The following is a 55,938-nucleotide window of genomic DNA, read 5'->3' as shown; positions in this document are numbered from 1 at the left end:
TGGGGCATCAGCCTTTGGTGCTGGAGCGCCGAGATGTGCTGGGGGGACTGGTTGCGGCCTGGAAAGATGCGGATGGCGACTGGTATGAAACCGGTCTACATATTTTCTTTGGCGCCTATCCCAACATGCTCCAGTTATTTAAGGAGCTGGGCATTGAAGATCGGTTGCAGTGGAAAGAACACACGATGATCTTCAACATGCCGAACGCGCCGGGCACCTACTCGCGCTTTGATTTTCCTGATATTCCTGCCCCGATCAATGGCATCACTGCCATTTTGCGCAACAATGACATGCTCACCTGGCCGGAGAAAATTAAGTTCGGGTTGGGCTTAATTCCCGCGATTATTCACGGCCAGAAATACATTGAGGAAATGGATCGCTACTCCTTCCTCGAATGGCTGCGTTTACAGGGGATTCCTGAGCGGGTCGCGGACGAAGTATTCATTGCCATGTCCAAGGCGCTCAACTTCATTGGGCCAGACGAAATTTCAGCCACGATTCTGCTGACTGCGCTCAACCGTTTCCTTCGAGAGAAGAATGGCTCGAAGATGGCGTTTCTGGATGGGTCGCCGACCGAGCGTTTGTGTGAACCCTTGGTTGACTACATCACTGAGCGAGGTGGCCAAGTCCGAACCGAGGCGGCTCTCAAAGAAATTTTGCTCAACGAAGACGGCAGCGTTAAAGGCTTTTTGCTGCGTGGCTTAGACGGGGCCGCTGATGAGCTAATCACAGCAGATGCCTATGTCTCGGCCATCGCGGTAGACCCGTTAAAAACCCTTCTGCCTGCACCTTGGCGAGAGCTGGACTACTTCAAGCAGCTAGAGGGTTTGGAAGGGGTACCCGTCGTTAATCTGCACTTGTGGTTCGACCGCAAGCTGACCGATATCGACCACCTGCTGTTCTCTCGCTCCCCCTTGCTCAGCGTCTATGCCGACATGAGCAATACCTGTAAGGAGTACGCTGATCCTGACAAGTCGATGTTGGAGCTGGTTTTGGCTCCGGCTAAAGACTGGATTGGCAAGTCCGATGAAGAGATTGTCGCGGCCACAATGGCGGAGCTGGCCAAGCTGTTTCCTGAGCAGATTCCAGAGCCAGCCAAGCTTCTCAAATACAAAGTTGTGAAGACCCCCCGCTCGGTTTACAAGGCGACACCAGGACGGGAGCAGGTTCGCCCTTCTCAAGTCACACCGATCGCCAATTTCTTCCTGGCTGGTTCCTATACGGCACAACGCTATCTCGGCAGTATGGAAGGGGCTGTGCTTTCTGGTAAGCTGACAGCGCAGGCCATTGCCCCTGCCACTGCAACTACTGCGCCTGAGCCTCAGGGCCTTGCCGTCCCTGTCTAATCCCTGAATGCTGCAACGCTCTAACCCTGCTGGAATGACGATCCTGGCCTCACCGGACCTCGCCTCTGTACCGGACGCGTACGAACTCTGTCGACGCATTACCCAGAAGTACGGCAAGACGTTCTACTTGGCGACTCTGCTGATGCCCAAGCCCAAGCGTCTAGCGATTTGGGCGCTGTACGCTTGGTGCCGCATGACCGATGAATTGGTCGACGGCATCAGAGTCGAAACTGCAACCCTAGAAACGCTCGACGATTGGGAGAAGCGGCTAGAGTCCTGCTTTGACCTCAAGCCCACCAATAACTTCGAGGTTGCCCTGGTTGATGTGATCAGGCGCTACCCCCTAGCCATTGAACCGTTTCGGGATATGGTTGCGGGCCAGCGTATGGATCTGCAACTGAACCGCTATGCCACCTTTGAGGAACTGCACCTCTATTGCTATCGGGTGGCTGGAACGGTGGGTTTGATGTCCTCCTCGGTGATGGGCTTTGAAGGGCGTGATTCTACGCAGGAAGCGGTCGCTCTGGGTATTGCCAAGCAACTCACCAATATTTTGCGTGATGTCGGTGAAGACGCGCGTCGCGGCAGAATTTACATTCCTCTAGAGGATCTGCAACGCTTTGACTACACGGAGCGAGAGCTGCTGAGCTATGTGGTGGACGACCGCTGGATGGCGCTAATGAGCTTCCAAATTGAGCGAGCCCGAGGCTTTTATGCCCGGGCCGAGTCTGGAGTCAGTGCCTTATCGCGTGACGCTCGCTGGCCGGTCTGGGCCGCGCTGATGAACTATCGCGCCATCCTGGACGCCATTGAGCGCAACCAGTATGAGGTGTTTCGCCAGCGTGCCTACGTCTCAACGGTTCGTAAGCTCAGCTCTCTGCCAGTCGCTTGGCTGCGGGCAAGCGAGATGGTCTACCCCTAACGCAAGCTTGCTGCCCCAAAGCTTGCATCCTAGATCTCAGTGAAAGGAGCCGTGCATCGCGCGAACTCCAGATCATTAAGGACGGGTTCAGCGCCAGCAGTTGTTAGAGGCACCTCTAGGTCAACCCAACTAATGCAGCCCGCATAGCGCTCAAGTTCTTGCACGGCATGAGCAGTTGGTAGACGATAAACCCTTAGAATCAGCAGATAAAGCGGCTTCTGGGGCTTGTAATCGAACCTCAAATCGACGTAGCTCTCAGCCCAGATTGTGCGCTCTAGAGTGCTTTTGAGCCAATCCCGGTTGCTGACTGTTCTAATCTGCTCAACTACCGCAAAGGTGTCCATATGGAGTTGCCCAACTCTTGGACGGTGGTGCACAACCTGCTCCAAAAGCGTGTGGTAGGTCGGCTGAAGCTGCTCTGCCTTCTGATGGTCGAATGTGGGATAGAGCCAGAAGGTTGAGTGTTCTGGCGAGAAAACCCCGCGTAGATCGCGGATACCACCTTTACGCAGCGAGATCGTCTGTAAGCCACTGGCCAAGGCAGCACAAACGACGGCCCATTCTTTGAGAGCAACTTGCAGGGTAAGAGGTTGTGCTTGGGGAGATCTAGGCGTCACGGTAGCTCAACAGACCAAGAATCATCTGCGTAGCTCTCACTAGATTCAGTTTCTGAACTCAGTTTGTAGACTGTCTACGGGCAAAACTGCGTGCCAGCCGGTACTCGGGCAACTCACGACGGACTTGGCGGCGGAAGGAGCGATCCAGGCGATGAAACAGAGGAAAGGCAATGACATAGTGTCCTAGCAGTAGTGGTAGCCAGGCAGCAAAGGCCCATCGCTCCCAGTCAACATGACCATCTACTGAATCCAGGGCCAAGAACAGAAAGTTAACCAGGACGAAGACTGCCCCATGAATTCGACACAATAAATGGGCTCGGACTAGAGCCTCAGCCTGACGGTAACGCTCAATGGTGTCAATGAGATCAGAGGCAGGAATATTCATGGGGTAGGGTGTGCGGAGGGCTCTCAACATTCCATTGTGGGCGAGGATCGCCCAGTACGTCATACCACCGAGGTATCCTTTAGTGGACTTTTAAGCTGATTTTTGTGAATTTATAGCTCCAAATTTGTAGCGTCCTTCACCAACAGGGCGACTGCGTAGGCAGCAATCCCCTCCTGTCGTCCTTCCGGTCCTAACTCCTCATTAGTTGTAGCCTTGACGCTTACTTGGTCAGGTTTGAGATCGAGAGCTGCACTCAAACGGTCTCTCATTGCACTGAGATGTGGCTTCAGCTTGGGTCGCTCCGCCACCACCACTGCATCTAAATTGCCAACCCGCCAGCCACGCTCCCGAATCAGACCATCAACTTGGCGCAGCAATTCAATGCTGTCCGCCCCAGCCCAGCGTGGATCAGACGGTGGAAAATAATGTCCGATATCGCCTAGAGCCAATGCGCCCAACATAGCGTCCATTAGGGCATGGGTCAGCACATCAGCATCGCTATGACCTAGCAAGCCCAGGCTGTGAGGCACGGTAATGCCACCCAGGATCAGAGGCCGACCAGCTACGAGTCGATGGATATCGTAGCCATTGCCAATGCGTAGATCCATAAGATTCAGCTGTGGAAACGTTTCGACTTCTCAGCTTAATTGAGTGCAGGACCTCGTGCTGCCCTGTGCCACACTGATTCTTCTGGGTCAGACGCAGCCATTGTGACTTGTGTTTTAGAGTACGGGAATGAATTGGAGGTAATCAACCCGAGCTGGTTCATCAGGTGATTCCCTACCGATGATCTCGATGCGATCCCCAGGGGCAAGCGAGAGGTTCACCCCGACTGTCCGTCTGACTAAATTTTTACTGACGACCGAGATCAAACCTAACTTCTGGGTCAGCGTCCACTGGGCAAGGCTGACTCCATTCAGCTTCACTTCTAGTTGAGCAAAGGTGCGGTCATCCTCATCGAAATAGCCTAATACAAGATCGTATTGACCGGCTGGCCCTGCAAAGGTGGTTAAAGCGCTACCGGATTCGGTCGTAGTGCCGCCCTTAAGCGAGATGAAGTTGAAGCCATTGAGAGTCTCAACCCGGTAGTTGGTTAAAGCCATAGCCTCGGCTTCAGATAATAATGTCCAGTCCGCACCGAGTTGCTGTATCGACAACTCGAACAATTTTTTGGTATAAGTCTTCGTCGTTGTTATAGACGGTATTAGGTGGTGAGCCCCCTCTTGCTTTCCAGATCATCAAACGGACTGCGTTAAAACCACTATCGACTAGCTGGTCAAGATGAGGCTCAAAAAAAGTAGCTGCATCCATGCGTATTTCCGGCTCCTCAAAGCCGATCGCTAAGCTTGCAGTTTGCAGTAACTTTCCATTGGCTTTCACAAGCGTATTGCGAACCCGGTCGACATAGGTTGCGGATTGCAAGCTTAAGTTAGAGGTGCCGAGCGCAAACGACGGTTGATCGTCTAGAGCAAGATTAACGCCAGGTTCTGTTCCTGGCAGGCTATCTTGAATCTCAGTTGAGAGTCTTGCATTGAACTTTAAAGTCGCTCCAAGCTGTAGTGGTGACGGATTAAGCAAACCACTGTCTTCGCTGACCTGCGTTACTACTGGCAAGGTTTCAGCTGAGAGTATCTCAGCTTTAGGAGCAAGAGTTTGAGCTACTCGACTCAGACCTGATTGAAGTTGTAAGGAATTTACCAAGTCACTCTGAGGCAGCATTTCCAGTAAGAAGGAGCCCCTCAGTGGAAATGCTGAGAAATTATCGGTGTCAATGTATGTAATCGCAGGGAAATATAGCTGCGTTGAAGCTAGCCTGAGTAGTGGTTTAAAGGCAGAAAACGACGAAAAACAGCCTAAAACTCGGTATTAGGCCCAAAGCTTGCCCTTAAAGCAGTTATTTGTATTGTGGCTGCTGAGTTAAGTAGATATACGGAGGAGATGTAGCAGTGACTATAAATTTAAGAAAGCTCAGGATCTGAATAAAGTCCCAGTAAAGGACGAATCTGCGAGAGCTGGTCAACTCACTCCTACTGGCAGCCGAAACAGGTGCCCGGAAGACCGTAAGATCAAAGCTGAGAATTCAGTCTACTGACGGACCTGAAACCATAGGCTAAGCATGGATACCAAGGCACTGCGACGGTCGCTCCACAGCTCTGAGAACTATCACCGCAAGGGCTTTGGCCGGGAAGAGGAAATTGCCCCCACGCTGGAGAGTGAATATCAGAGCCAACTGATTCAGCAGATCCGCAGCAATGGTCATAGCCTCACCCAGGGCAATGTGACCATCCGGCTAGCTGAGGCCTTTGGCTTCTGTTGGGGGGTAGAGCGGGCAATTTCAATGGCTTATGAAACCCGCCGCCAGTTTCCTGCAGAGCGCATTTGGATCACTAACGAAATCATTCACAATCCACTTGTCAACGAGAACTTACGCCAGATGAACGTGGCGTTTGTATCGGTCGATGAACAGGGCAGTAAGGATTTTTCCAAAGTAGAGACCGGCGATGTAGTGATCTTGCCTGCCTTTGGAGCCAGTGTTCAGGAGATGCAACTGCTCAGTAGTAAAGGTTGCACGATTATGGACACTACCTGTCCCTGGGTGTCTAAAGTGTGGACTAGTGTTGAGAAGCACAAAAAGAAAGAGTGCACCTCAATCATCCACGGCAAATATAACCATGAAGAAACAATTGCTACCAGTTCTCACGCTGACAAATATCTGGTAGTTCTAAATTTGGAGCAAGCCGAATACGTTTGCAACTATATTCTTAAGCCCGATGCTCAAAAAAGCGAAGCGGACAAGGCTGAGTTTCTCAAAAAATTTAGCAAAGCAAGTTCTGCTGGTTTTGACCCTGACTGCGATTTAGAACGGGTGGGGATTGCTAATCAAACCACAATGCTCAAAGGCGAAACTGAGCAGATTGGTAAGTTGTTTGAACTCACCATGATGAAGAAGTACGGTCCTGCAACGCTCAACGAGCACTTTGTCAGCTTCAATACGATCTGCGATGCCACCCAGGAACGTCAAGACGCAATGCTTGGCTTAGTAGAGGAAGAACTGGACGTTATGGTCGTGATTGGCGGTTTTAATTCCTCCAATACAACTCACCTACAAGAAATCGCCGAAGCTAAGGGGCTGATCTCATATCACATCGATCAAGTTGAGCGGCTCGGAGTTGACAATCGCATCCAGTACCGAGCTCTCAATGGTGACTTGAAGATTCAAGAGAATTGGCTGCCTGAAGGTAAGATTACCGTCGGCATTACCTCCGGGGCCTCTACACCTGACAAAGTCGTTGAAGATGTGATCAAGCGTATTTTTGCTCTTAAAAATCCCTAACTTCTCAGCTCCTAACTTTTCGGGTTGATGGAGTTAATTTGTTAAGGTTAACTCCATCAACCCGAACCAAAGATTTGCGAATTGCTAGTTTAGGGAAAACTTGCCTTTCAACTGTTCAAGTGCTGCCCAGCGGCCATCCTTGACACTTTGCTCACTAGCTTCTTGTAGTTGAGGTGCGTCAAGTGGTGTGCCAGGGCACTCTTCACCACAAATTTGTCGTAGGGGTAGCCCTAGGCAGAGGTGTTCATAAATCCAAGCTGCTGGGTCGAAACTGCCGTTGGGTGGCAAGCTCTCGATTAGGTCCTCTATAGGGACTTCTCGTTCCTGAGGTAAGTTGAGCGCATCCTCCGGCTCTGTCAACCAAATTAACTCGCTCGGTGTGACCGACAACCGGTAGTTGTACTGCTGTAAGCAACGGTCACAGCTCAGAGTCACAATCGTTTCTGCCTGTCCCGAGACCTCTAAATAGCTGCCCTGATGAACAACTTTGATCTCGCCCTGAACTGGGATCAGACTCTCCAGATGAGGGAGCAATTCCTTGAAACGAATCACCTCCGTAGCCTGAGGGGCACGGAGTAGATGGGTCAGAGAAATAAGTTCCATAACCAGTATCAAAACAAACTAGTGAGACAAGAGGAACGCTCTTATCTCAGGACTCAAGCTTCCTGCCGCATTCGAACGACTAAGCGCCGATCCGGCTCACGACCTTGGCTAAAGCTTTCTAAATCAGGCTGAGTTTTGAAGAACATATGCACCTGTCGGCGCTCAGCAGAGGAGAGAGCAGGCATTTCATAGGCTTCCCCACTGGCCCGCACTCGCTCTGCTACTGTTGCTGCTATCTCCTGTAGCTCTGCTTGGCGACGCAGCCGATAACCCGCTAACTCGACCGTATAAGCACATTGAGATTCTTGACTCGCGTGCAGATTCAGAGTGGTGTTCGCTAGGTACTGGATGGCGTCTAAGGTGCTCCCCTCGCGCCCCAACAATGTATTGACTTGATGGGGCGTTAGGTTTTGCTCATCGATCTCAAGCCACTGACTTAAATGGTCGTCGCCTTGAGGAGGGTTCGACGGCTCGACCACTGCAGGGCAAGACATCAAGTTTAGCAATTGCTCCAGCCATTGTTTGCCGAGCGCAGAGGGATCATTGCTCATAGGAGTGGCACCGCCTTCATACTGAGCCGAGCTTATGCTTTTTTCCTTTGCCCTGGCTCAAAAGGAAGCGTGCTACGGTCTTTGTCCTTGGCAGACTGATCTTTCTTTTCTTCCTGCGTCGCTTGTTCGTCGACCAGCTTTTGAATCTCAGCAGGCAGCGGTTCCCGCGACAAGATATAGGTCTGAAGCGTCTGGAAGATGTTGGCGATCAGCATGTACATCAACACACCGGCAGGCAACGGGAAGAAGAAAAACATCCCAGAGAAGATGATTGGTGTGATCTGGTTGACTGCGCCCTGACTAGGATTAGCGCTCTGCTGACTGCCCGAGAGGAGCTGGTTGACGTACAAGCTCACACCGAAAGCCAGAATCATGGCAACAATATCCCAACGGATTGCGCCATCTGGATCCCAAGCACCTACCCGGCCTAGAGCTTGGATGAAGAGAAATCCCTTATTGGCTGCCAAGCCTGGGACCGTTGCTTGCAACGTGACATCGCCTGGCTCTTTGGCAATCAGTGTGCCATCCTCAGCGATCTCTGCCCGCTCGGTCCCTTGAGTGATCTGCCAGCGAGGAGCTAAGTTCACGTCTGGGTAGCGATCGTTTAGCTCACTGAACGGAGTTCCTTGCGGAGTCTGCAACTCAACATGAACTTCGTCACCTACTCCTAACCGAGTTCCCCCTGGAAGTAAAGCCAGGATTTTCTCGTGGACCTTGTCAGAGATATAGATATTTTGCGGAGGCGTCGCGAATGCTTGAGGCTGCACCTGCTCCATCTGCTCACGGGGCAGAATTTGTAGATTCACTGGGTAGTTCACATCAGCGAAGGGCGAACCCCGTAGGGTAGCGAACAGCGCAAATAGAACTGGCATCTGAATCACGAGCGGCAAGCAACCTGCAAGGGGGTTACCAAACTCTTTGTAGAGCTTGCCCATTTCCTCCTGTTGCTTAGCTGGGTCGTCCTTATAACGCTCCTGAATCTCCTTCTGGCGCTGCTGCATTACCGGCTGCACCACTTTCATCTTCCGCATACTGCGGATTTGGCCTGCGCTCAGAGGATACAGGGCAAAACGGACCGCTAGGGTCAGCGCCACGATTGCCAAGCCATAACTGGGCACGATTCCGTAGAAGAAATCTAGGAACGGCAGCATGACATTGTTTGACAGAAACCCAATACCGAAATCCATTTCGCCTCGCGGGATTTGCTCTCAAGCTCTGGACGGAACTGACTTATCTCAGCAATAGTCACACTCTGACTCAATGAGTGTAACAGAGTTCAAGTCATTGTACAGTTCAGGTCCAGCAGCTAAGGAGCAGGACCTATAACCTTGACTTTATGCAGACTTCATTGGCTAACAGCTTGCTGCTGTGTCAGCGCTCAGCTACTAACCTTGCCTAGCGAACCACTAGCCTGACGAGCACTGTTGCTAAGGCGCTCTTCGATGTAGGCGTAAACCTCTCGGAAGTTAGGCAGGGCTTTTAATTCTAAACGGCTACCGTCTTTGAGCGTGATCACCATATCGCCCCAGGCGCCAAAACCTCGGGGGACAGTAATGATCTTGGCAATCTCTGAATAGATGATGTCAGAGCGATTCTGGCCCCTCCAACCGCCAGTTACCGTAATACGGCGACTGGTGATTCGGTAGCGAACCCATAGCGCTCGGACAATAGATCCAATCGTCAGAGGAATGCAAATCACCGTAAATGCCAGGACGATGTTCAGCACCAAGTCCCCAACATGGGGGCCACTTTCCAGGTAGACATCCTCTTTAATCGCCATGCAGTACCTCAGCGTCCGTCAGCAGTGTCTTAAGCTCTTGCTCTAGTTGCCAGTAGCTGCAGGCATCAGCTCCAGGGCGAACGCTGATGACTAGCTGCCAGCACTGGTCCAATTGTGACAGACATTGCCGCAGGACGGCCCGGATTTGGCGACGAATCCGATTACGGATCACCGCCCTCTTACTGACCTTCAAGCTGACGGTGATCCCAATCCGTAAGGGGCTCTTAGTGTCTCGATAGGCTCTCAAGGCTAGATAACGACTTTGAAAACGTCTGCCTCGGCTGTAAACGATCTCGAACTCAGAGCGACGCCGCAGCCGGTGTTGGCTTGGCAGCATGCTGACCTAAACGGTGGTTAAGCGCTTGCGACCTTTGCGGCGACGGGCCTTAATTACATTCTGACCAGTGTGAGTTCGCATACGGGCTCGGAAGCCAGAGGTACGTCTTTTCTTGCGGACGGTGCCGCCCAAGGTGCGCTTAGTCATAAGATCTCAAATTGCCACAGAATCTCAAATTTACCACTGAGCGCCAAGTGGTGGCACGAAAAGCTTAAAAGAGTTCGCCGCGTTCAAAAAATTTGGGGCTGGAAGGCGTATGCTGAACTTCCTGATTTATCTTTCTGGTAGAGTCAGCGCCCCGACTTGCTACGGAGACGGTTTGCACGTGGACGTCCTATCCATCGACCAGCTCTGGCGACAAGTGCTGGACCGCCTGCAGCTGCAACTCAGTCGTCCCACCTTCGAGACCTGGATCAAGTCCACCCGGGCAGAAAAGCTAGAGGATGGCTGTTTAACAGTACGCACCCCCCACCCCTTTGCCCGCAATTGGCTCAAGAAATACTACTACCTGACCATTCGTGAGATTGTCGCCGATGTCCTAGGTCAGGAAGTCGAGGTCCAGTTCGTGTTTGCTCGGGGCGAAGAAGACCTGGAGATCGGCGAGGTCGAGAGTTCCTTGCCTTTGCCACCGGTTGAGCCTCATGTTCTGGAGCGTAACGCTGCCGCTGGAAACAGCAATGGGGGAGTTCAGGCCAATGACTTGAACCCCAAATACCTGTTCTCGCGTTTTGTGGTGGGCTCCAACAATCGTATGGCGCATGTAGCTGCGATTGCAGCGGCAGAGCGACCAGGAATCCAATTCAATCCACTGTTTCTATGCGGAGGGGTGGGGCTAGGCAAGACTCATTTGATGCAAGCCATTGGCCATTACCGCATTGAAAATTGCCCGGACTCACGGGTCTATTACGTCTCTACTGAAAAATTCACCAACGACCTGATCACTGCCATTCGTCGAGACAGTATGCAGAGCTTTCGGGAGCACTATCGGGATGTCGATGTGCTGCTAGTGGACGATATTCAGTTTATTGAGGGCAAGGAATACACCCAGGAAGAGTTTTTCCACACGTTCAACACCTTGCATGAAGCAGGTAAGCAAGTGGTTTTGGCCTCGGATCGTCCTCCTAATCAGATTCCTCGCCTCCAAGAACGTTTGTGCTCTCGTTTCTCGATGGGCTTGATTGCTGACATTCAGCCACCGGATCTAGAAACCCGCATGGCAATTCTCCAAAAGAAGGCGGAGTACGAGCGCATTCGGCTGCCTCAGGAAGTGATTCATTACATTGCCAGCAGTTACACCTCTAATATCCGTGAACTGGAAGGAGCACTAATTCGAGCAGTGGCCTACATTTCAATCTCCGGGTTGCCGATGTCAGTGGAGAACATCGCACCAGTTCTCGATCCGCCTAACGGCAAGGTAGAGGTATCACCCGAACTGGTCCTGAAAACGGTAGCTGAGCACTTTAATATCACTGTTGATGACCTTAAGAGCAACTCGCGCCGTCGAGAGATCTCTCAGCCTCGGCAAATTGCCATGTATTTGGTGCGTCAGCATACAGGCCTAAGCCTGCCAAAAATCGGTGAGGTGTTTGGCGGTAAGGATCACACAACGGTGATCTACAGCTGTGACAAAACGGCGCAGCTTCAGAAGACGGATCCTGCAACTGCTCAGTTACTGCGTCAGCTCACCGATCGGATTTTGCTGGAGGCTCAGCAGTAGCTGCGATGGGATCATAGGAGCTGTTGGGGCTGCTGAGTTCAGAGGGCAACCCTATAGGTACTGCATTTATTCTTCATTAGATGATTGCAGTCGTGAGCGCACAAACTCGTAAACTTCTGCTTCCCGACGCCCTTCTAGAACCATTTCTTTAAGGCCGATCAGGGCTTGAGCCAGTTCAGTCGCCTGTTTCTTGTAGTGAGCGTTGGCTGCAAGCTCATCAGTAAAAACTTCCCGCTCCATCTGGATCCGGCTGGAATCGTCCGAAAGTGGTGTGGCGTAGCCAACAGCCGCCGCGTCGTAACGCAACAGAAATACGAGTGCATTCGTTAGCTGTTTCAGGTCGCGCTGCAAACCTCGCGTGTCCAAATCCAGCCGGTCAAAACCCACCTGACCTTCAATTTTGAGCTCGACGATGGGACGAGTTTTGGGATCAATCTCTTGACCGCGAACGTAGTCGAGAATTTTTTCTTCCAATTCCGGCACAGTCTCCTGGCCGGTAGCCTCAAAGCGCAAACGGTGGATGGTGCGTTGATAATACTGACGCTCTAACTTGGCTCGGATCCCGGATTGGCTGATTTCGACTGAATAGGCTCCCCGCTCAAAGGTGCTCTCCTCAACGCTATTGGCTTCTAAAGAGCCAGGGTTGAAAATCCAGCCTTCAAGCTCGTAATTCTTGTGAATGTGTCCTAGAGCTAGATAGTCAACCCCGGCAGCCTTCAACGGCAGCAACTCCTGATAGCGTAAAGCGCCGTTGTAACGGGCAATTTGGCCCTCCAGCCCGTGGTGGAACATCAGCACCGTATGCTTGGGCCCTGGGGGCAAAACCTCAATTGCTGCTGCCAAGGCCGGAATCGTTTGAGGAGCAGCGGCTCCCCACCAACAGGAGCCGAGAACCCGTACCCCACAGGGCAGGTCGATATAGCCGCCAACTTTTGCCTCTGCATCCCAAGGCTCGTAAGTAAAGCAACCGCCATCCTCAGCCTGTGGCTCCAGCAGCAGCAGCAAATCATCTTCTGCGAGGTAACGCAACCAACTGGTGCGGGTACCGTAAGGTCGGTTGTCGTGATTGCCCTCAATCACCAGGGCTGGAATATCAGCAGCCTTGAGTTTGCGAAGCACAGCCTTGGCTTGGTTCAACACATTAGGCTGAATGTTGCGATGCTCGAAGAGATCGCCTGCGATCAGCACAAAATCTACCTGTGTCTGGACTGCATAACGCTCGATCACGTCGTTTAGGGCTTTGAAGAAATCCACAGACCGTTCTGGGCTGTCGTAGCGGTCGAAGCCCAAGTGGATATCCGCAATGTGTAGAAAACGTGCCATAGATTCCAGCCAGAGCAGCTAGTCTAAATTATCCTCGTCTGTTGGATCAGTGCCGACCCGAATCCCAATCGACGCTCACTGCTGTGCTGTCTGCCTGTTGCTGTTGTTAGCCAGTTGCAGCGGCTCACAAACCGCCAGCACCCTAGCTCTGCCTCGGAACCAACCTCAGGAGTTTACAGGGGAACTGTCTAGCTCCGATGCCAGCCTAGAAGCTGACGGTAGCCCCTACGATCCGATTGAATTCAGCGCCCGTGCTGGTGAACGCTTAGACGTGACACTAAGTAGCGACCAGTTCGATCCTTACCTGACTCTGTTGGGGCCAAACGGTGACGAGATCGCGGCGGATGATGATTCTGGCAGTGAGAATAATGCTCGTCTATCGGTAATCCTGGTCAAGGATGGGCAGTACCGACTTCTTTGCAACAGCTTCTCAGCCACTGCCAAGGGAAAGTACCACGTGGGCCTGACGTTGCGAGCGGCTGAGCCGTCTGTCCAGCCATTGCAGCCTCAATCAGCTGACTTCAAGGGTGATTTGTCCTTGCAGGATGGTCTACTCAGTAGTGGTCAATTGTTCGATGCCTATGCTTTTAACGGACGGCGAGGCCAGTTGCTTGAGGCTAGTCTCCGTGCCGGCAAGCTAGACACTTATCTTCGCCTAGTAGGGCCAGATGGCAATGTCCTTGCGGAGAATGATGACTTCTCCAAACGCAATGCCGGTTCGCTTTTAGCAGCGGAATTGCCTAAAACTGGGCCCTACACCCTGCTGGTGTCGACCCTAGAACCGATTGCTCAAGGCAGCTACCACTTGCAGGTGAGAGGGGTTAAAGCGCTCAAAGCCCTAGGCTCAAATAGTGTCAACCTGTTAGACCGTAAGGGTTTGCGCGTCTTCGATTTCGATTCAGCTCTCACCAGATTCTTCGAAGAGCCGATTGCGGTAGGAACACTGCCTTACCTATTTAAGGCAACTGTGCAGATCGTCACAGCAAAAGGCACAGGCTCGGGCACCCTGGTCACCCCAAAAGGATTGATCCTGACCAACTTTCATGTTGTTCAAGCGGCGACCTCCCAGAAGCCTATAGACGAACCTGTCATTGTCAGTGTTGTCCAGCGCGTTGACGAGCCGGTGATGCCTTTATTTCAGGCTCAGGTACTGCGCTACGATGCGGACACCGACTTGGCCCTACTGCAAATTACCTCGGATCTGCGTGGCCATCCTTTGCCAGCGTCCTTCCGTCTACCGACTTTACCCTTGGGTAATGCTGAGGCAGTGCAACTAGGTGACGGCGTTCGGATTCTGGGATTTCCAGGCACGACATCGCTAGTGAACGGCAGTTCCTACCTCAGCTTTACGCAAGGGGCAATCAGTAGCATCATTCGTGGGAGCAACGGCAAACGCTACGATTTTCTGTCTGATGCGGTAGTGAACTCTGGTAACTCTGGTGGGGCAGCGATTAATGCTCAAGGCGAGCTGATCGGCATTCCTTCAGAAAACCTGTTTCTAGCTGACCATGCCGCTAATAGTGACTTAGACAAAACTTCGGTGATCCGAGCTGTTTCAGCCCTGCCACCCGAGTGGCAAGCCCTGCTGCAAGCTAAGCCCATAGGAATAAGGCCCTAGAGAGCATTTTGCTGCATCCGTTCTGCAAACACTGCTGCGCCCATTAGCCCTACTTTAGCGTTCAAGACGACGTAGACTGGCATCTGCTCCATGAGAGGGCGCATCCGGCCTTTTGCTAGAAAGCTTTCTAGAAAGGAGCCTTCTTTGAGCTTAGGCAAAATCTTGGGGGCAATGCCACCGGTAATGTAGACCCCTCCGTAGGCCAGTACCTTGATCGCAAGGTTGCCGACCTCTGCTCCATAAGCCGATACGAAAATCTCAAGAGCTTGTTCGCAAAGCCGATCCTTGTGGGCTAGCGCATAGGTGGAAACCACCGCTGACGGATCCTGCTGAGCCATTTCCCGGCGGACCGCTTCTGACTCCGGTGCGTACTGGCTGTCGCGTAAGTATTCATATATGGCAGTGATGCCTTGCCCAGAGACTACCCGCTCTGCGGAAACCCGTCCATAGCGCTGCAGCAGATAGTGCAACAATCCAACTTCTTGTTCAGTACGCGGTGCGAAGTCTGCGTGGCCGCCCTCCGAGGCGAAAACTTCATAACCGCTAGGCTGATGAATCAAAAAAGCCTGCCCCAAACCTGTTCCGGCTCCAACAGCAATAATGGGTGCTGCTGACTGCCGCTCTGTATTAGGGCGACCAGGCTGTAAGACCTCTAAATCTTCTGGCCCCAGTGCTAGAAGCCCGTAGCCTACTGCAGCAAAATCATTGATCAAATGCACATGATCAATGCCTAACTCCTGCTCAAGCTGGCGTCCGTCCAGCTTCCAGGACAAGTTGGTCAGTTCAGAGGTGTCATTGATAACAGGGCCAGCAATCGCGAAGCAGGCATAGCTTGGCAGTTCATCGCCTTGGTTGGCGGCTTCGCTCTCTTGTAAAAAAGCCTGCACCACGGGAGCTAGATGAGGGTAGTCTGCACTGGTATAGCGACGCTCTAGCAATGTCTGTCGTTCGCCCTTGCGGATTTCTAGCAACCGCAGGATTGTTTTAGTACCGCCGATATCGCCTGCCAGTAGTCGGGTCATGGGCTCTCCCGCCGGGACCGTATTCCCGAGTGTATGATTCTCTTGCAATCTGCCACTGATCGCCCTCTCGCTACAACCCATGCTGTCCGATCTCTACCCGCTGGTTAGCCTGCACCGCTCTACCACCTACCATCTGCCTCAGCTACAACAGGACCTGGAGCAACTATTACAACCCATGGGAGGGCTAGCAGCGGTAGTGAAGCCGGGTGATCGAGTGTTGCTAAAGCCTAATTTGCTCACTGGCTCTCGACCTGGGAGAGAATGCATAACCCGGCCCGAGATTGTGCAATGTCTGACCGTCATGGTGCGTGATTGTGGTGGCAAACCTTTCTTGGGCGACAGCCCCGCTTTTGGTAGTGCTCGTGGTGTAGCGCGAGCCAATGGTTTACTGGCAGTTGCAAAGGCTCTGGAACTGCCGATCATCGAATTTCATGGCAGACGCTATCAGACGGTTAGTGAAACTTTCGACCACCTGCGCCTGAGTAGCGAGGCAATGGAGGCTGATGTTGTCATTAATCTCCCTAAGGTCAAGTCGCATGGACAGCTCACTCTAACTCTGGGAGTGAAAAATCTATTTGGTTGTGTTCCCGGCAAGATGAAAGCCTGGTGGCACTTGGAAGCGGGAAAAGACAGCGCTCGCTTTGCTGAAATGCTGGTGGAAACAGCCCGAGCGATCAACCCAAGACTCACTATCCTCGACGGCATCATCGCTCACGAGGGTAATGGCCCTAGCAATGGCAAACCCCGCTCGCTGGGGCTATTGGCAGCCTCGACCGATGTCTTTACTCTCGATCGGGTCTTTACTGAAATTCTTGGCGTGGAGCTACTGCAAGTCCCTACTGTGGCTGCTTCTATCCATTTAGGCCTATGTCCCTCACTGAATTCACAGATCCAAGTTGTTGGCCCTGACCTTGAGGCTCTAAAAATAACCGATTGGCAGCTTCCAGACCACATGGTCCCCCTCGATTTCGGCTTGCCTCGAATTTTGCAGTCAACGTTCCGACACCTTTACATCCGCTTTATTCAGGAACCGATGACTGCTTATACGAACCGAGTCTCGTAAGAGTTACTAAATCTAGATTCGATGAAGCAAAAAACGAAAAGCAGGGAACTAAAAAACGATGGACACCCTGTCGGCGGAGAACGTTAACTTAATGAAGTTCTGGGGAGTTGCGGAGCCGAATGAGCTGACGACGCATCGCTGGGGCTGCTGCTGTTTCATCTAACTCGCGAACGTTGACTTCAGTGTGTTGATATTCCAGATACTCATCAGGGCCACAGGTGAGAGCATCGAGCAGCATTTCTAAAACTTGCTCCCGATTGGTTAATACACCTCGCTCTTCAATGAGACGAAACTTAAGCTGAACTTCACACTCATAAATGGTAACATCTACGTTTTCGGCAGAGCGTTGTAGAGAGTTGTAGCTCATGGTCAGAAGCAGTCCTACGCTAATGAAGTAGTGGAAAAATTAGAGAGTTAACAGAGACTTAGAGAAGGGAAATCACAAGCTGAGCTCAGCCTATCACTGGGCTACAGTTTGTTGGGTCAGCCAAGTTGCTGAAAGTGCAGACTGGCAGTTTAAGCATTGAGGTTGAGTGAGATAAACCTTTATTCATCCTTCATAGATGCGGATGTTGGTCAACTATTGAGCACCCCACCTATTCAGTCGATTATTGTTTTTCTGAGATGGAATGTGCGTGAAGTCTTGATGAGAGTTTGTATTGCTACTTTATCGGTGCTTTATAGCTAGGCAAATCTCGCATCTAAGTGTGTAAAAAATAGTACTCACTATCTAAGTTAAATCCGAAAAGAACGCGACTCGCAAGACTACAAGGCGGCTGAACACAAAGGAAGCAGGAAACAGTTCTGGATGAAAGTAACGGGTTTTTTGCATGTTGCAGTGCTAATTAGCGATCTTGAGCGAGCTATGGCCTTTTACGGTGGCATTCTTGGCCTAGAGGCGATTGAGCGGCAGCTCAAGTTTCCAGGAGCCTGGTATAGAATCGGACCTCAGCAGCTCCATTTGATGGTTGGAGATGGGGAGGCTAGAAAGAACTGTGCAGAGAAGTGGGGACGAAATCCGCATCTAGCCCTAGCTGTCGCCGACTTGAATATTGCCAAGGAGCGACTGGTTACTCATGGCTACTCAGTGCAAATGAGTGCGTCAGGCCGACAAGCTCTGTTTGTTCAAGACCCGGATGGCAATGTCATCGAGTTGAGTGAAGCTCCCTGATGGCTACGATCCTGCGAGATTGGAGCTACCGTTACCAGTGGCTCTACGACAGCGTCTCACGCTTAGCAGCGCTGAGCGTAGGGGGAGAAGCCCGCTTCCGACAATTGGCTTTAACTGGTCTTAGCATTCAGGCTGAGACACGGGTGCTCGATCTCTGCTGTGGTAGTGGGCAAACTACGCGTTTTTTGGTGGAGCGCTCTCAAAATGTGACGGGTCTAGATGCATCACCCAAGTCTTTGCGACGAGCTGAACGCAATGTTCCTCAGGCGACCTACGTACAAGCCTTTGCTGAAGCCATGCCGCTAGCTGATGGGCAGTTCGATGTAGTGCATACCAGCGTTGCGCTCCACGAAATGGAGCCTGAACAACTGCAGCAAATTCTAGTCGAGGTTTGCCGGGTGTTAAAGCCTGGAGGGATGTTCACAACCATTGACTTCCACAAGCCCAGTCAACCGCTGCTGTGGCCCGGTCTAGCCTTATTCCTGGCCTTGTTTGAAACTCATACAGCCTGGCACCTCCTAGAAACCGACTTAGCGCTTTTGCTGCAAAGAGCTGGCCTTCGAGTAACTGCGCACCGATTCTACGTGGGTGGCAGCTTACAGGTACTTCAGGCACAAAAAGAGTAACCCCTGCCCTGTGGGTAAGGGGCAAGGGTTACTAGCTAAGAGGCTACGGTGAATTGGGACTCAGAGTTTTGCCTATTCCTCTAACGAATGTCTAGAGTTGGGGCACGTACTGCTCTTTCTCTGGAACATTGGCGTATTCAGAGACGATTTGGCGGAATTCCTCACCGTCAATGGTTTCGCGCTCGACCAGGATGTCTACCAGCCGATCGATTGCTTCGCGCTGCTCACTAATGATCCGGCGGGCTCCGTCATAGCAATGCTGCACAATCTGACGGACCTGAGCATCAATGCGGGAGGCGATTTCTTCTGAGTACTCAGAGCGAGACATTAAGTCGCGGCCCAAGAAGACTTCACCTTGCTGGCTTTCCAGGGACAGGGGTCCTAGGTCGGACATGCCGAAGCGAGTGACCATTTGTCGAGCCATGCCAGTAACCTGCTGTAGGTCGTTGCCTGCGCCAGTGGTGACTTCGGAATCGCCGAAAACGACTTCTTCCGCAGCTCGACCGCCTAGAGTACCCGTAATACGCGCCAGAATTTGGGCGCGGGAGATGAGCGACTGATCGTCAGAAGGGGTAAACCAGGTTAAGCCCTGAGCCTGACCTCGAGGAATCAGGGTGACTTTTTGCACAGGGTCGTGGTCTTTGATCAAGGTGCCAACAATGGCATGACCTATCTCATGGTAAGCAATCAAACGCTTGCTCTTGCTATCCACTAGAGGCGTGCCCTCTAGTCCGGCAACCACCCGATCGATGGCATTGTCGACTTCCAACATGGTCATCGCTTCCTTGCGACGCCGGGCTGTGAGAATGGCCGCTTCGTTCAGCAGGTTGGCAAGATCAGCACCGGTAAAACCAGGTGTACGGCGAGCAATCATCTCTAAAGAGATGTCGTCTCCCAGCTTCTTATTACGCGCATGGACATTGAGGACTTCCAGACGTCCTTTGACGTCCGGACGGTCAACGGTGACCTGCCGGTCAAAGCGACCGGGGCGCAGCAAGGCAGAGTCCAACACATCGGGCCGGTTAGTCGCCGCGATGATGATAATTCCTGTGTTCCCCTCAAACCCATCCATCTCCGTCAGCAACTGGTTGAGCGTCTGCTCTCGCTCGTCGTTGCCACCGCCAATCCCCGCTCCCCGCTGCCGTCCTACCGCATCAATCTCATCGATGAAGATGATGCAGGGCGCATTCTCCTTGGCTTTCTTGAATAGGTCTCTCACTCGAGAAGCACCGACCCCGACAAACATCTCGACGAACTCAGAGCCCGAGATGCTGAAGAAGGGCACACCAGCTTCACCAGCAATTGCTTTAGCCAATAGGGTCTTACCGGTGCCAGGAGGGCCGACTAGCAACACGCCTTTGGGAATCTTGGCGCCGACTGCGGTGAAGCGCTCGGGCTTCTTGAGGAAGGTGACGACTTCTTGGAGTTCTTCTTTGGCTTCTTCAATGCCAGCGACATCATCGAAGAGGACGCCGGTCTTGGCCTCCATAGAAAAGCGGGCGCGGGACTTGCCAAAGTTCATGGCTTGTCCAGGACCGCCCATGCTGTTAGAGCGCCGGAATAGAAAGAAAAGCCCGGAGATTAACAGAATTGGGAAAACTAAATTGCTTAACAGTCCCCAGATTGCTCCATCGTTGCGGACAGGATGGGAGGCAAGGTCTACCCCAGAGCGGTTGAGGCGCTCGATCAGCTCAGGAACAGACTGGGACAGTAGGTCAACCCGAATACGTTGTACTCGACCATCCAGTTCCTGGTCCTCCAATTCGACAATGGCGGTGCGCCCGCCGTCATAGAGATCGACTGACTGGATGCGCCCCTTATCCAGGTACTCCAGGAAATGGCCGTAGGACATCCGGGAGTTAGCGGCGTTGCGAGCAATGTCAGCAGGTTGACCAGAAAAGGCACTCTGCCAGAGAAAGAAGCCAATGACCACAGCAGGCAAAGCCCACAGTAAGACGGTTTTCCAAGAAGATTTCATAGATTCGGTAGCCTTAGTGTCAGGGGATCACTCTGAGTCTGAGCGGGTTGAAAGATAGATAATTTGTGTCTTTCGCTTCACTAAAGTTTACTTAATTCTCACGATTCAGACAACTTAACGCCCGGTTGGGTCGGGTTATAAGCGTTATTTATAAGCTGGATTGGGTATGGTCGGACCTGATCTCGACAAAACCCGTGAAATTGGGCACAAAATCTTACTCAACTCGGTCAAGACAAGTTTAGAGAAGAACCCGGGGAGGGACTTGATATGAGAGGCTCAGCTTTGGTTGGTCTAGCAGTGTTGATCGCTGTAGGAAGCCCGTGTCTAACCGTCTTAGCCCAAGTTCAGCCCGAAAGTCCTGGTCGCTCCACGCCTGAGCCAACAGGCCCTGAGCCCAGTCGCTTCACCTGTGAATCATCCAATGGCGAGTACATGGTGATGTACCGCCCCGAGAGCCAGCCCAACCAGAGCTTTGCTTGGGCTAAGCCTGATGCCTTGGGCGGTGGTTGGACTTCTCAGCGTCGCTGTGCTGAGATTAGCCGTCGTCTAGAAGCCTACCGTCCTGATGGGCTGCAAGAGATGCGCACTGGTAAAGAGAATGGCTATGACGTTGTTTGCGCCACTACTCAGCAGAATCCAAGCTGCCGCATCATTTTCACGGTGCCACCTGGCAATGACCCGCTGGCTACCCGTGACCGAGTCTTTCAAAATATTTCTACTGCTGATTCGGGTCAACAAACCCAAGCCGTCAATACCTACGGTGAGCGGGGTTCTGACCTCAACTTGCCTGGTCTTGACTTATCCCGTCTGGGTTCGATCTTGGGAACCCTTGCTCCACCAAGGTCCCCTCAAGCTTTAAATCTCCGCCCATTTCTAGACCCAGCTGATGGTGGTACAGGCTCTGGCCTGGCTCCTGATAGTTCTAGAAGGCCTCGCTTAAATCCAGAGAACTTTCGCTAGCTACCTGTCGGTTGTGAGAACTGGTTTCAATCACTGAAAGAATCTTAGAGTTGCTAGCTTCTAAATCTTGGCCAGCTTCGCATCCCAGCTAACTAGTTGACTGGGATGCAAGGCTGCAGTTGCCGTACCCAAGCGCTTTCAACCAGGGAAGCCAAAATATCAGCGCTCAAAGGTTTAACTAAGAAGCCATCGAAACCAGGATTTTCATCTTGAGTTGGCCAACTAGTGGCGTGGCTTTCGGTTAGGGCGAGAATAACCATTGAGTCTCGATAGCCTCTAGCTGCTGCCTGCTGCCGGAAGCGCTGGATTTGTATTTGGGACCAGTGGCGGTCAGAGCTACCCAAAATAATCAGATAAGGACAGCCTTCACGGTTCCAACCCAACTCCTGATTGAGGCTGCTAGCCACAGCAAAGGGGCAGTTAATTTGGTCAAGTAACCCTGTCAGGTTATATAGATCCTCCGGCGGTGGGTTGAGTAGGAGGACATACTTGTGCGGAGATTTCATGACAAGCTCGGGACGCTACGCACAACATAGCTTGGAGCTTAAAGACAAGTCTTGATGCTGTAATCTGCTTCAGCAAACAGACTCAGGCTATTTCAGCCTTAAACTGGCTAAAGGAAAATTCCAAGTTTTTTCGGGTCCGTTAAGCAATCATGAAAGCAGTGATTGTTGTCCTGAGTACCACAAATTTAGAGATCAAAACCCTGGAGTATAAAAATCTAGTTACCCCAGTTTTTTGTTACATAACTTTGTCAAGCCTAAGGCGAACAGTGAGTATCAAAAATTGTGCGAGTTTAGCTTTCACAGCTTGGAGCCAGTTGGGGATTGGCTTTCCTCAAGCCCCTATGATCTAGAGAATAATAGAAGATTAAGTTGGCTTTAGTGACGTTCGCGACATGATTTTAGGAACTAGCGAATCTGGCAAGACAGCTGTTTACTTTTAAACTTCCAAAGCTGGTGACTCACCATGACTAATACACAAGCGCCGCCTCGAATTTTGAAAGCTGGTATGACTGGAGATGACGTGAAGCATCTTCAGTATTTGCTCAATCGGGCGGCTCCACCTGCAACTCCAAAGCTCACGGAGGATGGCCAGTTCGGCCCTACCACGACTCAAGCTCTTAATCACTGGAAGGCAGCTCATAAGCTGAGTAGCCCGGGTGAAGTAGGGCCGACTACTCTGGCAACGCTAGAGCAGGATGTTAAGTCTCAGTCTGCGGTGTGTGGACTCTCGGCAGCCCAGCTGAAAGCGATCATGCCGACAGCTAAGGCGCAGGACATTGCTACCTACCTTGGCCCTTTGAACCAGGCGATGCAGGAGTTCGGCATCACAACCCCGAATCGGCAACGAGCGTTTATTGCTCAGCTTGCCCATGAGAGTGGCGCTTTTCGGTATAAGGAGGAAATCGCTTCTGGTGCCGCCTACGAAGGGCGGCGGGACCTGGGTAATACCCACCCTGGTGACGGTCGGCGTTACAAAGGTCGAGGATTGATCCAAGTAACGGGTCGCGCTAACTATCGGGAAATCGGTCGAGTCTTGGGTGTCAATCTAGAGGCTAATCCGCTCAAGTTAATGGACCCGACTGTCTCGGCGCGTTCTGCAGCTTACTTTTGGAAAAGTCGTGGTCTCAATTCATTAGCTGATGTCGGTAAGTTTAGAGAGATTACCCGTCGCATTAATGGGGGTTATAACGGCTACGACGACCGCGTGAGCTATTACACCCGAGCCAAAGCAGCTATTAAGTGAGCGAACGGCTGTAGTCTTGAACTCTAGTCATTCCCTCTAAAATCTCCGAAGCTGCTCCAACTCAGTTGGGGTCAAATCGCGCCACTGACCTGGTTCTAAGCCCTCCAGTCGCAGCTTGCCAATAGCAACCCGCACCAGCCGCAGCGTGGGAAAACCAACTGCGGCTGTCATGCGGCGAACCTGTCGGTTGCGGCCTTCGGTCAGCGTCATCTCTAGCCAGGCTGTTGGCACCTGCTTGCGAAAACGAATCGGTGGCTCTCGCGGTGGTAGGGTTGGCTCTTCGCTCAGCAGTCGCACTTGGGCTGGACGAGTGCGATAGTTCTGAATTACTAGACCCTGCCGCAACTGGTTTAGGGCAGCTTGATCAGGAATTCGCTCAACCTGAACCCAGTAAGTGCGAGGGTGTGCAAAACGTGGATCGCTCAAGCGATGCTGTAGTTGGCCATCGCTAGTGAGCAACAGTAACCCTTCGCTATCCCGGTCTAAACGGCCTACCGCGTACACTGAGGGCACAGAAATATAGTCTTTAAGCGTGCGTCGTCGAGATTCTACGGAATGGGCGTTTGAGCCAGCTGAGCTTTTGTCTAAGCCTTCATCTGTGAACTGGCTCAAGACGTCATAGGGTTTGTAAAACAAAAGAAAACGGTGCACCAAAGCGGCATCAGTAGGGCGAATCGAGGGTAGGCCTACGCAACCCCCTCCTAATCAGGCTACAACAGACGCAACTGCTCCTGGACAGCCTCTTCTATACTCGTGTGAGTCTCAGTGAGCAGATTACGAGCGGCTTCCATTAAGTCTGGTTCAAGCTGGGTCAGTTCTTCCCGCCCCTTCAAATAAGCTTGTAAAGCGGTCAATGGGTCTAGGGCTGCGCTGCTTAGGTTAGGCCAACGAGCACGCTCAACTAAGTTAACCACTTCCGGAATCAATGTAGCGGTGTGAGCTACTGCCAGCAGTTGATGTAGCGTGGAGCGGTCGATCTGGCTAAGTTGCTCAGGCCGCAGTCGATAAACCAGCCGTACAACGCTGCCTTGGATATCAGCCCCTAAAATTGCTTGCTCCAAGCTAGTTTGCGGATTGGCTTGGTTGGTGACATCAACGCTGAGAGTTCGGAAGGGCCGTACAGCTAGAGGACAGAACTGCACAGTTGCCTCACCCTTGACTAAGTCAACCCGTACAAAACCCTTAGGCTCATGCTCCTCACCAAAGTCGACCCGCTCGATGCTGCCAGGGTAGACGACAGGCGGTTGCTGAGCCAGAATTTGATGCTTGTGGACATGTCCTAGAGCTACATAGTCGAAGCAGTCCCGAGTCAGCACGCCTAATGGCACAGTCAAGCCTCGACCGACTGCCAAAAAGCGTTCGGCTCCCCAAGTAGCAGTCTCAACCATCAGATGGGCCAGCAAAACCGTAGGCAGTTGCGGGTCCAGTTGGCGAACCTCACCTTCTAAAGCTAGCTGTAGCTTCTCAAGCAGCAAGCGGTTGATTGCAGCTAGAGATAAACCTTGAGTTTCGCTGCGGGTCAGCAGGGTAGAGCGAGTGAGCCAGGGGAGAGTAGTGACCTGTAATGGGCCACTACGGGTTTCGATGCGGTGAGTGGTTAGGCGGTCACCTACGATGAAGCCGGGGACGCCTAATGTCCGGTAGATATTTAGAGAAGCGCCGCCGATACCCTGCGCATGCTGGTCATGGTTACCTACTAACAGCACTGTTGGAATACCAGCATCGGCCAGTCGGCGAAATTGACGGGCAAACGCCTCTTGGATCAGAGGTGCTGGTGTTGCGTCAGGGAAGGCATCGCCGCCAAACAAAACTAAATCTACCGGTTCCGTTAAAGCTCTCTCAATGCACAAAGAAAGAGCCTGGGTAAAGTCCTCGAAACGCGTATTTTGTCCAGTTTGGGGGTTCAGCCGTCCATGGGCTAAACCACTGCCTAAATGGATGTCTGACAAGTGCAGAATTCGGATCGGCATGGTTTTACCCAAGACTAGGTTGTTAGCGTGCCGCGCGCCACAGGAGAAAAGTGCCTGCGACTAGTGCAACCCATACTGGAGACCAAGCCGCTACAAAGGGGGAAAGTGCGCCCACCTGCCCCAATGCGCCTGTAATAAACAGGAGTACGTAGTACATGAAAATAATCAGTACGCTCAGGCCTAGGCCTAAGCCTTTACCGCTGCGCTTAATCCGTAAGCCAAGGGAGGCCCCAACCAAGGCAAATGCCACACAGACGAACGGAAACGCTAGCTTTTGCTGGAGGCGCACATAGAGCTTGCGCAGCTTTTTAGCATCGCTTGTCGGTCTGATCAAGTCGATATAACGATTCAGTTCGACAATATTCATCTCATCGGTACCTCGCCGCTCCTGTGCGAGGTCCAGCGGCGCCCGTGGCAGATTCGCTTCGTGCTGTTGAAACCGCAAGATGTTGCGGTAGGAGCCATCCTGCGAGATGAGATAGATTGTGCCGTTGTAAAAGCGCCACCGATTGCTTTTGGGTTGCCAATCAGCTGTTTCAGCCGAAATGATTTGCGATACAGAGCCTTCACTAAAGTCCAGCACCGTCAGCCCACGCATTTGTCGCCCATCAAATTCGCGGGCGTAAAACAGACGCGTGAGCACCCGTTGCTCTTGTCCGTCAGGCTGCTTAAGGTCGTCGTACTGGTTGTAAAGGATGTTGGTATCTTGAAAATCATTCCGGTCGCCATTAAGAGCCGCGTCTAACATGACGGAGGCCCGATAATTGGCTGAAGGCACGACGACTTCGTTAAATAGGAACGTCATTCCTGTGACGACCAGACTCAGCACTAGAGCAGGCAGAAACAACCGATAGACGCTGATGCCGCAACCGCGTAAGGCAATAATCTCGTGATCATCAGAGAGCCGTCCGTAGGCCATTAAGGTTGCCAGCAGCGTTGACATGGGAAAGGCCAACGCCACAAAGTACGGCATTTGCAACGCGAAAATCTGAAGGGCCAGCATAATCGGCAAGCCTGACTCTGCTACCTGACGAACCAGGTACAGAAGCGAACCGATTGACAGCCCAATCGAGGAAAATGCGCCGACGCCGAACACAAACGGGAGTGTCAACTCCTGCCCAAGATAGGCATCCATCACCGAGATTTGGGGCAGGTACCAGCCTCTAGACTTGGCAGGTGGAGAGGCAGCAGGCTTAGCGGGGCCAAAGGTCATAGTGCAACTGGACAGAGCCGAGGGAAACTGCAAGGGCCAGAACTACGGAGCACTGTTCTCGTCACCTCTGAAACCTCTGACCTAGATAATACTGGCGGACTGATGGGTCGGTATACAGATCCTCAGCGCTGCCAGCTGCGAGAATCTTGCCCTCACGCATAATGTAGGCCCGATCTGTAATCGCTAGGGTCTCGCGGACGTTGTGGTCAGTCACTAACACGCCTATGTTGCGTTGCACCAAACGCCGTACGATGTCTTGGACATCGGCAACGGCAATGGGATCGACCCCCGCAAACGGCTCATCTAGCAGCAGAAATTTAGGTCCAGTTGCTCCTGTCGCTAAGGCACGGGCAATTTCAGTGCGTCGCTGCTCACCGCCGGAAATATACATACCCAAGGTCGAGGCTACATGTCCAAGGTGAAACTCTTCAAGCAAGCGATTGAGTCGAGGTCGCCACTCACGCTGGGGTACGTTGGTCTGCTGTAACACTAGAAGAATATTGTCACGGACCGTTAAGCCCCTAAAAATGCTGGGCTTCTGGTGCAAATAGCCAATCCCTAGGCGGGCTCGCTCATGAATTGGCAGATGGGTAATTTCCTGGTGGTCCAGGCACACTTTGCCCTGGTCAGGCTGCTCAACTCCGGTGGCAATGTAGAACGTAGTAGTCTTACCAGCGCCGTTAGGGCCCAGCAGGCCCACAATCTCGCCCTGATTGACTGTGAGACTGACCCGACTAACGACCTCGCGCTTTCCGTAGCGTTTGTGGATGTTGTCTAGGGCTAGCTTCACAGTTTTCTACTGTATCTGGAGAAATTCATAGAAAGTCGCTCTGTCACCATAACCGATTTTCATAACCGGATCTTTGAAGGGCACTGGTGGTCAGGGCTGCTCTAGTGGACTGATTCAGGGTTTCAGCTCGCGCTTAGGGTCGAAGGGTTGTGCATTACTGCTTGATGGCTGTGCAGTTACCGGAGCTGCATCCGGGACCAAATAGATAGACTCAACCTGCTGGTTGGTTTGAGGCAGAGCCTCAAAGCGGCCTTGATCGATCAGATAGACCACTCTCTCGCCCCGCAGACTATTGCCCGCCTGGTTGATATACACATCACCAGTCAGCACAATTCGGCGCTCCCGGCTGAAGTACTGGGCCTGATCAGAGGTCGCCTGGATTTGGCGAGCTGGGTAGTTCATGCGCACGTTTCCCCGAGCGGTAACCACACCCGTCACCGCATTGGCTTCCTGCACGTCGGCGAGGATAGAGACTGCCCGTCCACTGCTAGGCGCAGCAGCTCGTTGTGCAGGCCTAGGAGCTGTATTTTGAGCTGCCAGTGGTCCGCCTAGTAGCAGTCCCACAGGTAACAGCACTAACCCAAGAAGCACACGCATTGACACCTGCCCTCACAGCAACTATTGCTCAGAATACTGACCTACTCAACCCTACGGCAATCCATTGAGGCACTCTTAGCTGTCAGGACGTAGGCCACTCCTGTCGGTTCCAAGCTGCTTTTAGATTCTGCTGATGTCCTACTCTACTGATGTTTTTATGCTTTGAAGTGTACAGTTCTAAATTCTGCCCCTGCTTTAGCCTTGAGAAGAAACCGGCTGAATCGAGAGGACTTGGGGCGAGGACAGGGCTGCTAGAAATTCGATCGTGCCCTCAGGACCGAGGCGTTGTAGCTCAGTGAGGAGTGCGGAACTGCTAATGAGGAGAGCGTCAACATCTATGCCGCCGTAGTCATCGGGGTAACGCCTCAGTCGGCTGATGCCTTCTCCTAACAAGACAACAGCTCCTCGCCAGTTCTGATTGCCTAGGTGATAGCAGGCTACAGCAAGCTGCAAAACCCCTTGATAGAAAGAGCGTGGGGGCTCTATTGCCTCCATCCATAGGGCTTCTAGTGTGTCATGGCAAGCGTAGAACTCGCCCTGGTTGAACTGCTCAACACCTTGCCAGAAGGCAGGAGCCACGTCCTCATGCATCGGCAATGCTGCCCTACCTGCTACTCACAGCGCTCCTTGAAGCTATCACTCAGGGTCACTCATCGTAGCTGACATCTACAAGGGAAACGGCCTGCTCTTGGCCCGCAAAGGGGTTGTCTGGCGTGAGAAAGAGCATACAGTGGCATTCCTTGCGCTCCCGCATCGGTACACAAGGGCAGTTCCAATAAGTTGCATGGACCTCTGCTTCCTTGTCCTCGTAGTAGCGGCAGGGGCACAGAGGCGAACCAAACTCGTCCTTGTGCTTTGCTAACCCTTCAATAACGGCGACCGCTACCGTGGGATCAGAGCAGAAATAAGTGCCAGTGCGGCGGGCGTAGGTTTCCGCAAAATTGCGCATCTGGTGAAAGCTTTTTTCCGAAGCTTTGTTTTTACCGCGATCGTTTGTCATAACAGAAATTACAGACCCCTTAGGGCAGCGAGAGGGCAGATTACGTGAGTTGTACTCCAGGTCTGGAATTCAAACGAACCGCGCGTTACAAATACTGACATTGACATTAGGTATGTAAGTCTGACGCGTGGCTCACAACTGGCGCAAGCGCTCTAACAGGCGAGCTACCACAGCGATATCACTAGCCTGAGGGGCGCGGTCTAGATAGAGTTCCAGGTCGGCGCGAGCCTCTAAGTAGCGCTGGCTCTGGTAGTAGAGCAAACCTCTGTCTCGCAAATGCTCTAGCGCATCCGGATCTAACAGGAGTAACCACTCTACCACGCTGAGAACTCGCTCCAGATCGCCTTGGTTGAGGTAAATAAATTTCAGATTGGTCAGCACTCGGCTCAAAATGCGACGAGGACCCACCGTCGCTAAATACTCTGGTTTGAGAGGAAGTGGGCCTGTGATCTGGTTCAAACGCTCTTGGCAGTCCTGCTGGAACAGAATTTCGCCCTGCTCAAACGGATCTACATAGATTTCTAAATCCTGTTGGGTGGGCCTCAATATAAAGTGCCCTGGGAAATTAACCCCCTCTAATGGCAAACCGACTCGCTCACCCAAAGCCATGTAGAGAATTGAAAGGGTGATGGGAATACCTAAGCGTCGGTCTATAACTTCGTTGAGAAAGCTATTGCGGGGGTCATAATATTGCTTCCGGTTGCCCTGAAAGCCAAGTTCGTTAAACAAATAGTGGTTGATACCCCGCAGCAAGCGCAATGGGTAACGCTCCTCAGCTAACTGCAGGCGCAAATCGGCGGCCATCGCCTCAAGTCGAGCTAGATAGTGAGGGATATCCAAGCTAGGGTTTGCCTGAGCTGCAATGCAGAAAGCAGCCTCAACCAAATGCTCCGTAGTAAGGTCACAATCTGGTAGACGAGCGATTTGTAGAAACTGACGATGGGCTGGGGGGAGGCTCAGCTCAGACATAGCAGGCGGCAGAGAACACTCCCCAATTGTGACCCAGTTACGGTTTGACCTGAAGTTATGGCCCGCAAGCTGAGCGATCACTAAACCATTTGCGCCAAGCCTTGTAACTGGTTCTGAAGTGGCTGGTTGGGCTGAATGATTAATCCTGGCAGCTCAGTCTGTGACTGAGTTCCCCAAAGCAAGACCCGACTGCCTAGTGGTAGCGCCTGACTAGGAGCACTACTGCTCAACCAGGCTAGGGGCAGAGAAGGAAGACTGGCTGGCTTGAGTTGGGTTGAGCGTCCAGACACCGTACTGGGTTGAGGCGTAGGTTGAATCGCAGCCAGTACCTCTAAAACACTCCGGTCGCCTTGCAGTAAGCCCGTATCGCTACTCCACAACCGTGTGCTCAAATTTCGCCGCCGCCCGTAGAAGTAGAGTGAGGCGGCAGCGATCACGGCCTGCTCAAAGTCTTCTGGGTTCCAACTACACTGGCAGTCCAGAGCAATGACTACCTCCTGTACACCTGTGGAGCGTTCTAGCTCACGCACTCGCAAATCCCCATAACGGGCACTAGTCCGCCAGTGAATAAGGCGAGTTGAGTCGCCTCGACGGTAGGGTCGCAGTGACCGAGTGACGCCTTCCGTACTGGCAAGAAAACGGTGTTCCAAACTACGTCTTGTTTGGCTGGTCTCACGTCCCATCTCATCGACTAATGGACACTGTGCTAAAGGCAAGACAGTTGGATAAACTACTGCCACCGCTGGAGCATTGCGCTGACGGCGGCACCAGAACAAACCGAGGGGTGCAGCGGTGCGCAGTTGGACTTCTTGCCAGCGATAAACGCCTCGACGGGGGACGGTAGGGGTTGTGTAAGTCCAACGGTGGCTACTAGTAGGTGCTAGATTCTCGACTACCTCCAATTGAGGTGGTCCGATGACAAAAGGAATTAAATCTTCGACGACCAGTAGGCCCCGAGCTTGATCGGTCTGGTTATGAATTTGCAACTCTACAGTGAGTACATCCCCTGCGCTAACTGGAGCAATTGGGCGACGGCTGACTTGTATCGAGCGCAGCGAACGGGCTGGCAGAACGGCCCCCAAGAGGAGCAGCGCGAAGCTAACACCGCTGATTACATAAAGCCAGCCCGCCAAAGTGTTGGTTCCAGCGAGGAAGAAGAAAGTAGCAAATCCGCTCAGCAACCAACCTGCAAAGGCAGGGTTAACCCAGCGCTGCTCTAGCCAGTAGGTGAAGCGCTCGGGGCTAGAGATTTTCCTACTCATAAGAATTTCTAATTGAACCTGAGAGAAAACTAAAGCTGGATTGGCGGTTTCGGGCCAGAGTGAGCCTATTCTGCCCTTGTTTGATCAGTCTCCAACCCAAGCGAGACTGAACTTTCTATCAAATCTGCAACCGTCAGTCGGCAAGTTTGTCGTCAGCAACGGATGCCATCTAACAGTAGGTGCAGTAAGGTAAGGGGAAACACGCAAGCTTATTGCTCCCCCAGGATCCTCTGGAAGTCCTTCCATGACCATCCCAACGCCTCCCGGTCCCCCTCCAGTTCCCCCGCCTCCGCCTTTACCGGTGCCCTTTGTTGGTCAGCGGACTAACGATCGGCATCTACGCGGAGTCGGTAACCGAGCTCTCAGTATTCGTCAGCTTGTAGAGGAGGCCCACCTGCGGGGTGCTTCCGACATTCACATTCGGGTTGGTGAGGAACCTCGCTTCCGGATCCGGGGTGAAATGTTCCGGGTAGGGGGTGGTTGCTTACCCGTGACGCCGGAACACTTTGAAGGGTTCCTATCAGAGATTCTCTCGCCGGAGCAGCAACAGCGCTTTGCCTACGAGAAGGAACTGGACACTGCCATCTTCTACGAAGACTTTCTGCGATGCCGGGTTAACTGCTTTGACAGTTTGCGCGGTGGAGCGATGGTGCTGCGTTTGATTCCACTGACTGTACCCTCAATCGATGAGCTGGGTCTTCCGGAGGTTCTCAAAAGAGTTGCCTCGCAACCTCAAGGCTTGGTGTTGGTGACAGGTCCTACTGGATCTGGTAAATCCACCACCCTAGCGGCGATGGTTCGCCATCTCAATGAGACAGCAAGTCGGCACATTGTCTGTATTGAGGATCCGATTGAGTACGTTTACAGCTCAGACAAGTGCCTGATCAGCCAGCGCGAGGTGGGTCTGCACACGCACGAGTTTAGTCAAGCTCTACGCTCTGTGCTTCGGGAAGATCCCGATGTCATTCTGATCGGTGAGATGCGTGACCGCGAGACAGTGGACACTGCTCTCAAAGCAGCTCAAACCGGCCACTTAGTTTTGGGCACATTGCATACCCGAAACGCGATTGGTACTTTGGACCGATTGCTCAACATCTACACTCCCGATGAGCAAGCCGCTATGCGCTTCCAGATTATGGAGAGCTTGGTGGGAGTAATTGCCCAAACGTTGGTACCGACAACGGACGGCAAGCGTACGGCGGCAATGGACATTCTGGTCAATACGCCTGCGGTGCGTGACTACTTGCTTAAGGGCGAGGATGATGAGGTTCGTCAGCTCATGGAGAGCGACACGCTAGAGGGCATGCAGGTACTTAACCAGATGCTTTGCGATTTGGTTCTGGATGGCCGCATTACGATCACTGATGGCATTGCCGCTTCTTCGGATGAAGGTGACCTCAAGCGCCGCATCCGCAACGAAGGCTTTGACCCAGGTCGCTCTTCGAACCATAGCTTTGAGAACCTAATTCGTCGTTAGGGCTCAACCTTCTGTTACCCCTTCACCTCGCCAACTCAATCGGTAGGCAGGTGAAGGGGTTAGTTGTTTGTGCCACAGTTTAAGGCGTTCTGATTACGCGTTTTACTCATGTCGCTGTTCGACCAAGTTCTCAACGCTGTCCAAGACCAAAGCCGCCAGGGCAATGAGGGTCAGCTTTCTTCTGCTCTTCAAGCTATTCAGCAGTCGACAGGAGGTCAGGGGCTTCAGGGCAACACGACCGGCATATTGATGTCCACGTTAGGCCGCTACGTGCAGAGTGCGCTGCAACAAAAGCGAGCTGTGGAGGGCGAACAGGCAGTGGACTCGGTACTGAACGCTTATAGCGGTACACAGCCCAATCCGCAGGCGGTTCAGGCTATATTTTCCCCCTCGCAGCAGCAGCAAGCAACTCAAGACTTATCCCAACAAACAGGCCTGAATAGTCAACTCATCGCGCAGCTGCTGCCAGTGCTTCTGCCGGTAATTTTGCAGTTCCTGCAAACGGGAGCCAGCAATCAGACGCAGACCCAGGCGGGTGGTTATGCGCCTCAAGGTGGTGGCCTTAATAATCCAGTTCTCAGAACATTTCTCGACGGAGACCGTGACGGTGATGTCGATATGGGTGATATGTTCAACGCTGCCGCTGGTTTTCTCAACAACCGTCGTTAACCAGAGTGGGCTAGGTTCAGGTTTTTAGCAGAGCTAGCATGAGCGGTTGCACGACGCCCATAGCCCTGAACTTATCGAGGTTTGGGGTTATGGGCCATTGGCCCTAGGAATCTTGAGTCTCTCAATTTCTGTGAGTCTAGCTTTATGCTTGGGCCGGTTGTGAGATGGATGGTTTGAGAATGCTTTTAAAGCTGCTTAGAAATCATCTAGGGCACAGCGCAGTAGACGTTTTGCAAGAGAACTGCCCAAGCCCTCACGCTTGGGGTAGTAACCCTCAAGTTCCGGATCACACCAGAGGTTGCGAGTGCTATGGGTACGGGACCAGATTTCACGTTGAACCATGAAGCCATAGCGACCATTGGAGTAGATTGTCCAAAGCTTATTGATGATTTTTAAGTCGAGGCAGGGAAAGGCGTCGATGTGCTCTGCGGTTAAGAAGCCTAACTCTTGCGCTTCAGAACCGGCGACTTGAAGCATGAGCTGTTGGGTTTCGCAATCAGCCTCGTCCCAGGCTTGTAGAGCTAGCAGGTCTTTGAGCACTGCATAGTTCGCTTGGGAAGTGCTCAGGAGCCAGCGATCTGACTCGGGAAAGGGATCGGATTGGGCTTCGTTAGAATCGCCATTTCGGTCGCGCAAGGCGTTTTCTAGAAGAGTCAGACGGGCGATCAAGGCGTCTCGTCCTCGCTTAAGATCAGCGTTGTCCCGGCACAGGCACTCATTGGTACGGCGCAGCAGGCTCAACTGCTCTTGTAAATTTTGAATCTGAATGGCTTGTTGCTGATCGTCTGGTGATGGCTCGGAGGAGCCGGGTACCTGAGGATGATTCATCGCAATAGGCTGATTAAAACCTGTCGTTGAAGTGCACACCAAGCTACATGACCTGAGCAGGTGGCTGCATGAAGCGGCCAGGTTAATTTGTATGAAGTTATGCCAAGGATAGCTTTACTCTGATGACCAAGTTGTGGCTCGCTCGTCTGCGTTCAGGCTTGTGCCTCGGTGGCTTGTACCTAGCTGGAGCATTGCTTTGGTCTGGGTTATCGCTGCCCGTCTCTGCCCAGTCTCGCCCATCTCACAGGGCAATCGACACCCTCCCTGCGCAGGAACGAGTACTACTGCAACGGGGACGCCCAGTTATTACAGGTGACAACGGCAGGTATACGGCGCGTGTGCTGGTGCGCGCAACTCCGGCCCAGGTCTGGTCGGTGATCACGGACTATGGCAATTTCTGGCGTTTCCTACCCAATATTGCCAGTAGCCGAGTGGTCGAAAGACAGGGCAATCGGCGGGTCGTTGAGCAGGTGGACCGTCGGCGGATTGCCCTGACGACGATTAGTTCACGGGTGCGACTTGCAATTACAGAAACACCTCGGCGGGGTTTCAGTTTTCAATTGCTGGAGGGCAATTTGAAGAAGATGCAGGGCAACTGGCGGTTAGAGCCGTTGCGGGCTTATCCCGGCGGGCCGGTGACGCAGGTGTTGATCACACAGCAGATTCAAGCGGAGCCAAATCAAGGCATACCCGCAGGGCTGTTCTATCGGCTGTTCCGCAGTCAGTTGTCCGACCATTTAGAGGCAATTCGAACAGAGATTGCAACCCGCCAGTCTTAAGGGCAGTGATGCTCACGGGTGGCCCATCTCTTGCTTTAGTGTTCCGGCCTACGTAGTCAGGCACACCTGCCACGCTTTTTCCCAAGCTTGGCTACCCATTTCTCTTTGGTCTCCTGGCGATACTTAAAAGTTCTATTAATCGCCCTAGCCAACTGTAGTTTTCTAACTCTAAAACTACGGTCAGTCCCGAGAATTAATTGAAATCCTCAAATCATCATTACGAGAGCCCGTGTCGTTTATAACAATGCTAAGGACTACCGGTAGCGGTCTACTCAGAGGTGCACACTAATAGACCCAAAGCAGTTCCCAATTTGAAGAACTTAAGCTTGCAAAGGCTTTAGACATTGAGCACTTGGAACGATACTTTCGTTCTGAAACTCTGTAATTACACTGTTAAGCTGAAGGATTTAATTAAATCAACAGCGTTGACACCGTAGCTTTGCCAAAATTTTCTAAAATCAAAAATTAAGCTCTGCTAGGCGTTGGCATCCACCAAAAGACTTAACAGCTTCAGTATTGTTGCCCTATTCTCATTCTTCACTTTTTGCTATCCTTAAAGCATAAAGACATGCGGGAGATGAAAAGCCTAGGTTAGAATTTTGGAGTTAGAGCTAGGAGCTGTATTCCATCGGGGCACCTTGTTGCTGCCCACGACAGATGAAGCCAATCTGTTCCAAGTCCAACCGAACTTAGCGTTTACCTGCAGATCACTAAAGCCCTAGCATTTGAGCTAGGGCTTTCTTTTTAATCGACATCGTTGCTAGAGGGAGCTGTCAGTTGCAACGTAATGCTATCGCCCCAGGTCAAGCCCAGTCGCTGCTGAGCGCTGCCAGCATTGCAGGCAATTTCAACAAAACCATGACTTCCTACAAGGGCTAATAACTGTCCACTAGACACACTACTATAGGTGACTTCACCCTTAATGATTTGACCTGCTGCTAATACAGACCATGTTTGGTTGACGACTTGCTCACCCCGTATAGTAGTAATTAAATTACCGAAGCGATCGATATGTTGAATGCAATTCTTATGTAAGGTCAAGCATACAAGACTTGCTAAGTTGATAGCTGTTCCTACTGCCTGAAGCGCTATACCCATCGCTAAGTGCGCACCTACAGGTGCAAATAAATCACGTCCGTGAAAGGTGTTGCTCAGGTTAGAGGTCCGCCAAAACTTAGGCTGATCAAGGACAACAGCTGTAGTAGCTTGGCTCAAAAAGTTGCTAAATATGCCGTTGTCTGGACCAACTAGTATTCCGCACTCAGTCTGGATCGCTACAGGCCGACGATTACCACCAACGCCAGGATCTACAACTGCAACATGTACAGTGCCTGTTGGGAAATAGGACACAGCACTGGTTAAACAAAAGCGAGCCGCAAGCAGATTTTGTGGTGGCAATTCATGGGTTAAATCAACGACCTGAATGGCTGGATTTATAGTTGCAATAACTCCTTTCATGACGCCTACATAGGGATCCTGTAGCCCGAAGTCGCTCAATAGAGTGAGTAGAGATAGATTTGGCACTGTTTCCCTTACTAGATCTGTGAGTAATAGGCATAAGAAATCTAAAAATAGCCATCTAAAAATAGCAAGGGGCAGGTCTTTGACCTGCCCCTTGCTCAAGAATGAAGCCTAATCTAGGCTAGCCATTCTTCTACAGCCTCAGCTTTGGTATTGGTGTTCCGTGAAGGCGTTTCACGGTTGAACTTCAGGTGAATGGAACGAGTCTGCTCACCATCAGCTGCGACCGCCATGATTGGGTAGTCAATCAGCCCATCTTGAAAGGACATCTGGAAGCGGAAGGTGCCGTCTGGGGAGAGCTGAATTGGCTGTCCACCTATATAGACAGTTGCATCCGGCTCGGTGGCCCCATAAATAATCAGTTCAGCATCAGCAACTAGCCAGAACTTGCGCGGGCGGATGGGTGGCATCGAAGCCGAGAACCCTGCGCCTGACATAGTCAGCCCTGCACCTGACATGGTGAAGCCTGCGCCTGACATGCCAGTAATTCCAGGTACTGGGGCGGCCCACATGCCCATTCCTGAGGGGAAGACATAGGAGCTAACCGCGGAACTGGGAGCTTGTTGCATAGAGCCGTAGAGCGAACCAGCAACGCGCTCAGCCTCGGCACTCTGGGCTAGACCAAAAATCTGATCGTAAATAGCATTACCCGTAGCTGGGGCAGACGGAGATAAACCAACACGCTTGCTGGTGGGTGGCACTAGGTTGTGGACGGTCTGACCTCGCAGCTCCACATCCCAGTTAACTGTGATGAACTGATCCTCGATCCAGTCCGAGGGATACATCGGCGGAACGCGCACAGGAGCAGAACGGGCGACAATCAGCCAGCGACCATCAGCACAGCGATAGCCAATCTCTACTACATAGTCTCGATCGCTGACCGGAATTGGCAGATACCACTCACGAGCTAATTCATCACAGGGATATTCCTGAATGCTGTGGGGTACTTGGTAATCCAGGCTGATATTAGTCGCGTCATAGAGGCGCAATGCCAACAACTGGCCTCCTTGATGCCGCAACTCCTCTTTGCGCTCACCGGGTACATCCCAGTACGCATAAGCCCACTGTGGATCGCGAGGCATCAACACAATTCGACTTTCGCCATAGCCGGCAGGCAAATCGCCTAGGCCTTGGTCTACTTCTGCCAAGGAACCATTGCGATCTTCGCTTGCAAGCTCAAACTTCGATGCCTCAACGGACTCTTGCACTGCTTCCTGCGCCTCCAAATTGAGAGATGGACGAGGGGGGACAACGCTAGCTAGCTGAGCTTCCCGAATTGAGGCTAACAGCTGGGATTTGCGCATGCGGCTGTAGCGAGAGATGGTGTACTCCTGGGCAACCCGGCGCAGCTGCCGCAGAGTCATCTCTTCTAAGGGGGGACGTTCTTTAGCCATGGGGGTGTTTCCTCATCAAAGGAATCGGAACATTCGGGTCAGAGTTTTGTTAGGAAATCCTGACTTACCTGAGTCGCTATTGAGAACGCTGTGCTCAGGCTTTCTTTGGGATCGCTCAACTAATCTTCATTGTCCCGGAAATTCGTCAATGGTCAATCCCTTAGAACAGTCGATTTCAGAGGATTTCGGGCGTTTGAACGTAGCTGCGACGTTAGAGGGATCAAAACAGAGATTTATGTCATTATTTCATGACATAATGGAGATCAGGCTGGTACAGGAGATCCGGGGGGATCAAGCCATCTTGCCAAACCTTGATGGGTCCCTTACAGGAACTTAAGACTTAGGACAAGCTGTGGAGGTTAAAATCGGGGTGCTTAGCGTCGAGATGCAAGAACACGCAACAGTCTGCATAGTCAGATTGCTACCTTGCGTATCCTCTTGGAGGAAATCGCTAGACTGATTCTCAAAACGGCCACTTCTTTCGTTTTATGAAAGCGACTCCCCCGCCTGCCGCCACCCCTCGGGATCCTGAGCCTCCAAGTCCTGCTGCTCCTGATTTGGCCGGTTCCACTGCTACTGAGAGTTCTCAGGGCTCACTACGCTACCTGATTCAGGAAGGACATCGTCAAGGCGCGACGGGGATCTACATCCAGGTGGGCTACGCGCCTCACTACCGCATCGAAGGCCGTATGGTGCCTCAGGATGAGCAGCCTCGTACAACGCCAGAGTTGCTCCATCACTATTTGTCTGAAGTGCTCACCCCACCTCAGCTGCGCTACTACCACTCACGGCGTAAGCTTGACGCGACTGTCGTGATTCCAGGGTTTATGCAATGCCGCATCAACTGCGGGCCGACAGCGCAGGGATCAGAGGCGTTGAGTCTGCAACGGATTCAACTGGTCGCTGTAGAAGAGACAACCCGACCGGTGCGACGGCTAGTAGAGGATGCTTATGAGCAGAATGCCTCTGATGTCCACCTCCAAGTGGGAGAGGTACCACGCTTCCGGGTCCAGGGGAAGATGACTCGCCAAGCCGAGTACGGCAAGATAACTGCTGACCAGTTTGAGCAATATATAGACGAGATTCTCACGCCTGAGCAACGAGAGCGGTTCGCGCAAAAGCAAGAACTCGATACAGCAATTCTCTACGAAGATTTGGTGCGCTGCCGGGTGAACTGCTCTCAAGCCATGATGGGCGGAGCAATTGTACTGCGACTGATTAACCTGGATGTGCCCACTGTGCAGGATATGGGCTTGCCACCTGTCTTGATGCACATTGCTGAGTTTCGTCAAGGTTTGGTGCTGGTTACGGGGCCCGTGAACTCCGGTAAATCCACCACTCTAGCCACCATGATCCGTCACCTCAATGACACGGTGCCGCGCAAAATCGTCACCATCGAGGACCCGGTGGAATATGTGCATACCTCTAATCTCTGCCTAATCACCCAGCGTGAAATTGGTCTGCACACTCAAGAGTTTAAAGAAGCCCTTAAAGCTTCTCTACGTCAGGATCCAGATGTGATCCTAGTGGGAGAGATGCGGGATCGCGAGACCGTAGATACAGCCTTACGTGCGGCTCAAACTGGGCACTTAGTGCTGGGAACTCTGCACACGCGAGGCGCGTTCAATGCCTACAAACGCCTGCTCAACTTCTACGCCCCAGAAGAGCAGGAGACAATGCGGTTTCAAATCGCTGACAGTCTCAAAGCTGTTGTCTTCCAATCTCTAGTGACAACGACTCACTTCAAGCGAGCGGCAGCCCTTGAGATCATGATGGCGACCAACACGATTAAGGACTACCTGTATAAAGATCACGAAGACGACGTTTACCTGCTGATGGAAGAGGGGCAAGAGGGAATGCAAACACTCGATCAAGCCCTCTTCGACCTGTATGAGTCGGGCATGATTTCTGAGACTGATGCCCTAACTGCTTCACTCAACCCCGATGATTTGAAGTACATGCTCAAGAACGGTGTTCGTCGCTCCAGCCGTTCTGGCGTGATGAACACTAAAGGCTCTGGCTACTTCGCCCGTTAGTTGCCTTCACCCTTGCCGACTTCTAGGCATCATTAACCTTGAAGGCCAAGATTCTGCGTCCTCAAGGTTAATGATGCCTGTTGAGTACTCGGTTGCAACTAGCGTGTTCTGCTGCTGCTCAGTTTCATTCGAGCCGGCGAAGACGCGGAGCACTCCATGGAAAGCTTCTGCATCCGTGCAACCTACGGTTTGCGCCTCTAGTGGGAGTTGGCCTTCCGGATTGCTTTAATTTTATTGGCTGCGTTCTGGCAAGCTCGGTAAGTCTTGTCTCCGGCTCGGTTGAGTACATCTAGAGCTGTTGGCAGCGAGCGGCTAGCGTTGATGAACTCCTGCCAACTGTCAACGACTTGGCCCTGCTCAGCCTTGCTATGCGGTCCTGGAACACCGAAACCCTGCAGGATTTTTGAAGCAATGGCTAATTGTTGTGGAGTATAAATTTTCATATCTTCCAGTGTGACTAATAAGGCTTTTGAGAAAACTTTCTGCCGCTTTGAATCACAACTGAGGGACAGTTAAAAATGAAAAGAGCAGTTAAGACTGCAGAGCGACAGAAGAACTAACCACGGCCATCCTTGAATGCAGCGTTGTTTGAGGAGGGCAGCGAAGGCTTGAACGAAGGTTTGACCGAAACTCAGTCTACCTCTACAGGTAGTAGAGCAAACTCAGAAGGGTTTAGCATCCATCATTGAGAAGGTTAGCCAATGTGTCCTTCATTACCCTAGATTTTGCTGCTTAGACTTTGGTCAATTCTTAGTTGAAACCTTTGAGCCAAGCAGTAATGGCTGATTTTTTTAGAAGTGGGAGTTTTTTGCCTCCACTGGGCACCTTTGGAAGTAGATGCACCCTGATTCTAAAGCCTCTCGTTTTGCTATGAGGGGCTTTTTGCTGCTTAGGCCTGGCAGTAAGAGAGTTTATTGGGAGGATATTCAGAAGCTTTTGGACCTCAGCTAAACCTTAGCCTTCACCCGGGCTTCTCACTTCCAATCATTGGAGCCTAGGTCAGGAGGGGAAACGTAGAGTTTTGCTGCCTGCTGCTACAAGTCCTGCGGCTGAGTTCGATATCTTGAGCTAACGCAGTGACTATCAGAATCCGCTTGCCTCAGAGAGGCTAAGGCCAAACCTAGAGGCTTTATCCCTTCCTGAAACATCACTGCTTACAGTGGTTTCGTCTGCGACATCTTGCTCGAGATTCTGGTAGCGCCAAGTCTGAGCCCGCATCCAAACCTCATTCTGCTCAAGCCGGGCATATCGTCAAAGCTGGATCAGGGTTATAGGGCAAGGTCAGGAGCAGAGAGTAGGAAAGAAGCTTCTGATCTTGGAGTGCCACTGCCGTTAGGGGGATTTCTGCGCCATTCATCGTAGAACTCTGCGCAAGCTGGCAGATGTGGATACCTACGTGGAAATACGAGGATCATCTGTAGCACTGGCTGAATGCTGTTCCCACCCCCAACACTTTTGCAGGTTCCACTCCAAAATTTACAACCGTGATCACCTCAGCAAACTGTACGAAGCTAGACCAGTTGGAAAGCCTAGAGGAGAGATTTCAGCGGTCTCTTCTGGCTGCTGCAGCTAGAGGGATTGCAGATACCTTCAAAGACTGTTTAGTTTGGAACACGACAGAGGCACGCTGGATATACCAAGCTTATCGAGGCTCTGAGAGCTGCTACCACTACATCTATACCGATGCACAACTTCTGTCTTGGCTATTTGATGAGCAGAAAGTTTCAGTGCTTAACTTCTCAGAGCAAGACCTTGGTGCTGTCCTGCGTCTTCTAAAGCAAGAATTAACTGGCTCGATTCAGCCTTAAAGCTTACCCTTTCCTCGGTGCGACTCTATAAGTTAGCTTCGCCCTCCTAGGGCCTTTTATTTTGTGCCCTAGGAGGGCAGTTGTGGCTACAGAAATGGCTGTCCGTATAGCTTTTGGCCCAGTCTTAATTGGCTTTGGTCAAACTCGAGCTTAGGGTTTTGCAACAAGTTATTTTGATGAACTTATCGGAAAAATTTCATAAAGATTGAGATTTACGAGCGGTACCCACCGGTTAGTTAGTTGAGCGCGCGTAAATGAAGTTAATCGTTTGACTTTAAGTGCACGGGTTGTCGCAGCATCTGCCAATTCGTTGAGTTTTGGTAAAAGCATGACATCACCTGTGGTTGCAATTGGCTTAGACGGGGCTGACGCTTTGTTAATAGAGACTTGGATGTCTCAAGGCTACCTGCCGAATCTTGCCCGTCTACGAGAGTCAGGAGTTTATGGGCGTCTCGCCAATGTCCCATACAACACGACAGAGACGACATGGCCCACGGTTTGGAGCGGTTGCTTACCCCATACCACTGGCTATTGGAGCCCAGCCAGATTGCGCGAGGGCAGTTATGAAATCGAGGATGTTGGCGCCTATAACTTTGCTGCTCATCCGCCTTTCTACGCTTTGGGCCCGAACTATCGAGTTGCTGCTTTCGATCTTCCCCAAACTGTTTTTTCAGAACAGGTCCACGGCCCCCAGGTTCTAGGCTGGGGAGGACATGCTCCCTATACGCCGAGGCGCTCAGCGCCCAAGCCACTGCTCTCAGAACTAGAGCGTCAATACGGCAAGCATCCTGCCCGCGGCCAAGACTACGGTGACTGGTGGAGAACCGAGTATCTAAGCCAACTTAAGGAGAATCTGAAAGTCGGTGCAGCTCGTCGTACTACTATCTGCCGATCACTGCTGCAACAAGAACGCTGGGATTTATTAGTCACCGTTTTTAGTGAAACTCACTCTGCTGGCCATGACTTCTGGCACCTCAGCCAGCCCGATCATCCCCTGCACGAGCAGAAACTTAGGGATTCCCAAGATTCGATGCTGGAGGTTTTTCAGGCAGTTGATCAAGGTGTCGGTGAGCTGTTGGCAGACCTGCCTGAAGAAACCTCTGTAGTCGCGTTTTCAGGGGTGGGCATGGGCAGTAACGCCACAGATGTGCCCAGCATGCTCTTCATGGCGGAGTTTCTTTACCGCTTCAGTTTCCCTGGTCAGTCCATGCTGACTTCCCTAAAGCTTGGGCAATCCCTGCCTGCTGTAAAAACTCCAAAGTGGCGTACCTGGTCCGGCGAAGTCTGGCAACAGACTCACGAACCGAATCTGCTCAAGAAATTTCTGCGCTATTGGTTGCCTGGTAAATACCAGTCTTATCTGGAGCATGACTTCAGCCCTCAAGCTGAAAACAGGCTTGCTTCTCCTTATCAACTGCGGCAACAAGGGAACTCCCTTTTTTGGCAACCCACTCTGTGGTACTCACCCCTTTGGTCTCGCATGAAAGCTTTTGCCTTGCCAAGTTTCTCTGAAGGCTATGTGCGAATTAACCTACAAGGCAGAGAACCTCAAGGGATTGTTCCTCAAGCGGATTACGATTCAATTTGTGAACAGTTAACGGGGCAGATTTATCAGCTCCGCGATGGTCGAACGGGCGAGCCGATGGTGAGGGAAGTCATTCGCGTTCGCCAATTCCCAACTGATTCAGAGCCTGGTTTGATTCCTGCGGATCTGGTCGTGGTTTGGCATGAGCATCCGACTGATGTGATCGATAGCCCTGAATATGGCCGAATTGGACCTGCAACCTATTTTCGGCCAGGGGGACATCGAGACCGAGGTTTTGTGTTTGCCCGGGGACCCAAAATTGCAGCCGGAAGCAGCTTAAAGCAGGGACATGTAGTGGATTTGGGACCGACTATTCTGCAGCTGATGGGTGTGCCGCTCCCGCAGCACTACGACGGTCGTCCCTTATTCGTCGAGGCAAGCCCTGTTTCCTTGTGACATCCCTCTAGATTAAATTTGCTCTGTTGGCACCTTAAATTCTTAAGAATTTGAGTGTTGCTTTGAATAGTCTCTTACGAAAGGGGTGCTCAGATGTGAGGCTAGCAGGTTCTTCTAGTGACCCCATAAACAATGACTCTTCATTTTACGGTTGCGATTCCAACCTACAACGGAGCACTACGCCTACCCAAGGTGTTAGCAAGGCTACAAGCACAAATCAAAACAGAGAATCTAAACTGGGAAGTCCTAATTGTTGACAACAACAGTCAAGATAATACGGCTGCAGTTGTAAAGACCTATATTGAGAATAGTGAGAATAGACCGTTTCCCTTTGCCCTAAGATATTGTTTCGAACCTAGGCAGGGGCTTGCCTTTGCACGCCAACGTGCTGTTGAGGAAGCAAAAGGGAACCTGGTTGGTTTTTTGGATGACGACAATCTACCTGCCTCTGATTGGGTTGCCGCAGCAGTTACCTTTGATGAAGGCAATCCCAGCGTGGGAGCTTTTGGTGGTCAAATCCACGGCAGATTTGATAAAGAGCCACCGCCAAACTTTAAGCGAATCCAGTCATTCTTAGCGATTCGAGAAGGGGATACTCGACCTCGCCCCTTCAAACCTCTGGTATTAGACCTACCCGCTGGAGCGGGAATGGTAATTCGTCGCCAAGCTTGGCTGAGTAGTGTACCTAAAGAACTAGTACTGATTGGGCGTGTGTCAGGCTCAAGCCTAGCAGGAGAAGATTTTGAGGCACTGCTTCACCTGCACAGAGCGGGTTGGGCGATTTGGTATAACCCACAGATGCATCTTGAACATGAGATTTCTGTGCATCGATTGACTAAAGACTATTTGCTATCCACAGTTCGTGGTGCTGGGCTATGCATTTTTCATTTGAGGCTAGTAAATTCAAAGCGATGGGAGCGTCCTTTGCTGTTCGCGAGGGTCGTTTCTGGTAACTTGAAACGGTTGATTTTGCACATCGCTAAATATGGTATGCGAAGCAGAGGTGATATGGTGACTGCTTGTGAGCTGGAGTTTGTTTGGAGTAGTTTGGTCAGCCCTTTCTACTACTTGAAAACTCAAATTTCTCGCCGCTAGCAGAAAATTGGAGCCTTCTTGAGGCCCTGGTTAGGCCCATGTCGCTACAAAGGTTCGAGAGGTTTCGAAAGACTGGGTAGCGACGTAGACTCCCAAAACTGTAATTAACTACTAACTGAAATTGACTACTAGAGAAAGTAATAGGCCTCTGGGGCAGTCGGCCGGTATTCGACATAGGTACTGGGTTGAACCAAACTCAGCTAGTTGTTTTAACCGCCATGACTAAGACCTTGTCTACTCGGTTTCCGTCCATATCTACGACTTCAAAGCGCAACCCACCCCACTCGAAATGCTCTGAGGATGAAGGAATGTGACCCAGATACATCAGAACGAAGCCACCTAAGGTCTGATAGCTCCCCCTCTCCTCGCCGGGCAGTTCCTCAAGGTCAAAGAGATCTTTGAACTCGTCCACCGTCAACAGACCGTCCAATAACCAGGAACCATCCTCCCGCTGTACTGCCTGAGGTTCTGTATGCTCTCCGACTGAAGGCACATCGCCCACAATCGCTTCCAGGATGTCGTAGAGCGTGACCAGTCCCTGAACGCCACCGTACTCGTCCACTGCTAGGGCAGTATGCATGCCAGTCTGCTTAAACGACTCCAGAACCTTCAACCCTTGCGTGCTTTCAGGAACTACTAAGGGCTGTCGTAGAGAGGTAGTCAGGTCTAGCGGTTCATCAAATGTGCTTCGGGCAAATAAGTCTTTAACTTGGATTATCCCCAGTACATTGTCTAAACTGCCTTGACAGACCGGGAACCGCGAATGGATGCTGTTCAACATCTTGTGTCGGTTCTCTTCGAGAGAGTCATCCAGGTCTAGCCAAACCACCTGTCGGCGGGGAGTCATCAGTGCACTCACCTGTTGGTCGCCCAGACGAAATACCCGCTCGACCATATCCTGCTCAGCTTGCTCAAACATGCCTGCCTGAGTACCTTGCTCGATCAAAACCTGGATTTCCTCTTCAGTGATTGGGGGCTCTGTGGAGGCTCGAATGCCTAACATTCGCATGACGAGATCGGTTGACATACCCAAAAGGTGAACAACTGGGGCCGCGATTTTAGAGAGTTGCCCCATTGGTGTAGCGACGGTAGAAGCGATGCGCTCAGGGTTGTTCAACGCCAGGCGCTTGGGCACCAGTTCCCCGACCACTAGCGAGAGGTAGGTAATAACTGCAACTACGATACCTAGCCCAAGCGCTTGACTGTAAGGTGCCAGCAGTGGGACACGGCTGAAGATAGCAGCTAAGGGCTCAGCGATAGTGGCACCGCCAAAGGCACCTGCCAGAATGCCAACTAGCGTGATGCCAATCTGAACCGTGGAGAGGAAATTATTTGGAGCATTGGCTAGATCTAAAGCAGCCTGGGCCTTACCATCTCCCTCGCTGGCCCACTGCTGCAACCGAGCTTTGCGTGCAGAAATGACCGCCATCTCCGACATTGAGAAAATGCCGTTAGCGAGGATCAACAGGAAAACCAACAAAATCTCGAAAGTGACGGAGGACATGAAGAGTGTTTATTACTCAAGGTATAGACGCTTCACAAGTTATTACTAAACCATGAGAAGCTTAACGGGCGAAGCTTTTACGCTTAGAGGGGACTCGAACAACAGTAGATGAGAGTTCTACTCTGCGGTGCAACTATCGAAACAATCCTCAGAGCCCGTTGGCTAAGACAGCTGACCTTGGCAAAGTACAAACCGGGACTACTGGTGCAACCGGTGTTCGCTGCAGCGGCTGGGGGCTCAGAACTCAGTTGCTGACTGTAGCTGCTCGGAGCTCGGACCTTTATCCGCCCCTTAGCTTTCTACCCACAGTGCTGACAGCTTTCGGTCAGCTAGACACAAGCTGAATGCATCTCTAGAACTCTTTAGAAGCAGCGCAAAACTGAGACCGAGCAAAGCACCTGGCAGTTCAACCAGCATCAAAACTTGGTATCAAGAGTCACACAGACGAAGCTAATTTAGTCACAGTCTAAGGTTTGGCGTGTGCTCCGCCCTGTTACCGGATTTACTCCCTGAGCCTTTTTGCACAGGCTGATTTGAGCGTCCCGACGTAAATCCACGTCGGTAAAGTCAGCGCCATCAACCTTCGCGCCATCAAAGGTGGCATTGACCGCAAATGCCCCTTCAAGAACAGCGTTGGTGAGGTCTGCATTCGTGAAGCGAACAACATCCAGCGTTGCCTGACGCAGATCAGCGCCTGTCAGATTTGCCGCCTCCAAATTAGCCCCGAAGAAGCTGACACCTTTGAGGTCAGCGCCAGAGAAATTAGCATTGCGCAGATTAGCTTTGGTGAAGCTAGAATCGGTCAGCACTCGACCCGAAAAGTCAGAACCAACTAGGAACTCCTTGTTGTAGTCTGTTGCCTGAACCGGAAGCATCACGCCCAGAACAAGCAGCAGCACTAGCGGGAGGGCCAGCAGCAGGTGGGGAACTTTGAGGTGAAACCAATCGTGTTCGTGTCGCGATCCCATTGCTTCAAACTTCTGGATTTTGCTTTCATCGTACCGAATTCCGGCTGCGCCTCTGTCAGCCTCTATGCCGATGACCTCCAGAAACTCCCGTTCTCGACAGGTTGGCTTACAAGGGGAAGCATTCGTTGCTGCTTACCTTCAAACTCAGGGCTGGCAAATTTTGGCTCAACAGTGGCACAGTCGCTGGGGTGAGTTAGACTTGGTTGCTCTACGGGAGCCACCGCTACAACTCGCGTTCGTTGAGGTGAAGACCCGTAGCCGAGGGAATTGGGATAGCGATGGCTTACTGGCTTTAACCTTGCGCAAGCAACAAAAGATTGAGCAAACAGCGCGTGATTTCTTAGGTCAGAATCCTGGATTTGCTGATGCTGATTGCCGTTTTGACCTCGCGTTAGTCCGTTGCCAGGCGGGTACTTTGAGCTTGCAGGACTACCTCGTGAATGCCTTTTGTTAAGGTTTTAACTCATAGGGCTTAACATTGCAAAACCTAAATAATTTATTGAGATTAAATAGGGTATCTGTGTACTTTGCTCATTAATCTAGATTGCCGAGTAACCTATAGGTAAAATCCTCGCATTCTGATGCCACAAGCAGTCAGCAAATATGTATTAGAGCGACATAATCACTAATGCAGAAACCGTAAGAAAAAGCATCGCTCGATTCGGGTTTTCGTCGCTATTCCGACTCGTGACCACTACTTTCCTCAAACTCACACCTAGGAGGCGTCCCAATGGTCAGAACTTCAGCATCTACCAGACCTGGCCTAATCCCAAACGGAACCCTGATTAAACTGCCCAAGACCCAGCTCTGGCACGAGTATTCTCTGTCCGAAGACCTGATTGCCATTCTGCTTTGGAGCGTGACTCGCAGCTCTTATTCCATCAAACAACTTGTTGATGGCGTCAAGGGCAGAATGATCGAGCCCAACCAGTTTTGGAGGACAGGCAATATCCGCCTTTTGCCAACCCTAACGCTCCAATCCTCAAGTACCAACCTGGTTGTAGACTTGGCAACCGGACAGCCACCGGAACTTGGTAGTCTGGTCATATCCGATTCAGCTGTGATCCAGTCCGATAGAAGCCCACTGTTCCGGGTACCGGCTCGGGTCGAAGACTTAATGCAAAGCCGCAGAGAGCAAATCAAGAAATTCACCCCTGATATCGAGATTCTGATCGAGCCTGCCAGTGCTGAATTTCTAGAACCCGGTAGTGATTGGCAGTTTGGAACTGTCCAACTGAACCTCGATCTCGCTCTGCTTCCTGAGACGCCACTATCAGAGCACGAGTACGACAACGGATACCGAGAGCTAGAAGGGCCTCGGTTTATGGATACTTTGGCCACGTCTGCTTCAGGGGATGTTTGGCAAGATAGTTAGTTCCGCACGCCAGCTGCTTGAACGGTCACTGAGTTGTCAAATGTGCTATTGAGGAGAGCCAGTCCCGTCCGCTGCGCTCTCCAACAATACTTGCATGTCTCGCCCCTCATCGAATGAACAGGCCCGCTTGTGGGCCATGCTTGCCAATACGCCCCGCTTGCTACGCCTGGTTTGGCATGCAGCTCCTACCTGGTTATTGCTGTCCCTGGTTGTGATCTTGGTTGGAGCCCTCATTCCTGTTGCACAGCTCTACATCGGTAAGCTAATCGTCGATCAGGTTGTCAGTACTGTAGGTCAACCTACTCCAGACTTAATGCCCCTAGCCGTCTTGGTAGGCATGGGATTTGGCCTAGTGCTGGTGCAAGGCGCTCTGAACCAGGGCAGTAGCTACGTTTCCCAGGTGTTGAATGACCGCTTCACCCTTCATGCCAGCAGCGTTCTGCTGCAACAGGCAATCCAGCTAGATCTGGCTCACTACGAACTGCCTGAGTTCTACGACACGCTCAACCGAGCCCAACAGAGCGGCAGTAGCTACCCCGTCAGAACCCTCAGCACGTTGACGACTCTGGTCGGGCAACTGGTGAGCTTTGCTGGACTACTCACCCTGCTGTTGCGGTTTAGCCCCTGGATTATGGTCCTGTTGCTGCTGACCTCGTTTCCAGCCTTCTGGGTCGGTGTACGCTTTTCTGGCAGACGCTTCTGGATGGTTCGCCACCAAACTCAAAGCGGACGTTTAGCCGAGTATTTGCAACGAGTTCTCACCGAGCAGGGCTTTGTCAAAGAAGTTCGTCTGTTCAACCTTGGTGAACATCTGCTGAGCCAATGGCGTGAGATTCGTAACCGCTTCAATGAGGAGTCGGAGGCATTGCAGGCGCGTCACTCTAGTGCCCGCTTTGGCATTGGGATTGTTGCCAATCTCGGTTTTTATACTGCCTATGCTCTGGTGATCTGGCAAACGCTCCAAGGCGTTCTTACTATTGGTGACCTCACCATGTACTCCGGAGCGTTTCAGCAAGCCCAGAGTGCTATTCAAGGCATTCTGCTAAGCATCGCCTCGGTGTATGAATACAACCTCTACGTCTCCCAGTATTTCGAGTTTCTTAACTTGAAACCCCAGGTGATCAACCGGCCAAAGCCTCGTGTCTTTCCCAGCCCCTTACGCTCGGGTTTAGTTCTGCGCGATGTTAGCTTTACCTACCCTGGTGCTTATGAGCCAACCCTACGCGATCTCAACCTCACCGTTCGGCCTGATGAGAGCATTGCCCTCGTGGGAGTGAACGGAGCTGGTAAGACGACTTTGCTCAAGTTGCTGGCCCGCTTCTACGATGCCACGGCCGGTGAAATTAGCTTCGATGGTATTCCGGTTCAGGAGTTAGACTTAGCCGACTTACGCCGCAACATTGGCGTAATCTTTCAAGACTTCGCCCGTTATGCTCTTAGCGTTGAAGACAACATTCGCTTTGGTGATATTCAAGCTCAAGACGATTGGGAGCGCATTGAACGAGCGGCGTCTGAGGGTGGTGCCAGCGAGGTAATTGCCAGCCTAGAGCAAGGCTATCAAACCATCTTGGGCAAGACCTTTACGGGTGGCGTTGAACTCTCAGGTGGTCAGTGGCAGAAGATCGGCCTAGCTCGCGCCTTCATGACTCCTGCTCAAATTCTGATCCTGGATGAACCTACCGCTGCTGTGGATGCTCTGACTGAATACGACCTGTTTCAGCGCTTCCGGACCCTCACCAAGGGCAAAATGACCTTTCTTGTGAGCCATCGTTTCTCAACAGTACGCATGGCAGATCGAATTGTGGTGCTGGATGGGGGCCGAATTACCGAGGTTGGCAGTCATGCAGAACTGATGGCTCAGGGTGGCCTATACGAACGTATGTTCCGCCTGCAAGCCGCCAGCTACCAAATCGATGGTCGCCAGGGGTCAGCTGGGGCAGTATACTAAAGAGGCTTCACGGGATGTAGCGCAGCTTGGTAGCGCACCTCGTTCGGGACGAGGGGGTCGCAGGTTCAAATCCTGTCATCCCGATTCACTAAAAGCCGCTCTAGGGGCGGCTTTTGCTGTTTCCATAGGACTCGAAGCTGCATCCAGGCCGCAGCGTATGGGTAGTGCTCAACTTCCTGCTTAAAGGCATTAGCTCTCTGTGTCAGAGTGGGTGTCACAAAGGACCAGTTTTGCCGGCGCTGAGACATTAGGGGAATTGCTGCGCCGAGCTGTTTAAACACTTGTGAAGGCTCGCTTCCCTCGAGTGAAAATCGTTCATTTCTTCTGGAGTTAATCTATGGATCCCAGAGGTAAAATCCAAAGCAAAAGACCAGGAATTAATCGGAGATAACCAAGAAGCTATTAGAAATAAGTCGTGGCTTTAGGTGTTTGTGAATAGGTTAATTCAAATATAAAATTATGATACTGCTTAACTACTAACTTCACCTGACTGGATGATGTGAAAACGACAGACACAGTATTTAAATTACTTTGACTGTAAGTAGGAGAGAAGAGCAAGCGAGAGTGCCCTCAGTGGCCAGTTTGGTGCATCGGTTTGGTGCAATCAAATTTGGTGCAATTGGATGCGGGAAGACTGGGTTGGAGCATAGTACCGTTGTCCTAGCTCAGATGGGCAGTCTTCCTTGTCAGGATTCTGTGACATATCTTCTCATGGCTCTCCCTTAAAACCTTTAGTCAAAAGCAGCGCCAAACTGATCTTGAGCTTGCTCTGAGATTCAGGTTGAGCACCGGGTGGCAGGTCTGGAGCCTTGCTTAGCAGTCGGTGGAGAGATAGAAAGCTAAGTAGATTTAGCCAGAGCTGTAGGAAACCGCTCATGAACCTCAGCAATTTGGCGTATGTCGCAAGAACGCATCTACCGCTAGACTGATTCTCATGGCTGGAGAGAGCCAAAACGGTTCAAACCAAGAACACCTCAAAGCTGCGGGCTACCACCCGTGATCACCTGGACCACCTCAAGTGACCGGCTTGCCGGTGAGCATCTGGACCACCTGGATCACCTTAAGCTGCCGATTCTTCGGTGACTACCTGGATTACCTTTTCACTCAAAGTCGCGAAGCTAGCCAGGACAGCTAGACTGCTGGTCCTTCGTGGATTACCTCTCCTTAGGTTGGTGCTCCGCGCCTGACTACCTTCTGCTGTGGGCTAGTTTTAGCCCATGAACACGATAAGTAGATTGTTTAAGACAATCCGACTACCTACCGCGCTCCCCAGAAAACTTCTGCTACTGGGGAGCATGGTTTTGTGGCTTGGCAGTTCTAAGGAAAGTCTGTCGGGACAATTCAGCTGAAACGAGCGCCCAATAGCTTTACTCGTAATCTGTCACTCAATCTGGAACCGGAGAGTAAATAAATTATGTCTCGCCCCACGCCTGATGATTGTCAACGGTTGAGCTACAAGTTCACTGACGAATTGAAGTATCGCCGATATTTGACTTACCGTAGAACATCCTTTTTGCGGAGGACGCTCTGGATCGTGGGGGCTGTGACGTTGAGCTCTGTAACTTTTGGCCTAGGGTATAGCTTCGGAGCTGCCCCTAACTCTCAATCTAATTCAGTTGCTTCTCTCGTACGCTCCGTGGTGCCGCGCTAGGCGCTACAGGCATGGAACGACGGGACAGTATTCTGGCAAAACCCAGACTTTCTAAGTCTCACGGTAGGTTATTCTCCACAGCGAGTAGGCCTAGCCTAGAGCCTGTTCAGGTTTCTGCTTGAGGAAATAGCGATGCCAGGTGGTCATGCCAGCAAAAAAGGCTTCTCTGTCAAGCCAAACACAAATGCTAACGGACAAATTGATACCGCTGCGGATCTCAACGTAAATCCACAAGATCTTCTCGGTGAAGAAACTGAATCTACTCGGACTGATGAAGCTCCAGAGAATTTTGAAGCAACGCAAAGACCGAGCAAAGAATCGAAAGGGGACAAGCAAGATTAGCAAGGCGCTCAGCTTTGCGCCTTAATTATACAAGAGCCGGAAAGCGTTAAGAGAAGCGTTGGAAGATCAAGGTTCAATCTGTTTTTCCCAAAGGTTATAACCTTTGGGAAAATTTGTTTTGGGCCATTTAAACGTAGCTACTTGAATAACTGTTCGTGCCGCTATCTTGTGTTCGGCGGCCAGGACAAAAGGGTGGATTTGGATCCTCAATAAAGAGCCCCCAACTGGCTCTAAGCTGGGGGCAAAGCTGTTTGGTGTTTTCTGTATGCATCGCACTAGTCCTTATTAAACTCAGTCTATCTGTGGGAGACGTCTAGCTTAAGAAGAGTAAAACTATGTCATTGGCCTGTATTAAAATATACATAAAATAAGGTAATAGAGGTTACCTGTTAACTTTTGCGATTGTCTGATGGCTATATCTGGGCGCATCCTTTCGGGAGCAGCTTAGAGATTAGCTTGACTAGATCAACTCAGTTAGCTCAATAATCAGTAAACCCAACTTTTGCAGGTGACTGAGATGAGCCAGGAACTGAGCTCGGAATGGTGCAGAGGTGAATATTTGATTAGTACAGATGCGGCTCGTCTGGACTTGCCATTCATTCACGACTTCCTGACTCATTCGTACTGGGCTAATGGTAGATCTATCGAAGTTGTTAAGCGCTCAGTTGAGAATTCTTTATCTTTCGGGCTGTACAGGGAAAGTCAGCAAATTGGCTTTGGACGTGTGATCACGGATTATGCCACGTTCGCTTATCTCGCTGATGTATTTGTTGTGGAGGCGTTTCGAGGAAAAGGTTTAGGGCAATGGCTGCTGCAGGTAGTCATTGCACATCCTGAGCTTCAAGGTTTGCGTAAGTGGATGCTGGGAACAATAGATGCTCACGGCTTTTATCGTAAGTTCCAATTTTCTCAGGTTCGTCATCCTGAACGTTTGATGGAGCGATGGCCCTTGGGAGAGGTGTGATTTGAAGCTCGTTGAGGGGCACTTTGATCCTGAATCCACTACCAGAATTTGCTGCAAAGGCGTCTATGAATTCAACCCGGAGGCTCGACACTCAGGTACGGGTGCTCAGGCTCAAGCACAGAACCCTAACCCATCATCTAGATCAACTCCTTCTCCATCCGCCTGAAACCCCAGAGATGCTGCTTACCTGGGAAGCGCAACGGCTGCAAACACAAGTAGCTCTCTATCAAGCTGAAGCCCAGCTCTCTTTATTAAATGCCTACTTAAGCACTAATTGACTGTTGTCTCCAAATGCTCGAAGCAGGGCCTAGGCCAGAAGAATGTGAAAGTTGCCCTAGAGACCTCCTTCGTACTAGCTTTCGCTTTAAGTGGCACGATGGGCAGTTACTAAGACAGTGAAAGTTTATCTAGCAAAATCTGTAACGCGATAGAAACGCTAAACGACTACAATCTGTTTGAGTCGGCTAATCATCCTAACTATGATCTTAAACCCTTATAAGGCCTGATTCAGCTTCTTCAATGGATTCATAATTGGTTGCTAAAAGAAGAGAATCCAGATTAAAATCTAGCCCAGATTACATATTTAAATGTTGAATTGGTTTCTTTAGCTAAACGAAGTAGCGCTTCCCTAATCAGCTGTGAAACAGAACAAAGCAAATTTCGCTTAGCTGTTTTACATATCCAAGCTATTCGAGACACTAGTTTTATTGCATCCGCCTATGCCACTTTAGACCTATTTACTGCTGGAACTGTACTCTCTCTCCTACTCATTGAAGCTGAGGATTTTGGCAAGAGTCCTGCCCTGACGAGCTTTTTGTATACGGCTTTTATCTACTGGCAACTGCTGATCTAGGATTTGAATAACCCTTTCGAATATCACGGTAAATTCACTGCTGATGTCAGCTTGTTGATCGTAGAATCAACATTGAGGCGTTTGCAAGGACGTCTCCTCCGAAAGAAAGAGACGTTTAAAAACTCTGAGACTGCTCTTACAGAAGGCTCGAAAAGTTCGTGAAGTGGGCTGGGAACCCATAACAATCAGCTGCCAGAAGTTTGGGGTAGGATAGCTGCACTGGTTCGCCCTGACCTGTTTCTGTACTCCTTCATGAATCCAAGTGACTTACCCCCTGTCCCTCCTTCGCTGAATGAACTGAGTGAGTGGCAATTGGCAGAGTTGGTGTTGATGCAGCCCGCCCTGATTCGGCTCGTTGACCAGTTGCGTAAACATCTAGAAACCTCCGACTGGAAAGATGCCTCAATAGAGGTGCAGGACTTGCCTCATTATAAGATTTGCTTAGAGAAGTCAGGACAGCGTTTTGAGGTAAATTTGTGGGATTTGTGCTACCGCATCTGTGCTCAAGATTTACAGCCCTCTGCTACGCCAGATACCAGCAGCGTAGACCCTAGCCTGTTGGATGAAGCAGGTGAAATTGACTGGCAACGGATTGATTACAAAGCCAATGCAGTTGTGGCCCAAACTCTGAGAGAACTGGATGAAAGTTTGACTCAGCCTAATTAAATTTGGCTCAATTCCTCAGCTCTAACTGTGCTTTCAGGTCATACTGAACGGCCTTAAAGAACCAACAACTTCTGCCTTAGCAGCTCTCCTGTAATTTTTTGTGATTTTACTCACTTCAAAAGATTTATAAGAGGCTCATGAAAGGCAAAAGCCCCGTTTTCTCACTGAAGACTGGGGCTTTTCTGATATGGTAAAAGCGGCTTGTCTGCTCTAACGCACGCTATCTTTAACGTCCAGTAGTTCCTCGAAAGTCATTAGATCAATCCAGCCCAACTTCAGTAAGGTAACGGGTAGGCTAGATTTAAGTTTGTGTTGTTGGACACGCGCCTGGACCAATTGAGATTCAGTCAGCAAACCGCGCCCAACGAGATGAGCGTCAAGAAAAGTGTGTTTGATCATAGCGATAAGTTGAACCCTGATGCTCGAACAGATACGAATCTACAGGGGCAATAACCTCTGAAACTCTTTGATGTGGATTCGCATTCTAGCTTGAACTTATAGTCAAAAATAATCAGTATATTTAATGACTGAACTCTAAAATCTTTAAGGTTCATACCCGAAGTCCCTCAGTCATACGAGGGCAGGATGCGAAAAGGCCCTAAGTAACCTACGGATACCTGCTAGGCTGATCGTCTGGATGCCGCGACTCCCATTACTCCCATGCCTGATCTGAGCCCTAACCTGAGCCCTGAGCCTGAGCAACCCCCTCTGTTGGTTGATGAGGCTACGCCGACTCCAGCCACGCTGGATGCTCAACCCTTGCCAGCTGCTGGTGATTTAGCAACAGCAAACAAAGGTAGCCGTGCCCGACAGCTCTTGGGCATGAAAGGAGCAGACGTTAAGGAGACTTCGATCTGGAAGATCCGTCTGCAATTGATGAAGCCGATTACCTGGATTCCCTTGATCTGGGGGGTAGTTTGTGGTGCAGCCTCCAGTGGCAATTATGTGTGGAACCTGGAGAACTTTCTCATCGCCTTGGCCTGCATGCTGCTCTCAGGGCCTTTGATGGCAGGTTATACCCAGACCTTAAATGACTTTTACGACCGTGAGTTAGATGCAATTAATGAGCCCTACCGTCCCATTCCTTCTGGTGCAATCTCTATCCCTCAGGTGACTGCCCAAATCTGGGGGCTACTGCTAGCCGGTATAGGGCTTTCTGTTGCTTTAGATTTTTGG

The 55,938-nt window shown here is 51.4% G+C and carries 58 protein-coding genes and 1 tRNA gene (2 of these 59 cut by a window edge); 26 read left to right on the top strand and 33 right to left on the bottom strand.

Going from position 1 to position 55,938, the window contains the following annotated elements; translation table 11 throughout:
- Positions 1-1,346: the 3' portion of a 15-cis-phytoene desaturase gene (pds, locus tag H6F94_RS23815; protein WP_190804701.1), read on the top strand. Its footprint begins 64 nt before the window's first position; only the last 1,346 of its 1,410 coding nucleotides appear in the window; its start codon lies beyond the left edge, outside the window; its stop codon occupies positions 1,344-1,346.
- A 7-nt stretch (positions 1,347-1,353) separates the two neighbouring features.
- Entirely contained in the window at positions 1,354-2,268 is a 915-nt protein-coding gene (locus tag H6F94_RS23810) for a phytoene synthase (RefSeq protein ID WP_242041348.1), read from the top strand.
- A 29-nt stretch (positions 2,269-2,297) separates the two neighbouring features.
- Here H6F94_RS23810 and H6F94_RS23805 read toward each other — a convergent pair whose 3' ends face one another.
- The 5 genes from H6F94_RS23805 to H6F94_RS23785 all read right to left on the bottom strand — a co-directional run bounded on the left by H6F94_RS23805 (position 2,298) and on the right by H6F94_RS23785 (position 4,884).
- Complete coding sequence (locus H6F94_RS23805) at positions 2,298-2,885, bottom strand: DUF1802 family protein (protein WP_190804700.1); 588 nt, start codon at positions 2,883-2,885, stop codon at positions 2,298-2,300.
- A gap of 58 nt (positions 2,886-2,943) precedes the next feature.
- Positions 2,944-3,333, bottom strand: a complete 390-nt coding sequence (locus H6F94_RS23800) for a hypothetical protein (RefSeq protein WP_190804699.1) — start codon at positions 3,331-3,333, stop codon at positions 2,944-2,946.
- 47 nt (positions 3,334-3,380) lie between these two features.
- Positions 3,381-3,878, bottom strand: coding sequence for a 2-C-methyl-D-erythritol 2,4-cyclodiphosphate synthase (gene ispF, locus H6F94_RS23795; protein WP_190804698.1), 498 nt, complete (start codon positions 3,876-3,878; stop codon positions 3,381-3,383).
- A 114-nt stretch (positions 3,879-3,992) separates the two neighbouring features.
- On the bottom strand, positions 3,993-4,373 hold the full coding sequence (locus H6F94_RS23790) for a carbohydrate-binding protein (protein WP_190804697.1): 381 nt from the start codon (positions 4,371-4,373) through the stop codon (positions 3,993-3,995).
- Between the two features lie 10 nt (positions 4,374-4,383).
- A complete protein-coding gene (locus H6F94_RS23785) occupies positions 4,384-4,884 on the bottom strand; it encodes a hypothetical protein (RefSeq protein ID WP_190804696.1) in 501 nt (166 codons plus the stop codon).
- Positions 4,885-5,386: 502 nt separating this feature from the next.
- On the opposite strand from H6F94_RS23785, the gene H6F94_RS23780 reads away from it, so the two are divergent.
- Positions 5,387-6,604, top strand: coding sequence for a 4-hydroxy-3-methylbut-2-enyl diphosphate reductase (locus H6F94_RS23780; RefSeq protein WP_190804695.1), 1,218 nt, complete (start codon positions 5,387-5,389; stop codon positions 6,602-6,604).
- Between the two features lie 84 nt (positions 6,605-6,688).
- On the opposite strand, the gene H6F94_RS23775 is transcribed toward H6F94_RS23780, so the two are convergent.
- The 6 genes from H6F94_RS23775 to rpmH all read right to left on the bottom strand — a co-directional run bounded on the left by H6F94_RS23775 (position 6,689) and on the right by rpmH (position 10,022).
- Positions 6,689-7,207: a YceD family protein gene (locus H6F94_RS23775; protein ID WP_190804694.1), complete on the bottom strand. Its 519-nt coding sequence runs from the start codon at positions 7,205-7,207 to the stop codon at positions 6,689-6,691.
- 53 nt (positions 7,208-7,260) lie between these two features.
- Positions 7,261-7,758 (bottom strand): Jag family protein, encoded by a 498-nt coding sequence (locus H6F94_RS23770; RefSeq protein ID WP_190804693.1) that lies wholly within the window; start codon positions 7,756-7,758, stop codon positions 7,261-7,263.
- A 32-nt stretch (positions 7,759-7,790) separates the two neighbouring features.
- Positions 7,791-8,945: a membrane protein insertase YidC gene (yidC, locus tag H6F94_RS23765; RefSeq protein ID WP_190804692.1), complete on the bottom strand. Its 1,155-nt coding sequence runs from the start codon at positions 8,943-8,945 to the stop codon at positions 7,791-7,793.
- A gap of 191 nt (positions 8,946-9,136) precedes the next feature.
- Complete coding sequence (locus H6F94_RS23760) at positions 9,137-9,538, bottom strand: PH domain-containing protein (protein WP_190804691.1); 402 nt, start codon at positions 9,536-9,538, stop codon at positions 9,137-9,139.
- Positions 9,528-9,875 (bottom strand): ribonuclease P protein component, encoded by a 348-nt coding sequence (gene rnpA / locus H6F94_RS23755; RefSeq protein ID WP_190804690.1) that lies wholly within the window; start codon positions 9,873-9,875, stop codon positions 9,528-9,530. Before rnpA ends, H6F94_RS23760 begins: the two co-directional genes overlap by 11 nt.
- Before the next feature lie 6 nt (positions 9,876-9,881).
- Positions 9,882-10,022 carry a 50S ribosomal protein L34 gene (gene rpmH, locus H6F94_RS23750; protein ID WP_190804689.1) on the bottom strand — a complete coding sequence of 47 codons (141 nt, stop codon included), beginning with the start codon at positions 10,020-10,022 and terminating at the stop codon, positions 9,882-9,884.
- A gap of 109 nt (positions 10,023-10,131) precedes the next feature.
- Between rpmH and dnaA the strand changes: the two genes are divergently transcribed.
- Complete coding sequence (gene dnaA / locus H6F94_RS23745) at positions 10,132-11,592, top strand: chromosomal replication initiator protein DnaA (protein WP_190804688.1); 1,461 nt, start codon at positions 10,132-10,134, stop codon at positions 11,590-11,592.
- A 66-nt stretch (positions 11,593-11,658) separates the two neighbouring features.
- On the opposite strand, the gene H6F94_RS23740 is transcribed toward dnaA, so the two are convergent.
- Entirely contained in the window at positions 11,659-12,915 is a 1,257-nt protein-coding gene (locus tag H6F94_RS23740) for a metallophosphoesterase family protein (protein WP_190804687.1), read from the bottom strand.
- A 49-nt stretch (positions 12,916-12,964) separates the two neighbouring features.
- Between H6F94_RS23740 and H6F94_RS23735 the strand changes: the two genes are divergently transcribed.
- Positions 12,965-14,533, top strand: a complete 1,569-nt coding sequence (locus tag H6F94_RS23735; RefSeq protein WP_190804686.1) for a trypsin-like peptidase domain-containing protein — start codon at positions 12,965-12,967, stop codon at positions 14,531-14,533.
- On the opposite strand, the gene H6F94_RS23730 is transcribed toward H6F94_RS23735, so the two are convergent.
- Positions 14,530-15,555: a glucokinase gene (locus H6F94_RS23730; protein ID WP_190804685.1), complete on the bottom strand. Its 1,026-nt coding sequence runs from the start codon at positions 15,553-15,555 to the stop codon at positions 14,530-14,532. The genes H6F94_RS23735 and H6F94_RS23730 overlap by 4 nt on opposite strands.
- A gap of 79 nt (positions 15,556-15,634) precedes the next feature.
- Between H6F94_RS23730 and H6F94_RS23725 the strand changes: the two genes are divergently transcribed.
- Positions 15,635-16,618 carry an Npun_F2552 family protein gene (locus tag H6F94_RS23725; protein WP_190804684.1) on the top strand — a complete coding sequence of 328 codons (984 nt, stop codon included), beginning with the start codon at positions 15,635-15,637 and terminating at the stop codon, positions 16,616-16,618.
- A gap of 88 nt (positions 16,619-16,706) precedes the next feature.
- Here the strand turns inward: H6F94_RS23725 and H6F94_RS23720 are convergent, their stop codons facing one another.
- The gene (locus H6F94_RS23720) at positions 16,707-16,985 is read right to left on the bottom strand and encodes an Npun_R1517 family heterocyst differentiation transcriptional regulator (protein ID WP_190804683.1); all 279 of its coding nucleotides are present in this window, start codon (positions 16,983-16,985) and stop codon (positions 16,707-16,709) included.
- A gap of 441 nt (positions 16,986-17,426) precedes the next feature.
- On the opposite strand from H6F94_RS23720, the gene H6F94_RS23715 reads away from it, so the two are divergent.
- Both H6F94_RS23715 and H6F94_RS23710 read left to right on the top strand, forming a co-directional pair.
- Positions 17,427-17,789, top strand: coding sequence for a VOC family protein (locus tag H6F94_RS23715; RefSeq protein WP_190804682.1), 363 nt, complete (start codon positions 17,427-17,429; stop codon positions 17,787-17,789).
- Entirely contained in the window at positions 17,789-18,415 is a 627-nt protein-coding gene (locus H6F94_RS23710; RefSeq protein WP_190804681.1) for a class I SAM-dependent methyltransferase, read from the top strand. Before H6F94_RS23715 ends, H6F94_RS23710 begins: the two co-directional genes overlap by 1 nt.
- A gap of 91 nt (positions 18,416-18,506) precedes the next feature.
- Here H6F94_RS23710 and ftsH2 read toward each other — a convergent pair whose 3' ends face one another.
- Positions 18,507-20,393: an ATP-dependent zinc metalloprotease FtsH2 gene (gene ftsH2 / locus H6F94_RS23705; protein ID WP_190804680.1), complete on the bottom strand. Its 1,887-nt coding sequence runs from the start codon at positions 20,391-20,393 to the stop codon at positions 18,507-18,509.
- Between the two features lie 267 nt (positions 20,394-20,660).
- Here ftsH2 and H6F94_RS23700 point away from each other — a divergent pair, with 267 nt between their 5' ends.
- Positions 20,661-21,353 carry a COP23 domain-containing protein gene (locus tag H6F94_RS23700; RefSeq protein WP_190804679.1) on the top strand — a complete coding sequence of 231 codons (693 nt, stop codon included), beginning with the start codon at positions 20,661-20,663 and terminating at the stop codon, positions 21,351-21,353.
- A 92-nt stretch (positions 21,354-21,445) separates the two neighbouring features.
- Here the strand turns inward: H6F94_RS23700 and H6F94_RS23695 are convergent, their stop codons facing one another.
- Positions 21,446-21,859 carry a hypothetical protein gene (locus H6F94_RS23695; RefSeq protein WP_190804678.1) on the bottom strand — a complete coding sequence of 138 codons (414 nt, stop codon included), beginning with the start codon at positions 21,857-21,859 and terminating at the stop codon, positions 21,446-21,448.
- A gap of 463 nt (positions 21,860-22,322) precedes the next feature.
- Here H6F94_RS23695 and H6F94_RS23690 point away from each other — a divergent pair, with 463 nt between their 5' ends.
- Positions 22,323-23,102 carry a glycoside hydrolase family 19 protein gene (locus tag H6F94_RS23690; RefSeq protein WP_190804677.1) on the top strand — a complete coding sequence of 260 codons (780 nt, stop codon included), beginning with the start codon at positions 22,323-22,325 and terminating at the stop codon, positions 23,100-23,102.
- A gap of 36 nt (positions 23,103-23,138) precedes the next feature.
- On the opposite strand, the gene H6F94_RS23685 is transcribed toward H6F94_RS23690, so the two are convergent.
- From H6F94_RS23685 to H6F94_RS23645, 9 genes are all read right to left on the bottom strand, one after another.
- Entirely contained in the window at positions 23,139-23,738 is a 600-nt protein-coding gene (locus H6F94_RS23685; protein ID WP_396426454.1) for a pseudouridine synthase, read from the bottom strand.
- A 74-nt stretch (positions 23,739-23,812) separates the two neighbouring features.
- A complete protein-coding gene (gene sbcD, locus H6F94_RS23680) occupies positions 23,813-25,072 on the bottom strand; it encodes an exonuclease subunit SbcD (protein WP_190804675.1) in 1,260 nt (419 codons plus the stop codon).
- A 22-nt stretch (positions 25,073-25,094) separates the two neighbouring features.
- Positions 25,095-26,285: an LptF/LptG family permease gene (locus tag H6F94_RS23675; RefSeq protein WP_242041347.1), complete on the bottom strand. Its 1,191-nt coding sequence runs from the start codon at positions 26,283-26,285 to the stop codon at positions 25,095-25,097.
- Positions 26,286-26,346: 61 nt separating this feature from the next.
- Complete coding sequence (gene lptB, locus H6F94_RS23670; RefSeq protein WP_190804674.1) at positions 26,347-27,075, bottom strand: LPS export ABC transporter ATP-binding protein; 729 nt, start codon at positions 27,073-27,075, stop codon at positions 26,347-26,349.
- A gap of 114 nt (positions 27,076-27,189) precedes the next feature.
- Positions 27,190-27,672, bottom strand: a complete 483-nt coding sequence (locus H6F94_RS23665) for an LptA/OstA family protein (protein ID WP_190804673.1) — start codon at positions 27,670-27,672, stop codon at positions 27,190-27,192.
- A gap of 195 nt (positions 27,673-27,867) precedes the next feature.
- A complete protein-coding gene (locus H6F94_RS23660) occupies positions 27,868-28,263 on the bottom strand; it encodes a DUF309 domain-containing protein (protein WP_190804672.1) in 396 nt (131 codons plus the stop codon).
- Positions 28,264-28,318: 55 nt separating this feature from the next.
- Positions 28,319-28,672 carry a ferredoxin-thioredoxin reductase catalytic domain-containing protein gene (locus H6F94_RS23655; RefSeq protein WP_190804671.1) on the bottom strand — a complete coding sequence of 118 codons (354 nt, stop codon included), beginning with the start codon at positions 28,670-28,672 and terminating at the stop codon, positions 28,319-28,321.
- Positions 28,673-28,804: 132 nt separating this feature from the next.
- Entirely contained in the window at positions 28,805-29,641 is an 837-nt protein-coding gene (locus H6F94_RS23650) for a SirB1 family protein (RefSeq protein ID WP_190804670.1), read from the bottom strand.
- Between the two features lie 80 nt (positions 29,642-29,721).
- The gene (locus H6F94_RS23645; protein WP_190804669.1) at positions 29,722-30,903 is read right to left on the bottom strand and encodes a DUF58 domain-containing protein; all 1,182 of its coding nucleotides are present in this window, start codon (positions 30,901-30,903) and stop codon (positions 29,722-29,724) included.
- Positions 30,904-31,147: 244 nt separating this feature from the next.
- Between H6F94_RS23645 and H6F94_RS23640 the strand changes: the two genes are divergently transcribed.
- Positions 31,148-32,380: a type IV pilus twitching motility protein PilT gene (locus tag H6F94_RS23640; protein WP_190804668.1), complete on the top strand. Its 1,233-nt coding sequence runs from the start codon at positions 31,148-31,150 to the stop codon at positions 32,378-32,380.
- A gap of 108 nt (positions 32,381-32,488) precedes the next feature.
- The gene (locus H6F94_RS23635; RefSeq protein WP_190804667.1) at positions 32,489-33,049 is read left to right on the top strand and encodes a DUF937 domain-containing protein; all 561 of its coding nucleotides are present in this window, start codon (positions 32,489-32,491) and stop codon (positions 33,047-33,049) included.
- Between the two features lie 195 nt (positions 33,050-33,244).
- Here H6F94_RS23635 and H6F94_RS23630 read toward each other — a convergent pair whose 3' ends face one another.
- Positions 33,245-33,877: a GUN4 domain-containing protein gene (locus tag H6F94_RS23630; protein ID WP_190804666.1), complete on the bottom strand. Its 633-nt coding sequence runs from the start codon at positions 33,875-33,877 to the stop codon at positions 33,245-33,247.
- A 122-nt stretch (positions 33,878-33,999) separates the two neighbouring features.
- On the opposite strand from H6F94_RS23630, the gene H6F94_RS23625 reads away from it, so the two are divergent.
- Positions 34,000-34,656 (top strand): SRPBCC family protein, encoded by a 657-nt coding sequence (locus H6F94_RS23625; RefSeq protein WP_190804665.1) that lies wholly within the window; start codon positions 34,000-34,002, stop codon positions 34,654-34,656.
- A gap of 744 nt (positions 34,657-35,400) precedes the next feature.
- On the opposite strand, the gene H6F94_RS23620 is transcribed toward H6F94_RS23625, so the two are convergent.
- Both H6F94_RS23620 and H6F94_RS23615 read right to left on the bottom strand, forming a co-directional pair.
- Positions 35,401-36,180 (bottom strand): SAM hydrolase/SAM-dependent halogenase family protein, encoded by a 780-nt coding sequence (locus H6F94_RS23620; RefSeq protein ID WP_190804664.1) that lies wholly within the window; start codon positions 36,178-36,180, stop codon positions 35,401-35,403.
- A gap of 113 nt (positions 36,181-36,293) precedes the next feature.
- Positions 36,294-37,571: a DUF4912 domain-containing protein gene (locus H6F94_RS23615; protein ID WP_190804663.1), complete on the bottom strand. Its 1,278-nt coding sequence runs from the start codon at positions 37,569-37,571 to the stop codon at positions 36,294-36,296.
- 488 nt (positions 37,572-38,059) lie between these two features.
- Between H6F94_RS23615 and H6F94_RS23610 the strand changes: the two genes are divergently transcribed.
- Positions 38,060-39,607, top strand: coding sequence for a type IV pilus twitching motility protein PilT (locus tag H6F94_RS23610; RefSeq protein WP_190804662.1), 1,548 nt, complete (start codon positions 38,060-38,062; stop codon positions 39,605-39,607).
- A gap of 197 nt (positions 39,608-39,804) precedes the next feature.
- Here H6F94_RS23610 and H6F94_RS23605 read toward each other — a convergent pair whose 3' ends face one another.
- Positions 39,805-40,050 (bottom strand): hypothetical protein, encoded by a 246-nt coding sequence (locus H6F94_RS23605; protein ID WP_190804661.1) that lies wholly within the window; start codon positions 40,048-40,050, stop codon positions 39,805-39,807.
- Between the two features lie 1,041 nt (positions 40,051-41,091).
- On the opposite strand from H6F94_RS23605, the gene H6F94_RS23600 reads away from it, so the two are divergent.
- The 3 genes from H6F94_RS23600 (at position 41,092) to hpsE (ending at position 44,491) form a co-directional block, all read left to right on the top strand.
- On the top strand, positions 41,092-41,415 hold the full coding sequence (locus tag H6F94_RS23600) for a hypothetical protein (protein WP_190804660.1): 324 nt from the start codon (positions 41,092-41,094) through the stop codon (positions 41,413-41,415).
- A gap of 328 nt (positions 41,416-41,743) precedes the next feature.
- On the top strand, positions 41,744-43,396 hold the full coding sequence (locus H6F94_RS23595; protein ID WP_190804659.1) for an alkaline phosphatase family protein: 1,653 nt from the start codon (positions 41,744-41,746) through the stop codon (positions 43,394-43,396).
- Positions 43,397-43,528: 132 nt separating this feature from the next.
- Positions 43,529-44,491, top strand: coding sequence for a hormogonium polysaccharide biosynthesis glycosyltransferase HpsE (hpsE, locus tag H6F94_RS23590; protein ID WP_190804658.1), 963 nt, complete (start codon positions 43,529-43,531; stop codon positions 44,489-44,491).
- A 196-nt stretch (positions 44,492-44,687) separates the two neighbouring features.
- Here the strand turns inward: hpsE and H6F94_RS23585 are convergent, their stop codons facing one another.
- Both H6F94_RS23585 and H6F94_RS23580 read right to left on the bottom strand, forming a co-directional pair.
- On the bottom strand, positions 44,688-45,995 hold the full coding sequence (locus tag H6F94_RS23585) for a hemolysin family protein (protein ID WP_190804657.1): 1,308 nt from the start codon (positions 45,993-45,995) through the stop codon (positions 44,688-44,690).
- A gap of 455 nt (positions 45,996-46,450) precedes the next feature.
- Complete coding sequence (locus H6F94_RS23580; protein WP_190804656.1) at positions 46,451-46,963, bottom strand: pentapeptide repeat-containing protein; 513 nt, start codon at positions 46,961-46,963, stop codon at positions 46,451-46,453.
- Between the two features lie 70 nt (positions 46,964-47,033).
- Here H6F94_RS23580 and H6F94_RS23575 point away from each other — a divergent pair, with 70 nt between their 5' ends.
- From H6F94_RS23575 to H6F94_RS23560, 4 genes are all read left to right on the top strand, one after another.
- Positions 47,034-47,417 (top strand): YraN family protein, encoded by a 384-nt coding sequence (locus H6F94_RS23575; RefSeq protein WP_190804655.1) that lies wholly within the window; start codon positions 47,034-47,036, stop codon positions 47,415-47,417.
- Between the two features lie 276 nt (positions 47,418-47,693).
- Positions 47,694-48,338, top strand: coding sequence for a hypothetical protein (locus H6F94_RS23570; protein ID WP_190804654.1), 645 nt, complete (start codon positions 47,694-47,696; stop codon positions 48,336-48,338).
- 94 nt (positions 48,339-48,432) lie between these two features.
- Complete coding sequence (locus H6F94_RS23565; RefSeq protein WP_190804653.1) at positions 48,433-50,286, top strand: ABC transporter ATP-binding protein; 1,854 nt, start codon at positions 48,433-48,435, stop codon at positions 50,284-50,286.
- Between the two features lie 10 nt (positions 50,287-50,296).
- Positions 50,297-50,370: transfer RNA gene (locus H6F94_RS23560), tRNA-Pro, on the top strand.
- On the opposite strand, the gene H6F94_RS23555 is transcribed toward H6F94_RS23560, so the two are convergent.
- Entirely contained in the window at positions 50,352-50,534 is a 183-nt protein-coding gene (locus H6F94_RS23555) for a hypothetical protein (protein ID WP_190804652.1), read from the bottom strand. The genes H6F94_RS23560 and H6F94_RS23555 overlap by 19 nt on opposite strands.
- 1,535 nt (positions 50,535-52,069) lie before the next feature.
- Between H6F94_RS23555 and H6F94_RS23550 the strand changes: the two genes are divergently transcribed.
- The 4 genes from H6F94_RS23550 to H6F94_RS23535 all read left to right on the top strand — a co-directional run bounded on the left by H6F94_RS23550 (position 52,070) and on the right by H6F94_RS23535 (position 54,762).
- Positions 52,070-52,279 (top strand): hypothetical protein, encoded by a 210-nt coding sequence (locus H6F94_RS23550; RefSeq protein WP_190804651.1) that lies wholly within the window; start codon positions 52,070-52,072, stop codon positions 52,277-52,279.
- A 517-nt stretch (positions 52,280-52,796) separates the two neighbouring features.
- Positions 52,797-53,243 carry a GNAT family N-acetyltransferase gene (locus tag H6F94_RS23545; RefSeq protein WP_190804650.1) on the top strand — a complete coding sequence of 149 codons (447 nt, stop codon included), beginning with the start codon at positions 52,797-52,799 and terminating at the stop codon, positions 53,241-53,243.
- Between the two features lie 65 nt (positions 53,244-53,308).
- Positions 53,309-53,521: a hypothetical protein gene (locus H6F94_RS23540; RefSeq protein ID WP_190804649.1), complete on the top strand. Its 213-nt coding sequence runs from the start codon at positions 53,309-53,311 to the stop codon at positions 53,519-53,521.
- An 827-nt stretch (positions 53,522-54,348) separates the two neighbouring features.
- Positions 54,349-54,762, top strand: a complete 414-nt coding sequence (locus tag H6F94_RS23535; RefSeq protein WP_199320590.1) for a hypothetical protein — start codon at positions 54,349-54,351, stop codon at positions 54,760-54,762.
- Positions 54,763-54,972: 210 nt separating this feature from the next.
- Here the strand turns inward: H6F94_RS23535 and H6F94_RS23530 are convergent, their stop codons facing one another.
- A complete protein-coding gene (locus tag H6F94_RS23530; RefSeq protein WP_190804648.1) occupies positions 54,973-55,161 on the bottom strand; it encodes a DUF2949 domain-containing protein in 189 nt (62 codons plus the stop codon).
- Between the two features lie 261 nt (positions 55,162-55,422).
- On the opposite strand from H6F94_RS23530, the gene chlG reads away from it, so the two are divergent.
- On the top strand, positions 55,423-55,938 hold the start of the coding sequence (chlG, locus tag H6F94_RS23525) for a chlorophyll synthase ChlG (protein ID WP_190804647.1). The gene runs 564 nt beyond the window's last position; only the first 516 of its 1,080 coding nucleotides appear in the window; the start codon lies at positions 55,423-55,425; its stop codon lies off the right edge, out of view.

The organism is Leptolyngbya sp. FACHB-261, from assembly GCF_014696065.1.
GTDB lineage: Bacteria > Cyanobacteriota > Cyanobacteriia > FACHB-261 > FACHB-261 > FACHB-261.
This window is presented reverse-complemented; position numbering and strand designations above follow the sequence as displayed.

Coding starts and splice junctions, on each gene's coding strand:
- H6F94_RS23810 (WP_242041348.1), top strand. CDS start 1,354: ATGCTGCAACGCTCTAACCCTGCTGGAATGACGATCCTGGCCTCACCG.
- H6F94_RS23800 (WP_190804699.1), bottom strand. CDS start 3,333: ATGACGTACTGGGCGATCCTCGCCCACAATGGAATGTTGAGAGCCCTC.
- ispF (WP_190804698.1), bottom strand. CDS start 3,878: ATGGATCTACGCATTGGCAATGGCTACGATATCCATCGACTCGTAGCT.
- H6F94_RS23790 (WP_190804697.1), bottom strand. CDS start 4,373: ATGGCTTTAACCAACTACCGGGTTGAGACTCTCAATGGCTTCAACTTC.
- H6F94_RS23780 (WP_190804695.1), top strand. CDS start 5,387: ATGGATACCAAGGCACTGCGACGGTCGCTCCACAGCTCTGAGAACTAT.
- H6F94_RS23775 (WP_190804694.1), bottom strand. CDS start 7,207: ATGGAACTTATTTCTCTGACCCATCTACTCCGTGCCCCTCAGGCTACG.
- H6F94_RS23770 (WP_190804693.1), bottom strand. CDS start 7,758: ATGAGCAATGATCCCTCTGCGCTCGGCAAACAATGGCTGGAGCAATTG.
- yidC (WP_190804692.1), bottom strand. CDS start 8,945: ATGGATTTCGGTATTGGGTTTCTGTCAAACAATGTCATGCTGCCGTTC.
- H6F94_RS23760 (WP_190804691.1), bottom strand. CDS start 9,538: ATGGCGATTAAAGAGGATGTCTACCTGGAAAGTGGCCCCCATGTTGGG.
- rnpA (WP_190804690.1), bottom strand. CDS start 9,875: ATGCTGCCAAGCCAACACCGGCTGCGGCGTCGCTCTGAGTTCGAGATC.
- rpmH (WP_190804689.1), bottom strand. CDS start 10,022: ATGACTAAGCGCACCTTGGGCGGCACCGTCCGCAAGAAAAGACGTACC.
- dnaA (WP_190804688.1), top strand. CDS start 10,132: ATGCTGAACTTCCTGATTTATCTTTCTGGTAGAGTCAGCGCCCCGACT.
- H6F94_RS23740 (WP_190804687.1), bottom strand. CDS start 12,915: ATGGCACGTTTTCTACACATTGCGGATATCCACTTGGGCTTCGACCGC.
- H6F94_RS23730 (WP_190804685.1), bottom strand. CDS start 15,555: ATGACCCGACTACTGGCAGGCGATATCGGCGGTACTAAAACAATCCTG.
- H6F94_RS23725 (WP_190804684.1), top strand. CDS start 15,635: ATGCTGTCCGATCTCTACCCGCTGGTTAGCCTGCACCGCTCTACCACC.
- H6F94_RS23720 (WP_190804683.1), bottom strand. CDS start 16,985: ATGAGCTACAACTCTCTACAACGCTCTGCCGAAAACGTAGATGTTACC.
- H6F94_RS23715 (WP_190804682.1), top strand. CDS start 17,427: ATGAAAGTAACGGGTTTTTTGCATGTTGCAGTGCTAATTAGCGATCTT.
- H6F94_RS23710 (WP_190804681.1), top strand. CDS start 17,789: ATGGCTACGATCCTGCGAGATTGGAGCTACCGTTACCAGTGGCTCTAC.
- ftsH2 (WP_190804680.1), bottom strand. CDS start 20,393: ATGAAATCTTCTTGGAAAACCGTCTTACTGTGGGCTTTGCCTGCTGTG.
- H6F94_RS23700 (WP_190804679.1), top strand. CDS start 20,661: ATGAGAGGCTCAGCTTTGGTTGGTCTAGCAGTGTTGATCGCTGTAGGA.
- H6F94_RS23695 (WP_190804678.1), bottom strand. CDS start 21,859: ATGAAATCTCCGCACAAGTATGTCCTCCTACTCAACCCACCGCCGGAG.
- H6F94_RS23690 (WP_190804677.1), top strand. CDS start 22,323: ATGACTAATACACAAGCGCCGCCTCGAATTTTGAAAGCTGGTATGACT.
- sbcD (WP_190804675.1), bottom strand. CDS start 25,072: ATGCCGATCCGAATTCTGCACTTGTCAGACATCCATTTAGGCAGTGGT.
- H6F94_RS23675 (WP_242041347.1), bottom strand. CDS start 26,285: ATGACCTTTGGCCCCGCTAAGCCTGCTGCCTCTCCACCTGCCAAGTCT.
- H6F94_RS23665 (WP_190804673.1), bottom strand. CDS start 27,672: ATGCGTGTGCTTCTTGGGTTAGTGCTGTTACCTGTGGGACTGCTACTA.
- H6F94_RS23660 (WP_190804672.1), bottom strand. CDS start 28,263: ATGCATGAGGACGTGGCTCCTGCCTTCTGGCAAGGTGTTGAGCAGTTC.
- H6F94_RS23655 (WP_190804671.1), bottom strand. CDS start 28,672: ATGACAAACGATCGCGGTAAAAACAAAGCTTCGGAAAAAAGCTTTCAC.
- H6F94_RS23650 (WP_190804670.1), bottom strand. CDS start 29,641: ATGTCTGAGCTGAGCCTCCCCCCAGCCCATCGTCAGTTTCTACAAATC.
- H6F94_RS23645 (WP_190804669.1), bottom strand. CDS start 30,903: ATGAGTAGGAAAATCTCTAGCCCCGAGCGCTTCACCTACTGGCTAGAG.
- H6F94_RS23640 (WP_190804668.1), top strand. CDS start 31,148: ATGACCATCCCAACGCCTCCCGGTCCCCCTCCAGTTCCCCCGCCTCCG.
- H6F94_RS23635 (WP_190804667.1), top strand. CDS start 32,489: ATGTCGCTGTTCGACCAAGTTCTCAACGCTGTCCAAGACCAAAGCCGC.
- H6F94_RS23630 (WP_190804666.1), bottom strand. CDS start 33,877: ATGAATCATCCTCAGGTACCCGGCTCCTCCGAGCCATCACCAGACGAT.
- H6F94_RS23625 (WP_190804665.1), top strand. CDS start 34,000: ATGACCAAGTTGTGGCTCGCTCGTCTGCGTTCAGGCTTGTGCCTCGGT.
- H6F94_RS23615 (WP_190804663.1), bottom strand. CDS start 37,571: ATGGCTAAAGAACGTCCCCCCTTAGAAGAGATGACTCTGCGGCAGCTG.
- H6F94_RS23610 (WP_190804662.1), top strand. CDS start 38,060: ATGAAAGCGACTCCCCCGCCTGCCGCCACCCCTCGGGATCCTGAGCCT.
- H6F94_RS23605 (WP_190804661.1), bottom strand. CDS start 40,050: ATGAAAATTTATACTCCACAACAATTAGCCATTGCTTCAAAAATCCTG.
- H6F94_RS23595 (WP_190804659.1), top strand. CDS start 41,744: ATGACATCACCTGTGGTTGCAATTGGCTTAGACGGGGCTGACGCTTTG.
- hpsE (WP_190804658.1), top strand. CDS start 43,529: ATGACTCTTCATTTTACGGTTGCGATTCCAACCTACAACGGAGCACTA.
- H6F94_RS23585 (WP_190804657.1), bottom strand. CDS start 45,995: ATGTCCTCCGTCACTTTCGAGATTTTGTTGGTTTTCCTGTTGATCCTC.
- H6F94_RS23580 (WP_190804656.1), bottom strand. CDS start 46,963: ATGGGATCGCGACACGAACACGATTGGTTTCACCTCAAAGTTCCCCAC.
- H6F94_RS23575 (WP_190804655.1), top strand. CDS start 47,034: ATGACCTCCAGAAACTCCCGTTCTCGACAGGTTGGCTTACAAGGGGAA.
- H6F94_RS23570 (WP_190804654.1), top strand. CDS start 47,694: ATGGTCAGAACTTCAGCATCTACCAGACCTGGCCTAATCCCAAACGGA.
- H6F94_RS23565 (WP_190804653.1), top strand. CDS start 48,433: ATGTCTCGCCCCTCATCGAATGAACAGGCCCGCTTGTGGGCCATGCTT.
- H6F94_RS23555 (WP_190804652.1), bottom strand. CDS start 50,534: ATGTCTCAGCGCCGGCAAAACTGGTCCTTTGTGACACCCACTCTGACA.
- H6F94_RS23550 (WP_190804651.1), top strand. CDS start 52,070: ATGCCAGGTGGTCATGCCAGCAAAAAAGGCTTCTCTGTCAAGCCAAAC.
- H6F94_RS23545 (WP_190804650.1), top strand. CDS start 52,797: ATGAGCCAGGAACTGAGCTCGGAATGGTGCAGAGGTGAATATTTGATT.
- H6F94_RS23540 (WP_190804649.1), top strand. CDS start 53,309: ATGAATTCAACCCGGAGGCTCGACACTCAGGTACGGGTGCTCAGGCTC.
- H6F94_RS23535 (WP_199320590.1), top strand. CDS start 54,349: ATGAATCCAAGTGACTTACCCCCTGTCCCTCCTTCGCTGAATGAACTG.
- H6F94_RS23530 (WP_190804648.1), bottom strand. CDS start 55,161: ATGATCAAACACACTTTTCTTGACGCTCATCTCGTTGGGCGCGGTTTG.